This window comes from Polymorphobacter multimanifer (assembly GCF_014205635.1).
Classification (GTDB): domain Bacteria; phylum Pseudomonadota; class Alphaproteobacteria; order Sphingomonadales; family Sphingomonadaceae; genus Sandarakinorhabdus; species Sandarakinorhabdus multimanifer.
Window position 1 is genome coordinate 1 of record NZ_JACIIV010000004.1, and the last position, 57,016, is coordinate 57,016.

The 57,016-nt window shown below is 65.5% G+C and carries 51 protein-coding genes (1 of these 51 cut by a window edge); 19 read left to right on the plus strand and 32 right to left on the minus strand.

Going from position 1 to position 57,016, the window contains the following annotated elements; translation table 11 throughout:
• Positions 1 to 191, plus strand: a 191-nt coding sequence (locus tag FHS79_RS18510) for a hypothetical protein (RefSeq protein WP_207792200.1), incomplete at its 5' end; no start/stop codon positions are given.
• Positions 188 to 859 (plus strand): hypothetical protein, encoded by a 672-nt coding sequence (locus FHS79_RS03055; RefSeq protein ID WP_184195210.1) that lies wholly within the window; start codon positions 188 to 190, stop codon positions 857 to 859. The genes FHS79_RS18510 and FHS79_RS03055, both read left to right, overlap by 4 nt.
• Positions 860 to 1,005: 146 nt before the next feature.
• Here FHS79_RS03055 and FHS79_RS03060 read toward each other — a convergent pair whose 3' ends face one another.
• Both FHS79_RS03060 and FHS79_RS03065 read right to left on the minus strand, forming a co-directional pair.
• Positions 1,006 to 1,563, minus strand: a complete 558-nt coding sequence (locus FHS79_RS03060) for a hypothetical protein (RefSeq protein ID WP_184195213.1) — start codon at positions 1,561 to 1,563, stop codon at positions 1,006 to 1,008.
• Between the two features lie 241 nt (positions 1,564 to 1,804).
• Positions 1,805 to 2,770: a helix-turn-helix domain-containing protein gene (locus FHS79_RS03065; protein WP_184195216.1), complete on the minus strand. Its 966-nt coding sequence runs from the start codon at positions 2,768 to 2,770 to the stop codon at positions 1,805 to 1,807.
• A 174-nt stretch (positions 2,771 to 2,944) separates the two neighbouring features.
• Between FHS79_RS03065 and FHS79_RS03070 the strand changes: the two genes are divergently transcribed.
• The 3 genes from FHS79_RS03070 (at position 2,945) to FHS79_RS03080 (ending at position 5,898) form a co-directional block, all read left to right on the plus strand.
• Complete coding sequence (locus tag FHS79_RS03070; RefSeq protein ID WP_184195219.1) at positions 2,945 to 4,291, plus strand: serine hydrolase; 1,347 nt, start codon at positions 2,945 to 2,947, stop codon at positions 4,289 to 4,291.
• A gap of 130 nt (positions 4,292 to 4,421) precedes the next feature.
• On the plus strand, positions 4,422 to 5,297 hold the full coding sequence (locus FHS79_RS03075) for a hypothetical protein (protein ID WP_184195222.1): 876 nt from the start codon (positions 4,422 to 4,424) through the stop codon (positions 5,295 to 5,297).
• Between the two features lie 19 nt (positions 5,298 to 5,316).
• On the plus strand, positions 5,317 to 5,898 hold the full coding sequence (locus FHS79_RS03080; RefSeq protein ID WP_184195225.1) for a PEPxxWA-CTERM sorting domain-containing protein: 582 nt from the start codon (positions 5,317 to 5,319) through the stop codon (positions 5,896 to 5,898).
• Here the strand turns inward: FHS79_RS03080 and FHS79_RS19400 are convergent.
• Positions 5,849 to 6,037: a helix-turn-helix domain-containing protein gene (locus FHS79_RS19400; RefSeq protein WP_207792202.1), complete on the minus strand. Its 189-nt coding sequence runs from the start codon at positions 6,035 to 6,037 to the stop codon at positions 5,849 to 5,851. The genes FHS79_RS03080 and FHS79_RS19400 overlap by 50 nt on opposite strands.
• 298 nt (positions 6,038 to 6,335) lie before the next feature.
• On the opposite strand from FHS79_RS19400, the gene FHS79_RS03090 reads away from it, so the two are divergent.
• A complete protein-coding gene (locus tag FHS79_RS03090) occupies positions 6,336 to 7,331 on the plus strand; it encodes a bifunctional helix-turn-helix transcriptional regulator/GNAT family N-acetyltransferase (protein ID WP_341534407.1) in 996 nt (331 codons plus the stop codon).
• Between the two features lie 106 nt (positions 7,332 to 7,437).
• On the opposite strand, the gene FHS79_RS03095 is transcribed toward FHS79_RS03090, so the two are convergent.
• From FHS79_RS03095 to FHS79_RS03115, 5 genes are all read right to left on the minus strand, one after another.
• Entirely contained in the window at positions 7,438 to 7,911 is a 474-nt protein-coding gene (locus FHS79_RS03095; protein ID WP_184195231.1) for a DUF2141 domain-containing protein, read from the minus strand.
• A gap of 17 nt (positions 7,912 to 7,928) precedes the next feature.
• Positions 7,929 to 8,477, minus strand: a complete 549-nt coding sequence (locus FHS79_RS03100) for a hypothetical protein (RefSeq protein ID WP_184195234.1) — start codon at positions 8,475 to 8,477, stop codon at positions 7,929 to 7,931.
• 128 nt (positions 8,478 to 8,605) lie between these two features.
• Positions 8,606 to 9,493 (minus strand): helix-turn-helix domain-containing protein, encoded by an 888-nt coding sequence (locus FHS79_RS03105; protein ID WP_184195237.1) that lies wholly within the window; start codon positions 9,491 to 9,493, stop codon positions 8,606 to 8,608.
• 252 nt (positions 9,494 to 9,745) lie between these two features.
• The gene (locus FHS79_RS03110; protein ID WP_184195239.1) at positions 9,746 to 10,804 is read right to left on the minus strand and encodes an LLM class flavin-dependent oxidoreductase; all 1,059 of its coding nucleotides are present in this window, start codon (positions 10,802 to 10,804) and stop codon (positions 9,746 to 9,748) included.
• On the minus strand, positions 10,801 to 11,736 hold the full coding sequence (locus FHS79_RS03115; RefSeq protein WP_184195243.1) for an aldo/keto reductase: 936 nt from the start codon (positions 11,734 to 11,736) through the stop codon (positions 10,801 to 10,803). Before FHS79_RS03115 ends, FHS79_RS03110 begins: the two co-directional genes overlap by 4 nt.
• A 29-nt stretch (positions 11,737 to 11,765) precedes the next feature.
• On the opposite strand from FHS79_RS03115, the gene FHS79_RS03120 reads away from it, so the two are divergent.
• Together FHS79_RS03120 and FHS79_RS03125 are read left to right on the plus strand one after the other, a co-directional pair.
• A complete protein-coding gene (locus FHS79_RS03120) occupies positions 11,766 to 12,851 on the plus strand; it encodes a Gfo/Idh/MocA family protein (protein WP_184195246.1) in 1,086 nt (361 codons plus the stop codon).
• 166 nt (positions 12,852 to 13,017) lie between these two features.
• Positions 13,018 to 15,342 (plus strand): TonB-dependent receptor, encoded by a 2,325-nt coding sequence (locus FHS79_RS03125; RefSeq protein ID WP_184195249.1) that lies wholly within the window; start codon positions 13,018 to 13,020, stop codon positions 15,340 to 15,342.
• 202 nt (positions 15,343 to 15,544) lie between these two features.
• Here the strand turns inward: FHS79_RS03125 and FHS79_RS03130 are convergent, their stop codons facing one another.
• On the minus strand, positions 15,545 to 15,727 hold the full coding sequence (locus tag FHS79_RS03130) for a CsbD family protein (RefSeq protein ID WP_184195252.1): 183 nt from the start codon (positions 15,725 to 15,727) through the stop codon (positions 15,545 to 15,547).
• Between the two features lie 64 nt (positions 15,728 to 15,791).
• The gene (locus tag FHS79_RS03135; protein WP_184195255.1) at positions 15,792 to 16,184 is read right to left on the minus strand and encodes a metallopeptidase family protein; all 393 of its coding nucleotides are present in this window, start codon (positions 16,182 to 16,184) and stop codon (positions 15,792 to 15,794) included.
• Positions 16,185 to 16,227: 43 nt separating this feature from the next.
• Here FHS79_RS03135 and FHS79_RS03140 point away from each other — a divergent pair, with 43 nt between their 5' ends.
• Positions 16,228 to 16,512: a 4a-hydroxytetrahydrobiopterin dehydratase gene (locus tag FHS79_RS03140; protein WP_184195258.1), complete on the plus strand. Its 285-nt coding sequence runs from the start codon at positions 16,228 to 16,230 to the stop codon at positions 16,510 to 16,512.
• Positions 16,513 to 16,516: 4 nt separating this feature from the next.
• Here the strand turns inward: FHS79_RS03140 and FHS79_RS03145 are convergent, their stop codons facing one another.
• From FHS79_RS03145 to FHS79_RS03165, 5 genes are all read right to left on the minus strand, one after another.
• Positions 16,517 to 16,699: a YegP family protein gene (locus FHS79_RS03145; RefSeq protein ID WP_184195261.1), complete on the minus strand. Its 183-nt coding sequence runs from the start codon at positions 16,697 to 16,699 to the stop codon at positions 16,517 to 16,519.
• A gap of 154 nt (positions 16,700 to 16,853) precedes the next feature.
• Positions 16,854 to 17,633: an SDR family NAD(P)-dependent oxidoreductase gene (locus tag FHS79_RS03150; protein ID WP_184195265.1), complete on the minus strand. Its 780-nt coding sequence runs from the start codon at positions 17,631 to 17,633 to the stop codon at positions 16,854 to 16,856.
• A 75-nt stretch (positions 17,634 to 17,708) separates the two neighbouring features.
• Positions 17,709 to 18,614, minus strand: coding sequence for a DMT family transporter (locus FHS79_RS03155; RefSeq protein WP_184195268.1), 906 nt, complete (start codon positions 18,612 to 18,614; stop codon positions 17,709 to 17,711).
• 46 nt (positions 18,615 to 18,660) lie between these two features.
• Positions 18,661 to 20,544, minus strand: coding sequence for a TonB-dependent receptor domain-containing protein (locus tag FHS79_RS03160; protein ID WP_184195271.1), 1,884 nt, complete (start codon positions 20,542 to 20,544; stop codon positions 18,661 to 18,663).
• Positions 20,541 to 21,272, minus strand: coding sequence for a TVP38/TMEM64 family protein (locus tag FHS79_RS03165; RefSeq protein ID WP_184195274.1), 732 nt, complete (start codon positions 21,270 to 21,272; stop codon positions 20,541 to 20,543). The genes FHS79_RS03160 and FHS79_RS03165 overlap by 4 nt, the downstream gene beginning before the upstream one ends.
• Before the next feature lie 130 nt (positions 21,273 to 21,402).
• On the opposite strand from FHS79_RS03165, the gene FHS79_RS03170 reads away from it, so the two are divergent.
• From FHS79_RS03170 to FHS79_RS03180, 3 genes are read left to right on the plus strand one after another with little or no spacing between them, the layout of a single operon-like run.
• Complete coding sequence (locus FHS79_RS03170) at positions 21,403 to 24,003, plus strand: DUF7133 domain-containing protein (protein ID WP_184195276.1); 2,601 nt, start codon at positions 21,403 to 21,405, stop codon at positions 24,001 to 24,003.
• A gap of 1 nt (position 24,004) precedes the next feature.
• Entirely contained in the window at positions 24,005 to 24,937 is a 933-nt protein-coding gene (locus FHS79_RS03175; RefSeq protein ID WP_184195279.1) for an ABC transporter ATP-binding protein, read from the plus strand.
• Positions 24,930 to 26,441 (plus strand): ABC transporter permease, encoded by a 1,512-nt coding sequence (locus FHS79_RS03180; RefSeq protein ID WP_184195282.1) that lies wholly within the window; start codon positions 24,930 to 24,932, stop codon positions 26,439 to 26,441. Before FHS79_RS03175 ends, FHS79_RS03180 begins: the two co-directional genes overlap by 8 nt.
• On the opposite strand, the gene FHS79_RS03185 is transcribed toward FHS79_RS03180, so the two are convergent.
• From FHS79_RS03185 to FHS79_RS03205, 5 genes are read right to left on the minus strand one after another with little or no spacing between them, the layout of a single operon-like run.
• The gene (locus FHS79_RS03185; protein WP_184195285.1) at positions 26,408 to 27,499 is read right to left on the minus strand and encodes a ComEC/Rec2 family competence protein; all 1,092 of its coding nucleotides are present in this window, start codon (positions 27,497 to 27,499) and stop codon (positions 26,408 to 26,410) included. The genes FHS79_RS03180 and FHS79_RS03185 overlap by 34 nt on opposite strands.
• On the minus strand, positions 27,496 to 28,626 hold the full coding sequence (locus FHS79_RS03190; RefSeq protein ID WP_184195288.1) for an aldose epimerase family protein: 1,131 nt from the start codon (positions 28,624 to 28,626) through the stop codon (positions 27,496 to 27,498). Before FHS79_RS03190 ends, FHS79_RS03185 begins: the two co-directional genes overlap by 4 nt.
• Complete coding sequence (locus FHS79_RS03195) at positions 28,623 to 30,155, minus strand: PQQ-dependent sugar dehydrogenase (RefSeq protein ID WP_184195292.1); 1,533 nt, start codon at positions 30,153 to 30,155, stop codon at positions 28,623 to 28,625. The genes FHS79_RS03190 and FHS79_RS03195 overlap by 4 nt, the downstream gene beginning before the upstream one ends.
• Positions 30,152 to 30,907, minus strand: coding sequence for an SDR family NAD(P)-dependent oxidoreductase (locus tag FHS79_RS03200; RefSeq protein ID WP_184195295.1), 756 nt, complete (start codon positions 30,905 to 30,907; stop codon positions 30,152 to 30,154). Before FHS79_RS03200 ends, FHS79_RS03195 begins: the two co-directional genes overlap by 4 nt.
• A gap of 13 nt (positions 30,908 to 30,920) precedes the next feature.
• Positions 30,921 to 32,171, minus strand: a complete 1,251-nt coding sequence (locus FHS79_RS03205; protein ID WP_184195298.1) for an MFS transporter — start codon at positions 32,169 to 32,171, stop codon at positions 30,921 to 30,923.
• A 268-nt stretch (positions 32,172 to 32,439) separates the two neighbouring features.
• On the opposite strand from FHS79_RS03205, the gene FHS79_RS03210 reads away from it, so the two are divergent.
• Together FHS79_RS03210 and FHS79_RS03215 are read left to right on the plus strand one after the other, a co-directional pair.
• Positions 32,440 to 33,297 (plus strand): SDR family NAD(P)-dependent oxidoreductase, encoded by an 858-nt coding sequence (locus tag FHS79_RS03210; RefSeq protein ID WP_184195301.1) that lies wholly within the window; start codon positions 32,440 to 32,442, stop codon positions 33,295 to 33,297.
• A gap of 13 nt (positions 33,298 to 33,310) precedes the next feature.
• Positions 33,311 to 34,051 carry an SDR family oxidoreductase gene (locus FHS79_RS03215; RefSeq protein WP_184195304.1) on the plus strand — a complete coding sequence of 247 codons (741 nt, stop codon included), beginning with the start codon at positions 33,311 to 33,313 and terminating at the stop codon, positions 34,049 to 34,051.
• Positions 34,052 to 34,087: 36 nt separating this feature from the next.
• Here the strand turns inward: FHS79_RS03215 and FHS79_RS03220 are convergent, their stop codons facing one another.
• The 5 genes from FHS79_RS03220 to FHS79_RS03240 form a co-directional block, all read right to left on the minus strand.
• A complete protein-coding gene (locus FHS79_RS03220; protein ID WP_184195307.1) occupies positions 34,088 to 35,107 on the minus strand; it encodes a sugar phosphate isomerase/epimerase family protein in 1,020 nt (339 codons plus the stop codon).
• A gap of 92 nt (positions 35,108 to 35,199) precedes the next feature.
• On the minus strand, positions 35,200 to 37,845 hold the full coding sequence (locus FHS79_RS03225) for a TonB-dependent receptor domain-containing protein (protein ID WP_184195310.1): 2,646 nt from the start codon (positions 37,843 to 37,845) through the stop codon (positions 35,200 to 35,202).
• Between the two features lie 293 nt (positions 37,846 to 38,138).
• Positions 38,139 to 39,446, minus strand: coding sequence for a glycolate oxidase subunit GlcF (gene glcF / locus FHS79_RS03230; protein WP_184195313.1), 1,308 nt, complete (start codon positions 39,444 to 39,446; stop codon positions 38,139 to 38,141).
• A gap of 4 nt (positions 39,447 to 39,450) precedes the next feature.
• Complete coding sequence (gene glcE, locus FHS79_RS03235) at positions 39,451 to 40,602, minus strand: glycolate oxidase subunit GlcE (protein WP_184195316.1); 1,152 nt, start codon at positions 40,600 to 40,602, stop codon at positions 39,451 to 39,453.
• 2 nt (positions 40,603 to 40,604) lie between these two features.
• Positions 40,605 to 42,089 (minus strand): FAD-linked oxidase C-terminal domain-containing protein, encoded by a 1,485-nt coding sequence (locus FHS79_RS03240; RefSeq protein WP_184195319.1) that lies wholly within the window; start codon positions 42,087 to 42,089, stop codon positions 40,605 to 40,607.
• A 167-nt stretch (positions 42,090 to 42,256) separates the two neighbouring features.
• Between FHS79_RS03240 and FHS79_RS03245 the strand changes: the two genes are divergently transcribed.
• The 3 genes from FHS79_RS03245 (at position 42,257) to FHS79_RS03255 (ending at position 45,809) form a co-directional block, all read left to right on the plus strand.
• Positions 42,257 to 44,047, plus strand: coding sequence for an IlvD/Edd family dehydratase (locus FHS79_RS03245; RefSeq protein ID WP_184195323.1), 1,791 nt, complete (start codon positions 42,257 to 42,259; stop codon positions 44,045 to 44,047).
• Positions 44,048 to 44,185: 138 nt separating this feature from the next.
• On the plus strand, positions 44,186 to 44,878 hold the full coding sequence (locus FHS79_RS03250; protein ID WP_243452618.1) for a GntR family transcriptional regulator: 693 nt from the start codon (positions 44,186 to 44,188) through the stop codon (positions 44,876 to 44,878).
• A gap of 85 nt (positions 44,879 to 44,963) precedes the next feature.
• Positions 44,964 to 45,809, plus strand: a complete 846-nt coding sequence (locus tag FHS79_RS03255) for a fumarylacetoacetate hydrolase family protein (protein ID WP_184195329.1) — start codon at positions 44,964 to 44,966, stop codon at positions 45,807 to 45,809.
• A 6-nt stretch (positions 45,810 to 45,815) separates the two neighbouring features.
• Here FHS79_RS03255 and FHS79_RS03260 read toward each other — a convergent pair whose 3' ends face one another.
• Both FHS79_RS03260 and FHS79_RS03265 read right to left on the minus strand, forming a co-directional pair.
• Positions 45,816 to 46,292, minus strand: a complete 477-nt coding sequence (locus tag FHS79_RS03260) for an SRPBCC family protein (RefSeq protein ID WP_184195331.1) — start codon at positions 46,290 to 46,292, stop codon at positions 45,816 to 45,818.
• A complete protein-coding gene (locus FHS79_RS03265; RefSeq protein WP_184195334.1) occupies positions 46,292 to 47,167 on the minus strand; it encodes a ThuA domain-containing protein in 876 nt (291 codons plus the stop codon). Before FHS79_RS03265 ends, FHS79_RS03260 begins: the two co-directional genes overlap by 1 nt.
• Positions 47,168 to 47,498: 331 nt before the next feature.
• On the opposite strand from FHS79_RS03265, the gene FHS79_RS03270 reads away from it, so the two are divergent.
• On the plus strand, positions 47,499 to 50,612 hold the full coding sequence (locus FHS79_RS03270) for a TonB-dependent receptor domain-containing protein (RefSeq protein WP_184195337.1): 3,114 nt from the start codon (positions 47,499 to 47,501) through the stop codon (positions 50,610 to 50,612).
• A gap of 184 nt (positions 50,613 to 50,796) precedes the next feature.
• Here the strand turns inward: FHS79_RS03270 and FHS79_RS03275 are convergent, their stop codons facing one another.
• The 5 genes from FHS79_RS03275 to mutM all read right to left on the minus strand — a co-directional run bounded on the left by FHS79_RS03275 (position 50,797) and on the right by mutM (position 56,494).
• Complete coding sequence (locus FHS79_RS03275; RefSeq protein WP_184195340.1) at positions 50,797 to 51,093, minus strand: c-type cytochrome; 297 nt, start codon at positions 51,091 to 51,093, stop codon at positions 50,797 to 50,799.
• A gap of 105 nt (positions 51,094 to 51,198) precedes the next feature.
• A complete protein-coding gene (locus FHS79_RS03280) occupies positions 51,199 to 53,070 on the minus strand; it encodes an outer membrane protein assembly factor BamB family protein (RefSeq protein ID WP_184195342.1) in 1,872 nt (623 codons plus the stop codon).
• A 109-nt stretch (positions 53,071 to 53,179) separates the two neighbouring features.
• Complete coding sequence (gene dnaA, locus FHS79_RS03285; RefSeq protein ID WP_184195606.1) at positions 53,180 to 54,574, minus strand: chromosomal replication initiator protein DnaA; 1,395 nt, start codon at positions 54,572 to 54,574, stop codon at positions 53,180 to 53,182.
• Between the two features lie 705 nt (positions 54,575 to 55,279).
• Entirely contained in the window at positions 55,280 to 55,549 is a 270-nt protein-coding gene (gene rpsT, locus FHS79_RS03290) for a 30S ribosomal protein S20 (protein ID WP_184195345.1), read from the minus strand.
• Positions 55,550 to 55,678: 129 nt separating this feature from the next.
• Positions 55,679 to 56,494 (minus strand): bifunctional DNA-formamidopyrimidine glycosylase/DNA-(apurinic or apyrimidinic site) lyase, encoded by an 816-nt coding sequence (gene mutM / locus FHS79_RS03295; protein ID WP_184195349.1) that lies wholly within the window; start codon positions 56,492 to 56,494, stop codon positions 55,679 to 55,681.
• Positions 56,495 to 56,567: 73 nt separating this feature from the next.
• Between mutM and FHS79_RS03300 the strand changes: the two genes are divergently transcribed.
• A protein-coding gene (locus FHS79_RS03300) for a class I SAM-dependent methyltransferase (RefSeq protein WP_243453390.1) crosses the window boundary here: on the plus strand, positions 56,568 to 57,016 show its 5' portion. 286 nt of this gene lie beyond the right edge of the window; 449 of the gene's 735 nt are visible here — the first part of the coding sequence; the start codon lies at positions 56,568 to 56,570; its stop codon lies off the right edge, out of view.

Genomic DNA, 57,016 nt, shown 5'->3' on the forward strand with positions numbered 1-57,016 from the left:
AAAGGGACAAGCCTAACCAATGGCCGGGTTTTACACCGCCCTCATCGACACGCCGCCGACGATCCAATGGCCTGGTTTGTCACCGCCGTGCACACCATCGCGAGATCGGCCAGATTGTCGGCATCGGTGAAAGCGCCGTCGGCACCCGGATCGACCGCATCAAGCAAAAGCTTCGAAAGGAACTGGCATGACGAAAGGACAGGCAATGGATCTGGACGAGCTGAAAGCTGCGATGGCAAGGCTTGGCGATCGAGAAGCCGGGCTTGCCTTTCCCGGCCAAGCGGCAGCCCGCATGGCGCGGCGCAGCATCATTACTCTTGTACATTGGCAAATCGCCCAGACCGTCGCTGGCATCCTTGTCACCCTGGCGGGCGGAACAATATGGGGCAGCCTGTTGGCGCAACCGGGGCTGTTGTTCGCCAGCGGGGTGCTCGTCAATCTCTACGGGGCAGCAATGATCGCGCTTGCTGTCGCCGGTCTGGCCCATGCCAGGGGGATCGACACAACTGCCCCCATCGTCGAGACCGAAGGTCACATGGCCCGCCTGCAGCGGATCAGGCTGCTATCGGGCTGGGTGCTGGGGGCGAGTTGGTGGGTGCTGTGGCTCCCGTTCTTGGCGGTGGCTGTCCGACTGCTATGGGGTGCAGACATACTGGCACCGATCGGCGTCAGCGCATGGCTCGTTACGACGCTGGCAAGCGGGGTCGTCGGATTGGCGGGCATGTGGGGGCTACGCCGCTGGGCGATCCGGAACGGCCGCGCGCGCCTTGCAGCGCGGTTGGATGACGTGATGACCGGTCGCACCTTTCGCGAGGTGCGCCAGCGTCTGGATGAGGTTGCTAGCTTCAAGGCCGGTTGAGTAACAGCTGGGTGGAATGGAACTGGTCTTTGTGTCCGTAGCGGGACCTGTCTGCGGTAAGGTACTGGGCTCTGGCCCTAACATCGCGAACAATCAAACCGACAGATTGTGCAAGCGCACGGCGAGCGCAGCAGCAAGTGGACGCCCTACTGCAACCGATCGCGCAGCTTAAGGAACGTCACCAGGCCGAAGACGGCGACCATGAACGACCAAAATGCCAGAGCAAATGCCGGCGGGAACAGACCATGCCTCCCTTGGAAAGCGTCGAACAGAAATTTCGCGCTCAACAACAGAAAGAAGATGATTGCCGGCCAGCTTTGCGTGGTCCTGGCTTGGCGCCAGACATCCGATCGAGGACGAGAACCCGTAACATACGGCCGATCTTTAACAGCCTTGGATGCTGCGACCGCTGGCCGTCTGAACCATGCAAAGAGGCCAAATATCCAAACAGCGGCAGGGCCGAACTTCGCCAAATTCGAGCTCTCATGACGTAGCAAGAAGATGCTCACGATAATAAAAACAAGGCCAAGCCCTACCGACACGCTCATCGGAGCTAATCCAGTGGCGCGCTTCCAGTCATTGACGAACCCCTCATGCTCCTCGACAGTGATGAGCTTAGCGCCCTTCCAGGGTGACGGGTAGTAAAGGTAGCCGCCCTCTGTTGGTGTGAACTGTTGGTCAAAATCACCGCGCAGTCTCGCCATCAAACTCGCTCCTAGACCATCCCTACTATCACGATACCTTACCCTTGTTGACCGATCAATCGCCGGGCCGCTGGGCACTTTGACGCTTGTCATACGGACTAGGTAATGCTGCGGCGCTGCGCGTCGCGATAGCTAGTGGATTGCCCGATCCATTTCCGTTCTGACACTTCGGTATGCTGGTTCTAACCTGGTCATGTCAGGCCAAGGGAACCCGGTTGTCCGAAACGGGAGCCTCCATGATCTAACGACGAAAACAACCCGGCGGTTCGCCAAATTTTCGGCGAAAGCAGCCATTGAAATAGGACAAATCGCCAAAGCCGCACGCCAGAGCAATATCGATGACGTACATCCCCGCGTGCGCCGGATCGCGGAGCATTCGAAAGGCCCGATCCAGACGCCGGTTCAACACATATTCCGTGAATGTCACGCCTTCACGTTCAAACATGCGCTGCACAGATCGCACCGAAATGCCGTGTCGGACAGCTACATGCTCGACTCCCAGTGCCTGCTCAGAAAGTGACTCATTTATGGTGCGTTTGATCGCCAGCATACGGGCGGCGCGGAGGCCGCCCCGCTGCGCCAACGTTGCCGTATCGCCTGTCGCGCCAAACAGCAGCGAAAGGAGATCAGCGAGATGGCGACCAACGCTTGCGGCAATCTGGGTATCGACTGCTGTCAGGTCAGTCGATTCAAGGAACCGAATATAGCCGAGCAGATAGCGCAGGGTCACACTGTCACCCGGCACGCGCTGCAGCACACAACCATCAGGATCGGCGACATTCATCAGCAGCAACGAGCGGTCTATGTGCAGGCAGAGGAAGTGCGATGCCTCTGGCGATGTCATCGACGCGGCTTCGGCAGACGTCACAAGGATTGGCTCGCCGGGCCCGCAAAGCACGTCCCGGCCGCGCTGCCGAACCATCGACCGGCCCGAATTGATGTGAAGACCGTAATCGCCGCGGCCATCCGCAAGCATGGCACGCGACCGGGTGAACCGGACCGGCGTATTGGTGGCCGAGAGCAGACAGACTCCCGGCAGAGGGCGAACGACGATATCCTGACGATACGGCTGTTCGCCGACAGGCTCCACATCGGCGCCGAACATGGTCGGCCCGAAAAAATCCCTCCACGCTGACACACGCTCGCGCTCGGGAAACGCATTCGAAGAGAATCTTGCCGGTCGATAGTCGGCGTCGGGTTTCTGCATGTTGAACCCCTCCGTCAATCTGGCGGAATGATCGCGGAAATTACCGGACAATCTTGTCGTCGAGAACCATATCCTGTCGCGAGTGCCCAAGAATAACCTTGCCCGGCGCGTTAGACAATCCAGCAGATACCAAGCGCAGATACCAGACCATGTTCTGGGGCAGCGGAAGCTTGGATGCCCGATCAGCCATCATTGGCTGACGGGGAAGAAGGGACCCGCGCCATGAGGCATGCCGTTCTGTCGATCTTGATGGCTGCATCATGTTCGGTTGCGCCATACCCTGCATCCGCGCTTGCCCAGGATCAGTCGTCCGGGCGTGTGGCGCCCCGGCGGGCATTGCCGGCTCAAGGCATTTCGGTGGCACCCTCTTTCGACCGCGCCGCGTTCGAAGCCAGCCTCAACGGCCAGCTTCAAGGCAAGGGCATGGGCTATGCATTCGTCCTGATGCAAGACGGCCGGATCATATCGGAAGGCGCTGGCGGTGCTGCGCGCGACAATCAGGATGGCTTCCTGCCGATGAAGACCTCGACGCCGGTCAATATCGGCAGCCTGTTCAAGTTCGTGGCTGGCGTCAGCATGCTGCACGCCATGGAGCAGCCGCCGTCCGGCGCCGGCTTCAGCGGCACCGATACCAACGCCAAGCTCGATACGCCCGTATCGCTGCTGCTGCCGGCGTTCTGGAAGACGGGGATGTCGCCACGAGCGGCAAAACTCACCTTCCGTGATTATTTGCAGCACCGCACCGGCTTCACCACCGACAATATGCTGAACGAGTTTCGAAAACCCGCGCCGCCGGGACCGCAGCGCGCGACGGTGTTCAACTATCAGAATCTCAACTTCCGCGTGATCGGCTTTGCGCTTGGGGCGTTCGTCGATCCGACATGGCTGTCGCAGATCAATCAGGACAGTGCCCGCACGACATCGAACGAAAACGACATGATCTACACGCGCCGCGCACTTGGCTCGTTCATGGACGAATACATCCGCAACACGGTGATGAAGAAAGTCCCCGGTGGTCCGGTGCCCAGTTGCGACGCGGCCAACGAATTCAAGACCACCGGCGCCTATGCCTATAAATCGAAGTCGGACACCGGACGCGGAATCATCACCAGCCGCAAGGCTGATGGCTCTGGTTGTGTCGGTTCAGGCGGTTACTGGATGTCAGCCCGCCATCTGGCGGCCTTTGCCTCAGCGGCCCTGAACGGGAACAGACTGCTCTCCGCCCAAGCCCAGAGCCTGATGTACGGAGCCAACAACGAGCCGGCCAATCGCATCGTGTGGACGAGCGCAAGACCGCGCAACTGGACCGCCGAACATTTCGGCGAACCCTATGTCGTCTGGTCGGGCGGGCGGCAGATTTATGAAGACACCGGCAACCAGATATCCGGCGGCGCGCTGCTTCGGCTGCCCGACAAACATGTCCTGGTCATCCTCCACAACTCGGCAGAACTGAATTCCGCCTCGCTCGAAGGCCAGGGCTATGCCGCCTTCATCGCCGGCAAGGCACCATATCTGGACTAGGCAGAATCCGCGTCAATCAGGAGATTGAGCAATGGTCGACAGGCAATGTTGGAAAGCAGCGACCGCATTGTGTTTCGGAGCGACCACAGTCTGTTGCGCTGCTGCAGCCCAGGCCCAGTCGGGCGTATCAGTGCGACAGGCGGACGTCGCGCGCGACGGGCGTGACATCGGTCTTACGCGCATCGTTGTCGATGGACGAAGTGCCATCCAGTACGACACGGTCATAAATCGAAATCTGGACATCTGGGCCGCAGTATCGGTGGATCGACTGCTCGACCGTCGCCAATATCACACAATCTACATTGGCAGCGAAGACACCGATCTTCAGTTCCCGAGGGAGTTTGGCACGCGGCGCTACAAGCTGACCATTCCCTACACCGATCCCCAGTCGCCGATGGTGGTGAACCAGGGCAACTCGCCGATCGCTCTGTGCAACGCCCGTCTGTCGGCACTTTCCGGCGCTGCGCGCCAGGCATTCTTGCAGCGCGGTGCCACGATCCCGGTGCCTCGGGCATATCGAATCAGGGCCGGGATATTGGGCGGTGGAAACGAACAGGTAGAGGCCCCTGTGACCGCGCATGTCGAATGCCGAGCTTTGGGACGTCCGCGCCCGCGAACGGAAACGTCCACCGCTGGCGCACCTTCCCGTCCCGGCCAACGCCGCGAACCGCCGGCACCCACAGCCACCCCTGACAGGCCAATGCGCGCCAACTCGCGAGCGGCAGACTTCGACATCCGTATCCGCCGCGTTGACCGCGATGGGCCCGGAGGTGCGACCCGCCTCTGGCTCTACAACGCCGGGCCGGACACCGCCCCTGCCTGCACCGTCACGGCCCGGGCGGGCTCTGCAGCAAGCTGGCAGACGGTCGCCACAACGGACGTGGCTGCCCGCCAGACGTTGGAGCTCGATGCGCCGATGCCGACGGGCGCCAACCTCAATTTCATCGTCGCCTGCATCGGAGAGCCCGAGAGCAAACTGGAGAACAACACGGCCGCATTGCCATGAAACCAAAGGAGAATTCTGTATGAAGATGATGTCTTTCGTTGCAGCATCGGCTCTTGCGCTCGCGTGCCCGCTGCACGCCACTGAGCTGGTCACCAACGGCAGTTTTGAAACCGGGAACTTCGGTGGCTGGACCGAGTTCGGCGTTTCCAATCAATCCTTCATCACCGACGACCTGCTGGGCGGCGGCCCGACCGACGGTACCCGTCACGCAGCGTTCGGTCCCGTTGCGGAGGAGGGCGGCATCCGGCAGATCCTCGAAACCGTCCCGGGTCAAACATATCGGTTGAGCTTCGACATTGCGAACCTGGGTGGTGGTTCCAATTTCTTCACCGCCGAATGGGATGGCGCCTTGTTCAGTTTTGGCTTTGCCCAGCCCGGCTTCGATTATTTGACTTCATCGGGGTTTGTGGTGGCCACGGGCAATTCCTCGCTGCTGAACTTCCGCTTCCGCCATGCCGAGAGCTTGTGGTTGCTGGACAATGTGTCGGTGAAATCGACAGCTGTCATCCCCGAACCGGCAAGCTGGGCGCTGCTTATCCTGGGTTTTGGCCTCATCGGGATCGCAAAGCGCAGGCAGACACCCCATGCCAGCAGTATGTAGCCGCCGCTGCGCTCACCCTCGATCGGCACGCCCGATGTACCAGCGTTTCGATGTCGCGGTAGATCGTGCGAAGCGAGACCTCCAGTCGCCCAGCAAGATCGCGGCCGAGGAGCAGCCCTTCGTGCTGGAAGAGCGGCATGGTCTCGAAGAGCCGGTCCGTCCGCCGTATCTACCCCAGCGCGAGCTCGACTTCGGAATGCGACATCTTCAAGCTTGGCCCGTAGGTGGCGCGCGTGAACGCCTAGGTGCGAGCGTCCTTGCCAATCGCTTCGGCGACCGCCTGTGCATCGTTCATGCTTTGCCACGCGATATGCTCAGTTCAGGCTCCATCGTTCGAGAGAGACAGCAGCGCACAAAGCCGGGCTGCGGACGGTCACCGGTCTTGACTCATAAACTCGTTTCCATATCATGGTATATAACAGGGTATGGAGATAGTCGTGAGAGACGTGATTGCAGACATGGGACCAGCGTTCCTTGGCAGTCGCCTCAAGCGACTGGCAGAGCGAATGCAGGCGGGTGCAACGACCGCCATTGCCAATGCCGGCGTGCCGCTCCAGCCTGCCCATATGGCAGTCCTCGCAGCGCTGCGGGTCGGGCCGATGAATGTCGGACAGCTTGCCGGGGTGATCGGGATCAGCCAGCCTGGCGTTACGCGCAGCGTCAGTCAGATGGCCAAGCTCGGCATTCTTGCTGATCTTCCGGCGTCCGATCAGCGCACGCGCCTTGTGGAGCTGACATCCAGAGGACGCGCCTTCGCCGAACTGGCGGTAACAGAGCTGTGGCCGCGGATCGGGATGGCGGCCGAAGAACTATTGGCAGATACGTCCCCATCTTTTCTGCTGCAGTTGGCCGCCATCGAAAGGGCGCTCGACCATGCATCCATCGCCCAGCGCGCAGAACGGGCACGCCCCGGTGGATTGCGGCTGCGCGAGTTCGACGATGCTTTGGCGGCGGTCTTCCATGACATCAATGTTGAATGGATCAGCGCCATGTTCACGCTGGAGGCGACTGATCAAGACGTTCTGGAAAATCCTCGTGAGAGGATCATCGACTCCGGTGGCGTAATTCTGTTCGTGGAGGCGCCTGGCCTGGGCATCGTCGGCACCTGCGCCTTGCAGAAAACCGGTCCCAGCAGCTTCGAATTGACCAAGATGGGGGTTCGTGAGGTCGCGCGCGGGCTGAAGGCGGGCGAGTTCCTTCTCGAAGCGGCTGTCGCGAGGGCTACGGCACTCCAAGCCGATCCTCTTTACCTGCTCACCAGCCGCAAATGCGCTGCGGCCATTCATCTCTACGAAAAACTTGGCTTTGCTCATGATACCGAGATCATGAACGACTATGGTTCACGGTATCAACGGTGCGATGTCGCCATGAAGTATATCGCAGAGGGGGCTCATCCAGAGGCCGAGGCATCGGACCCAGCAGAAGGTGCGTAACCTGCTGGCCCGGGATCACCTTGTCCGCAAGCCAAACTTGGGCGGATGCATCAGCGTTTGTGTCCGCAAGGCGACCATTCTGTTGCAAAGCAAAAGTTGATGAGGCTCATGGCTGCTGGAGGATCACCGAGAGTGTAACAGGCCGGTTTCCGACCGGAAACTGTGCCGCCTCGAACTTGGGCGGGCCAAGCCTTGCCTTTGGGTTGTTGCTTGCTCCGATGCTCTCGCGGGGGAGGAAACCGAACCGCATATCCAACTTTCTGTTGGCATTGGCGTCGTGGAAGACCGAGACGGCAGCCGGCCCTGCCGGCACGTCGCTGAACACACATGTCGCTGTCCCTTCCTTGATCGGAACGGAGATGCGGTAAGCGGCTCGCTCCGGCTTGCTGGGAAAGCCGGCTGAGCTTCGGAAAAGGGCGCATGTCACTTCGCCGGCCGCCGACGTCATCCCCGTCGCGTTGATCTGGACGCTCGTTCCGGCGGCGAGGGCTGCTGCAGGCGTGGTCGCCAGGATCATGGCAAGCACTTGGGCAGCCAGTCCAGGGGCAGTCGATTTGGTCATCACGATGTTCTCCAGCAACGGATTTTCCGGTCTGACTAGCGGGCCGTCACGTCTGCTGTGAGGCGACGGTTCTGATAGAGTCGAAATCGAAAGGCTGCATTCTCCGTCCAGTATTCGAGATCTTGCGAGAGGGTCGAGCCATCACCCAGATCGACGAGCTGATGCTCATAGATGCGTCCTCGGTGGCAGAACGCCGACTGGAGCGTTCGGCGCAGTTCTTCGTCTTCCCTGTCCTGGCCGAGCCGGACGACACGGTCGGCAAAGATGTCCGATGTAAGCGGCCCACGGTTCGAGCTGCCAACGATGGTGAAGCGTCCATTTCCAGTGCTGGCCACATTGAATTCGCTGATCTCAAATGCGCCTTCGCCAACAAAGGTCTCATAGAGCGAATTTAGCGTCGACAGACCCCTGTTGCCGAAGGTGATCTGCACAAGCGAATAGCGGGCTTTGAACGACGGACATGCGCCGTCGGCAGCAAAAGGCCCCTGCGTCACAGTCACAAATGGCGATCGAAATGCGGTAAAGGCCAGCGCACCGACAGCGGCAAGCACAACCAGTGCGAATGCTGCAGGCTTTTTCTTCATTCGAGCTTCCTTCGCACTCACATCATCGAGGCAGCGATATACTGGAAGACGCCAATAACGGCTTGAACGCAGTTTCAGAGGCGAACGGCTTTGGGCGCGTACCGGTCAGTGCGCCGACGGCTTGCCGTTCAACGGCCGCCCGGCCGAGCCTTGTCGGCGGACGTTTGTGTTCGCATGAACCGCTTTGCCCATCGCGACGGCGCCAGTCCATATTGATCGCGAAACGTCCGGCTCAGATGCGCGGTATCGGCAAAGCCGGCTTCGTGCGCAGCGTGCAGGACGGAACTGCCATTGGCCAGTGCTCGCGTGGCATGGGCAAGCCTCACCTGCTTGCGATAGGCTTCGGGGGTGATGCGGTGATAGGCTTTGAACTGCCTACTGAGTTCTGTGGGCCGCAGTCCGACGGCTTCGGATATGGAGGCGATGGTGATGGCGTGCCCTTCGCTCTGCCTCAGCATCGCGGCCGCGCGCAGGACGGGCGTATAGCCCGCCAGCGTCGGGCGGTTCGGGCCGAACATGGTGCCTACATGGTCCAGAACAGCGTCCAGAACCGGCGCCTCCTCCAGCCTAGTCGAGCCTCCATCAAGGAGATGGGCTGCAAGACCGATAAGCAGCGATGCCAGATGTTCCGGGGCATTGGCCGATGCAGCGCCAATCCTTGCCAGATCGATCCGTGCAAGCGAAACGCGGTGAGCCGGAATGAAAACGGTCAGGAAATCCGAACCCAGCAAGTTTTCGCCGCGGTGGGCAAAGCCGGCGTCGATCCACATGCACTGACCACGGCGGACCTCGAACGCGCCTCCGGCAAATTCGACCTCACAGCCCCCGTCGCCCCACGCAAGGGACATGCTGGCGTGCGGCGGCACGATCGACCAGGTGGCGACGTCTGCAAGCCGCCGGCCGACCATCACCCAACAGCCGCTGTCGGCGGAAGCGCCATAATGCCTGCCTTGCGGAAGCTGCAAAAGCTTTGCGAGAGCGGCGCTCTCCTCCGGACCGGGCGCTTGAACCTGCATCCCATCGTTCTGGCTGGTGCTTCGCTACACGACAAGGTGCAGCTTGGCTTGGCTACACGGCAACGTGGCTCTTGTGTCCGCAAGGGGACCAGCTGCAGACAGGAAGGCGTTGTAGTCGCCACTCGACCACGCCGGCCCCCTTAAGCGCTCCCATTCCCTATTCACCTGAAAATGCAATCGGAGCCAGCCGCAACGTCTCAAATCAGGCGGCCGTGATCAATCGTGCAGCTCGCGCACGCGCGTGACAGCGATTTATATCACGAGTGGCCCATGCGTCATGCGCGGCAGCACATGTCGGGCGAAGAGATCGGCTTCGGCGGCATGGGGATAGCCCGAGAGGATGAACGCCTCCATGCCCATCGCCTGATAGGCCTGCAGCTTGGCGAGCACCTGATCGGGATCGCCGACGATGGCGGCGCCACAGCCGGAGCGGGCGCGGCCGATGCCGGTCCAGAGATTGTCCTCGACATAGCCGTCGCTGGTATTTTCGCGCAGCTCGGCCTGGCGCTTGACGCCGACCGACTGCGAATCGAGCGATTTGGCGCGGATGGCATCGCCGGTGGCGGCATCGAGCTTGGAAAGCAGCCGGTCGGCAGCGGTCCGTGCCTCGGCCTCGGTCTCGCGCACCACGACATGGACGCGGTAGCCGAAGCGGAGCGTCCGGCCATGCGCGGCGGCGCGGGCCTTCATGTCGTCGACGATCGCCTGCACTGCCGGCATGGTGTCGGGCCACATGAGGTAGACATCGGCGGCGCGGGCGGCGGCTTCGCGCGCATCGGGCGACAGGCCGCCGAAATAGAGCGGCGGGCATTTGCCGGACATGGTGGTGACGCCAGGGGGATCGAGCTTGAGCTTGTAGTGCTCGCCCTGGTGATCGAGTGGCTCGCCGTTGAGGATCGTTTTCAGGATCTGCATCACCTCGACGGTGCGGGCGTAGCGCGGGGCCGAGGCCATGGTTTCGCCGGGCATGTCGGACGAGATGATGTTGACGGTCAGCCGACCCTGAAGAATGCGATCGAGCGTGGCGATCTGGCGGGCGAGCTGCGGTGGCCAGGTTTCTCCAACGCGGACGGCCATGAGCAGGCGGATGCGGCTGGTGAGCGCTGCGATGGCGCCGGCGAAGATGGTGGTGTCGATGCCGAGCGCATAGCCGGAGGGCAGCAGGATATTGTCGAAGCCGCCCTTTTCGGCCGCGAGAACGATGTTGCGGCAATGCTCGAAGCTCGACTTGAGCGCCGGATCGGGTTGCCCGAGAAACTCGTAATCATCGTCGCACAGCGCTGAAAACCAGCTGACTTCGCAGGCGCTCATGGCAGGTTTTCTCCCTTGGAAGCGACGAGGACGCCATACCATTCGGCGCGCGTCCAGCGCACCTTGAAGGCGTCTGCCGCTTCCGCGATGCGCGCCGGGTTCTGGCTGCCGATGATGGGGATGGGTCGCGTGGGGTGCGCCATGATCCAGGCATAGGCCGCTGCCTGCACGCTGACGCCATAGGCATTGGCCTGCGCCTGCAAGGCGGCAATTACCCGCTCGGTGCGCGGGTCCTGCGCCTGCATGCGGCCGGGGCGGGGGTCACCACTGCCCAGGCGGCCTTGCCCGAGCGGCGACCAGGCCATGACGGCATGGCCGGCTTCTAGTGCGAGATCGAACGTGCCGTCTTCGAGTGGGGCGAGGGCCAGTGCGGAAAACTCGGGCTGGGTGGAGACGATGCCACTTTCCAGATGCGCGGCCAGCGCCCTTGTCTGTGCAGGGGTGTGATTGGAAACGCCGATGGCGCCGATCTTGCCTTCCGCCACCATCGCATCGAGCACCACGGCGGTCTCCGCTGGATGGGCGAGCATGTCGGGCCGGTGAATCTGCCACAGATCGATGCGCTCGACGCCGAGGCGGGTGAGCGACGCCTCGACCGCTTGGCGCAGATAGACGGGCGAGCTGTCATAGGGCACGCCCATGCAGATGCCGCCCTTGCTCGCGAGCACCATCGCATCGCGCAACTGCGGCGCTTCGGCGAGCACGCGGCCGAGCAGCACTTCGGAAGCGCCGAAGGGCTCGTCATTGTCAGGGCCGTAGATATCGGCGGTATCGAGGAAGGTGATGCCGGCGGCGAGTGCGGCTTCGACGAGGCGGCGCGCCGCGCTCACATCATCGCCGGCGAAGCGCCACATGCCCCAGGCCAGCGGCGAAACCATGAGGGGGGACTTGCCGAGCGGGCGAAGTTCGGGCGAAAGCGCGATATCTGTCATCCCCTGCCCTTACTCCGGAGACTCCGACAATGAAAAGCACCGATCACATCCGCTGGGGCATCGTGGGCGCGGGCATGATGGGGCGCGAGCACATCGCCAACATCGCATTGCAGCCGAACGCCAGCATCACCGCCCTGGCCGATCCGGTGGCGAGCTCGATCGAGAGCAGCCGCTCCGCCATCGGCGCAGATGTGCCAGCCTTTGCCGATGCTGCAGCCCTGGCCGCTTCGGGGCTTTGCGACGCCGTGGTGATCGCCAGCCCCAACTTCACCCACCGCGATGTGCTGGCGCCGCTGATGGACGCGCGGCTGCACATCTTGTGCGAAAAGCCGCTGGCGACCACGATCGTTGATGCGCGGGCGCTGGCGGTGGCGGCGGCGGGCTATGACCGGGTGTTCTGGACCGGCATGGAATATCGCTTCATGCCGCCGGTGACCGAGTTCGTGGCCCAGGTGCATGGCGGTGCGGTCGGCGCGCTGAAGATGCTGTCGATCCGCGAGCATCGCTTTCCGTTTCTGGTCAAGGTGGGCGACTGGAACCGGTTTTCGGCAAACACCGGCGGCACGATGGTGGAGAAATGCTGCCATTTCTTCGATCTGATGCGGCTGATCGTGGGGGCCGAGCCGGTGCGGGTGCATTGCTCGGGCGCCATGGACGTCAACCACCGCGACGAGCTCTATGATGGCCGGGTGCCCGACATCATCGACAACAGTTTTACGACCGTGGACTTTGCGAATGGCGTACGGGCGATGCTCGATCTCTGCATGTTCGCGGATGGCGCCGAGCAGCAGGAGGATATCTCTGCGACCGGTGACGAAGCGCGGCTCGATGTGCATATTCCGGCGGGCGAGATCGTACATTCCCCGCGTGTAGGTTTCCGCAACGCCAAGCAGGTGACGCGGCGGCATGTCGAGACCGACCCGGCCGCCCTCGCGGCGGGCGATCATCATGGCGCGAGCTTCCACCAGCATGCGGCCTTTGCCGCGGCGGTGCGCGGCGAGGGTCCGGTGATCGTGTCCGCCGACGATGGCCTGCGCGCGGTGGCGATCGGACTGGCTGCCGAGATGAGTGCCCGCGAGCACCGGATGGTGGAGATGCGCGAACTGGGGCTCTAGGCCATTTGCGCCAAAAGGCGTTGCGCCCGGGCAACACAGTCACGGCAACGCAACAAAGCCCCGTTGACGCGCCACAAGAAACGGTTTCTTGCGGCAACAACGGACCGTCGCGACAAGGCGGCGCAGTCCGATAGCCCGAAACCGGGCCGTTTTCAGGGGAGCCATCATGATTCGCACGACGCTTTTGGCCACGGCCGCCTTGTTCATCAGCCTGCCCGCATTCGCGCAGGAGGTGGCACAGGCGGACGAGGATTCGATGGAGATTGTCGTCACCGCGCAGAAGCGCACCGAGCGCCTGCAGGATGTGCCGGTCGCGGTGTCGGTGGTCGGCGGCGCGCAGCTTGAGCGGCTTGGCGCGCAGAGCCTCGAAAATGCCCAGTATCTCGTGCCCGCGCTCAACTTCCGGAAGTCGGGCACCGCGATCAACCAGTCGCTCTATCTGCGCGGCGTCGGCACGGCGACCTTCTCGATCGCCGGCGAGCCTTCGGTCTCGACCGTGCTCGATGGCGTGGTGCTGAGCCGCGCCGGTGAAGCCTTCACCGATCTGGTCGACATCGAGCGGATCGAAGTGCTGCGCGGACCGCAGGGCACGCTGTTCGGCAAGAATGCTTCGGCGGGTGTGGTCAACATCGTCACCCGCCGGCCCGGCACCGAGCTCGGCGGCTTTGCCGAGGGCGGTTTCTTCTTCAACAACGGCAACGAGTATCGCGTGCGCGCCGGCATCGATGTGCCGATCGGCGAGAATGTTCGCACCCGGCTGCTGGGCTTTTATTCGGATTACGAGGGCAACATCTTCAACGATGCGCCGGGCGTGAACCGCCGCGTGAACGGCTGGCAGCGCTACGGCTTCCGTGCGGTCGTCGATGCGGATGTTTCGGACACCGTGACCGCGACGATCATTGCCGACTGGCGCCGTGCGAATGACGATTGCTGCGCCGAAGTGATCGGCACCCAGCCGACGGGCGTTGCGGCGCTGGCGCTGGCAGGCATCAACTTCCAGGGCGACGAGACGCGAACCGTTCGCCACAATCTCGTCACCCGCACCGAGGAGGAGAGCTGGGGCCTTTCGGCACAGATCAATGCCGAGCTGGGCAGCCACACCGTCACCAGCATCACCGCCTATCGCAACTACAAGAACCGCGAGATCCGCGAGGGCGATTGGATTGCCCAGCCGATCGCGGGCGTGCCGCAGCTGCACGACGATGGTCCGCAGACCGGCCATACCTTCACGCAGGAATTGCGGCTGACGTCACCGGCGGATTACGCGGTGAACTATGTGCTCGGTGCCTTTTATTATCACGCCGTGACTGACCGCACCTTCACCCGCAACGTGATCCAGTGCGGTGCGGCCCCCACCCCGCTGGCGATCGTGCCCTGCGGCTCGGCCGGTGCGGAACCCAGCACCTTCCCGTCCGGCTCGGCCGATTTCGGTTCGGTGTTCGACAATGTCGCGGTGTTCGGCCAGGCGAACTGGAACATCACCGACTCGATCCGGCTGATCGGTGGCGCGCGCTACACGATCGACAATCTGTCGGTCGATCACATCCGCCGATCGCCACTCACAGGCCCCGGCATTGCCGCCAACTTCGACCAGGGCGTGTTCAATTCGGTGGCGCCGGGGCTGATCAACGGCACTCCGGCGGCGTCGAACGGCGTGCCGTTCCGGACGCAGACCTCGGATACCGATCTCTCCGGCAAGCTCGGGGTACAGGCCGATCTTTCGAACGATACGATGGCCTATGCGACGTGGTCGCGCGGCTACAAGGGCCCGGCGTACAACATCTTCTTCAATCTCAGCGCTTCGGGCACCAACGTGATCGACTCAGAAACGGTGAATGCCTATGAAGTGGGCTTGAAGAATAGCCTGTTCGACGGTCGCTTGATTGTGAACATTGCGGGCTTCTATGCCAAGTACAAGAACTTCCAGGCGAACAATCCCGATCTGATCGAGGGCGTGGTTGTGACGCGCTTCACCAATGCCGGCGATGTGAGCACCCGCGGCGCCGAGGTGGATTTCGCCATCCGCCCGGTGCGGGACTTCAACATCAATGGTGCGGTGGCCTATACCGATGCCCGCGTTGACCAGTTCAACGCACCGCCGGGGGCGACGGTGGTGCCGGCCGGCACGCCACTCGGCTATGCGCCGAAATGGCGTGCGTCGTTGGGCATGGATTACACCGTGCGCACCGGCGGCTTTGCCGATGTCCAGGTGGCGCTGCAGGGCAGCACCCAATCGAGCCAGCTTTCGCTGTTCGACGCCAATCCGGTGGTGCGCGCACAGGGCACGATCGGGGCCTACAGCCTGCTCAACGGAACGATTGCGTTGCTGGGGGAGGAGGACAAGTGGAAGCTGAGCTTTGTTGCCAACAACATCCTCGACAAGAGCTTTGCGGCGGCGATCACCAATGGCGGGCCGGGAGGGGCGCTGCGCTACCTCATCCCGCGTGAAGCGGACCGGTATTTCGGGCTGACGGCGCGGGTGAATTTCTAGGCGCAGCGCGGGACAGAATAGCAAAGCCGTTTTCGGACCCGCGAGATCTCGGCTAGCGATGCGGACAGGTTCGCTGGCCCGACGCGTCTTACGTCAACCGGGGCCTTGCTTCCTTGCCCTACAAACCAGACGCAAAACGGCCCGGCCCCCTTCAAGAAGGGCCGGGCCGTCGTCTCATCCGGTTGCCCGGATCAGATTCGTGTCAGATCTTGTCGCCGAGCGCACCCTTGACCGAGCCGCTGGCCTTCTGGGCATCGCCCTTGGCCTGCTGTGCCTTGCCTTCGGTCTGAAGGCTCGCGTTGTCGGTTGCGTCGCCAGCAATATCCTTGGCCTTGCCGGCAATGTTGTTGCCGACGCCCTTGGCCTTGTCCTTGAATTCACCCATGGGAACTCTCCTCTGGTTGTTGATGCTACCTGACACCAACAGCGGTTCGGCGATTTGGTTCCTTTTAGATGGCGGCAGCCTCGATCGCATCCATGTCGTCGTCGCTCAGCCCGAAATGATGGCCGACCTCATGCACGAGCACATGGGTGACGAGCGCTTCGAGACTGTTCTCGCCGACGCACCATTCAGCGAGCAGCGGCTGGCGATAGAGGAAGATCATGTCCGGCATGGCGCCGCTGGGCACATCGCCCTTCATGCCGACATGGCGGCCCGAATAGAGGCCGAGCAGCTCCCATTCGCTTTCGCATTCCATTTCCGCCATCACCTCGGCATCAGGAAAATCGTCGATGCGGAGAACGACGCCATCAAGATGGTTGCGGAAGGTGGTCGGCAGGCGCGCAATGGCTTGCCGGGCAAGGCTCTCGATGTCATCGAGCGAGGGAGGCATGGTTTCCATGTCACATCGATAGCCGCGGCCACGCCGCAAGGCGAGGGCCGAAGTGATCCAGAAACTCGACGAGACCGAAATCCTGGCCGGGCTGGCGCAGCTGCAAGGCTGGTCACAGGTGGGCGACGGGATCGAGAAAGACTGGAAATTCAAGAATTTCGTGGCCGCTTTCGGCTTCATGAGCCGCGTTGCCCTGCTTGCTGAAAAGGCCGACCATCACCCCGAATGGTCTAATGTCTATGGCAAGGTGCACATCAGGCTGACGACGCACGATGCAGGCGGCCTTTCTGAGCGTGACCTGGCGCTCGCCGGCGCGATCGACGCGCTGGCGAGCTGAACTGTCAGGCGGCGCTGTTGTCTTCGGTCGGCGCGGCGGGGCCGTTCTTCTTGATCGATTCGATGGCGTTGACGGCGGACGACTTGGACGCATAGCCCTGTGTCGAGAACATCACTTCGCTGTTGTAGCTGAACCGGACCCGGTATTCACCGGCCTTGTCCTTGTAGATCTCGAACTTGTGCGCCATCGCGTGTCTCCCCCGTTTGCGGCTCATCGGCCGGGGACCAATTTGGCCGGGGGGGTCGCCGGGTGTCAATGGCCCTCTGGTTGCGAGGCAGCGCTGGGCGCGGCAAAGCCGCGCCCTCGTCGGACGAGGTCAGCGCGCAGGTGCGCTTGCTGCGTTATCGCGGAGCCATCCGGATTGCCCCGTCGATCCGCACATCCTCGCCGTTGAAATAGCTGTTCCGGCACATCTCAAGCGCCAGCGACGCATACTCCGCCGGATTGCCGAGGCGCTTGGGGAACGGCACCGAGGCGGCGAGCGCATCCTTCACATTCTGCGGGGCGCCGTTCATCAGCGGCGTGTTGAAAATGCCGGGCAGGATGCAGTTGACGCGGATGCCCTCGCTCATCAGGTCGCGCGCGATCGGCAGGGTCATGCCGACGACGCCGCCCTTGGAGGCGCTATAGGCCGCCTGCCCCATCTGGCCGTCCTCGGCCGCCACGCTGGCGGTATTGACGATCGCACCGCGCTCGCCATCCTCCATCGGCGGCAGCGTGAGCATGCCCGCAGCCGACTTGGCGATGCAGCGGAAGGTGCCGATCAGGTTGATCTGGATGAGCATGGTGAAGGCATCAAGCGGGAAGTGGCGGATCTCGCCTGTCTCCTTGGCGCGGCTGGCGGTCTTGATCGCATTGCCGGTGCCGGCACAGTTGATGAGAATGCGCTCCTGGCCGTTGGCCGCGCGCGCCTTGGCAAAGCCGGCATCAACCGAATCGTCCGAGGTTACGTTCACATGGCAGAACACGCCGCCGATGTCCGCGGCGACCGCCTCGCCCTTTTCGGCGTTCATGTCGAAGATCGCGACCTTGACGCCTTCGGCCGCAAGTGCCCGCGCCGTCGCTTCACCCAGCCCCGAAGCGCCGCCCGTGACCACAGCACTCAATCCATCAAGCTTCATCGTGTCTCTCCCAAATCCGGTTCGCCAGCCTTGCCCCGCCGGGAGCGGCCTCGCAACCGGGCAAGATGGAGAGGCTCAGCTGTCCCGCACCGGCAGGCTGGCGGCGCGGGCATCGCGCGCGACCTTGGCTTCTCGCAGCGCCAGATAGATGGTGCTGGCGAGGATGATGGCGCCGCCACCCAGCGTGAGCAGATCGTAACGTTCCCCGAACAGCATCACGCCGGCGAGGGTGACAAGCGCGAAGCGGACGAAATCGAAGGGCAGCACGGCGGAGGCTTCGGCGAGCGAGAAGGCCTTGCTGACGCTGAGCTGGCCGATTGCGGCCATGACGCCGATGCCGGCGAGGAGCGGCCAGACCTCGCGCGGCGGCCATACCCAGACGAACGCCGCGACGATGAGGCTCGGGATGACGAGCAGGATGAACGACCAGGCCGCCACCGCGCGGCTGTCATCCTTGCCGACGAGCTGGCGGATCGCCACCACCGAAAAGGCGGTGCTGATCGCCGAAATGACCGCGGCCACCACGCCGGCCGAGAGCGGCACGGCACCCGGCCGCACGACGATGAGCATGCCGCAGAAGCCGGCCGCAAGCGCTGCCACCCGGCGGATCCGGATGCGCTCGCCGAGGAACAGCACCGCCCCGATGGTGGCGAACAGCGGTGCGGTGTAATTGATGCTGAGTGCTGTCGCGAGCGGCGCATTGGCCACGGCATAGAAAGTGCCCATGGTGGCGATGAAGCCCGAGGTGGCGCGGCGGACGTGCACGCGCCAGCGGGTGAGCTGGAGCAGCCCCGGGGTGCGCAACAGCATCGGCAGCAGTACGATGAGGCCGAGCGCATTGCGGAAGAACACGATCTCGAACGCATGCAGCGACGCCGACGCATAGCGGATCATCACCCACATCGATGCGAAGGCCACGCAGGAGGTGACCATCCATACCGCTGCCTGGGTGCCTGCGGGGCGGGATGCGATGCTTGCCATGCGCCGGAGGTAGCGGGCGGCGCCGGACGTGGGAAGGGCCGCTCGCTCAGAAGGTCCTGGTGATGCGGATGCGGCCGCGGCGGGCGGGGCCGGGAAAGCCGATGGCATCGGCGAAATCGGCATCGAGGGCATTATCGAGGGTGAGGATGATGCGCGTGCCGATGTGCGGCTGCCATTCGGCGGAAAGGGCGAGCAGGCCATAGGCATCGAGCGCCTGCACCCCGGTGGGAACCGAGGCATCGAAGCGCGTGTCGGTCACGTCGTAGCGCGCGCTCAGCGCCAGCGTGGCATGGGGCCGCCAGGAGAAAGCGCCGCCGAAGCGCCAGGCGGGACGGTTGAGCAGCGGTGTGCCACCGGCGGCATCGCGGGTGTCGGCATATTGCACGCTGAGCGACAGATCGGCGGTGCGGCCGAGCGGCTGGGCGAGGCTGGCGACGGCGCCGGTGGTGAGCACGCGGGCGCGGTTGACCAGCCGGGGTGCGGGGTCGGCGACGAAATCGATAAGATCGGTGTAGCGATTGTGGAAAACGCTGAGCGCAAGTCGCTGGCGGTTCGACGGTGACCAGACGAGGCCGGCTTCGGCGCTGCGGCCCGATTCAGCGCGCAGCGCCGGATTGCCGACGAAAGGATTACCGAGCGCGTAGAAGCTCGGCGCCTTGAAGCTGGTGCCGGCACCGACGCTCAGGGCAAGGTCGGATTCAGCCGGCTGCAGCTGCGCGCCGAGCCGGCCAGTGAGGCGGGGGGCAAAGCCATCGATGGCATCCAGCCTGGCGGCGGCGCCAACGGAAAACGGCCCGCGGGACCGGGCGGCCTCGGCAAAGGCCGCATAGCTGGTGCGCGCGGCGCGAAAGCTGGTGGGAACGGGAAAACCGAAATCGAGGCTACCATCGCTGCTGCCGCGCTCATGGCCGATCTCGGTGCCCAGCACGAGCCGGGCGGCGGGACCGCCGACGCCGAGGACGAGCTGGCCGAGGGCGCGCCGATAGCGCGACACATCCTCGCCCGCCGGCACGCCGAACGGATCGAGTGCCGAGCCGGCGACGCCGGGGCTGTTGCTGGTGTCCCGCCGATCGAGCCAGGAGGCGGAGGCGTCGAGGCTGAGGGCATCGGCCTCGACGAGGCGGAGCGTGCCGCCGGCCAGCCATTCGCGGGCAGTGCGGCGCTCGGTCGAGCGGCGGGTGGCGAAGGCGGGGCCGCCGCTGTTGTCGGGAAATTGCCGCGACACGACGTCGTTGAAGCGGAGCAGCAGCCTGTCGGGCCGGGCGGGATCGCGCGATGCCACCTTGGCGGTGAGGGTGACCATCTCGAAAGCAGCGCCGGGCGAGGCCTCGCCATCATCGGCGTATTCGGCGGTGATGGCGGCGCCGGCGCCGGTGGAAATGGGGCCGCGCCAGCCCAGCACGCCGCCCAGATCGCCGCGCGTGCCGGCACCGGCGGTGGCGGTGAGGCGGGGCACATCGGTGCCGCCGGCGACGACGAGATTGACCGCACCGGCGAGCGAGCCCGAGCCGAGGACGCTCGACAACGGCCCGGCAGCGATCTCGACCCGGGCAATTCCGGCGGTGCCGAGTTCGGAGAGGTTGACCGCACCGCCGCGCGAGCTGGTGGCGTTGTTGAGCGGGATGCCGTCGAGGAGAACGGTGGTGAAGTTGGGATCGGCACCGCGCAGGAACAGCGCGCCGAAGCCGCTGCGGCCGCCGGGCTGCTGGACATAGACTTCGGGAAGCCGGGCGAGCGCGTCGGCGAGGCTGTCGCTTGTGGCGAGATCGGCGGGGGTGAGTGTCGTGATGGCGATAGATGCAGCATCGAGCCGGCTGGCGGTGACGATGATCGGCAGCTGTGCGGCGGCCTGGGCGAAAGCCGGCCCCGCTGAAAGCACGAGCCCAGCCGCGGCGCCGAGCGCGAATATGAGCGGATGCGCAGGACTCACTCGGGGCGGCGTGCGAAACGCGTCCAGAAGGCCCAGGCCAGCGCTGGAATGGCGACAAGGCCGGTGAAGACCATGACGAAGGAGCCGCTGCCGGCAGCAGCCGCGCCGAGGCCGGCATAGGCAAGTGCGACGATGACATTGGCAGCGGCGGTGGCGAGCAGGAACAGCCGCAGATCGAGCCGGGCGGCGCCGGCGGCGATGACACTCGCTTCGGCCAGTACCGGCACGCCGCGCGCAAGGACCAGCGCCAGCGGGCCGAACCGGCCGAACGCCCGTTGCAAGGCAGCGACCTGCGCTCCTCCGACGACACGGCCGGCGAGGCGGCGCCCGGGGCGGGCGCCGAGCCAATAGCCGAGGAGGCAGCCCGCCATAAGCCCGGCCCAGAGCACCACAGCTCCGCGTGCGAAGCCGAGCACGCCGCCGGCGAAGACGCCGACGATGCTCGATGGCACCGGCAGCACGATATCGGCCGCGAGCAGTGCGATGATGGCGGCAGCGGCGGTGGCGGGGCGAGCGCGGACCGATTCCAGCCACGCGGCGCCCGAGGTGGTGACAAGGCCTTCCAACGCGAGGTATGGCAAGAGGATCGCCGCGACGAGGCCGGCGGCGAGCAGCAGCCAACCGCGCCGGGGGGACAGGCGGGGAGAAGGCCGGGGGGCGGGAGCGGACTGGCCGGGCATCATTGGTTCGGGGAGGTCACTCTGCTCATGGTCGTTATCACGCGTCATCGGATGCCGCCTGCTTGGCTTGCGCCACGTTACGCGGCTGCGGCACGATAGGCCATACTATATACAGAATACAGTTGCTATAAGGCGGGTGGAGCGCAAAGGATTGCGCCTTGGGGTTGGAGAGCTGGGCATGCGTTCGGGTGTGAAGATTGTCGGAGGTTTGCTGGCCGGGACGTTGCTGCTGCCATGGGTGATGGCGGAAGCCAACATCGTTCCTGGCCCGCTGACCAGCCAGTCCAACAAGCCCTGGCCGGCCTTTTATGCCGATGAGCCCGAGGCCCCCCCGGTGCTGGCACCGGCGGATGCGCTGGCGAGCTTCACCATGGCGCCGGGGTATCATCTCGAGCTGGTGGCATCCGAACCGCTGGTGAAGGACCCGATCCTGATGGAGTTCGACCCCGATGGCCGGCTGTGGGTGATCGAGCTGCCGGGCTGGGCGCACAACGACAAGATGGAGAACACCCTCGAGCCGGTGAACCGGCTCGTGGTGCTGGAGGATACCGACGCCGATGGCGTGTATGACAAGCGCACGGTGTTCATGGACAAGCTGGTGCTGCCACGCGCCTTCAAGATCCTCGACAAGGGCTGTGCGCTGGTGGGCGAGCCGCCGAACCTCTGGAAGGCGTGCGACACCGATGGTGATCTTGTCGCCGACACGAAGGAAGTGGTGGCGGATACGTTTGGCCGGCTGGGCATCCTCGAACACGGCGCCAACGGCCTTTATTGGGGCATGGACAACACGCTGGTGGTGTCGGAACACGACTGGAACCTGGCCTATGAGGCCGGCAAATTCCTGACCGTGCCGGGCATCCGCCGCGGTCAATGGGGTGTGACGCAGGACGATGGCGGGCGCATCTACCGCAACGTCAACACCGATCCGCTGTTCGTGGACTATGTGCCGCCGGGCTATTTCGTCCGCAATCCCAATCTTGTGCGCACCAGCGGGCTGTATGAATCGCTGGTGGACCAGGAGACGACCAACATCTGGCCGGCGCACCCGACCTTCGGGCTCAACCGCGGCTACCGGCGCGAAGTTTTTCGCGAGGACGGCACAGCCTCCTATTATGGCGGCGTGTCGTCGCCGATGATCTACCGCGGCGCGCAGCTGCCCAAGGATGTGCAGGGCCAGGCGTTCGTGGCGGACGGCGCCACCAACATCGTGCATTTGCTGCGGCTGACCGACGACAATGGCAAGCTGACGGCGCGGGACTTCTACCCCAAGGGCGAATTCCTGGCTTCCACCGATGTGCGTTTCCGCCCCACCGCGCTTGCGCCGGGCTGGGACGGCAGCTTCTACATCGTCGACATGTATCGCGGCGTGTCGCAGGACGGGCCGCTGCAGACCGATTATCTGCGCGACTGGATCGGCAAGCGCCAGCTGGCGCGCGACACCGGGCGCGGCCGCATCTACCGTGTGGTGGCCGATGGCATGGGCCGCGATGCCCGGCCGCAGCTTTCCAAGGCGACGACGTCGGAGCTGATCGGGCATCTGTCGCACGCCAACGGCTGGTGGCGGGACATGGCGCAGCAGCTGCTGGTGCAGCGCGCCGACAAGGCCGGCATTCCGGCGCTGAAGCGGCTGGCCGCATCGAAGGGCGAGGATGCGCGCCCGCGCCTGCACGCGCTGTGGACACTGAACGGCCTTGGCGCGATGGAGGCAGAGCTGGCGACACGGGCGCTGACCGACCCATCCGCCGATGTGCGCGCCGCCGGGCTGCGGCTGGCCGAGCCGTGGCTGAAGACCGGCAAGGGGCCGGTAGTCGCGGCCGTTCTGGGGCGGCTCGACGACGACAACTGGTTCGTGCGCCGGCAGCTTGCCGCAACGCTCGGTGAACTGCCCGAGGCGATGCGGATGGCGCCGCTGCTGACGCTGCTCAAGCGCTACGGCGACGACAAGATCACCGTCGATGCCGCAGCATCGAGCCTCGGCGGGCAGGAGGCGCAGGCGCTGGCAGCATTGCTCGACGATCCCGCACCGCCCGCCGATGCGCTGATGATGCTCGCGGCGGCCACCGGCAAGCGGCGTGACCCGGCGCTGGCGCAACAGCTGATCGGCCATGCCGGCGATACAGGGCGCGCTGCCCCGGTGCGCGAGGCGATCCTCTCTGGGTTGGCGCTGGGCCTGACCGGAAGCGTGGGACAGGCCGGGAATGCCGTGGCCGGTGGCCGGGCCGGGGGCGCGATCCCGGGTGTGGGGCCGCAGCGGGCCGGGCCGCAGCGCTTTGCCATGCCGGCCGAGCCGCAGGGCTTGACGACCCTCGCTGGCAGCAATGGGCCGCTGGCGGGCAAGGCGCGCGAAGTGCTCGGTCTGATCACCTGGCCCGGTCGGCCGGCACCGCCGGCGCTTGCGGCCCGCAGCGAGCAGGAGGAGCGGCTCTATCTTGCCGGCAAGGCGCTTTATGCCGAACAATGCGCTGGCTGCCACCAGATGCAGGGCCAGGGCGCGCCCAATGTGGCAGTGGCGCTTGCCGGATCGAAGCGCGTGGTGGATGCAGGCCATATTCCGGTGCGCATCCTCACCAACGGCTATGAGGGCAAGATCGGGCTGATGCCGCCGCTGGGTGCCGCGATGAGCGACGAGGAGCTGGCAGCGCTGCTGACCTACACAAGGCAATCCTGGGGCAACACCGGGTCGCCGATCCCGCCGGCGGCGGTGAAGGAGTGGCGGCTGGCCTTTGCGCACCGCGAAATGCCCTGGACGGCCGAAGAGCTTGCCCAGCCGATCCGGTAGCATGGCGCGCCTTGCCGACTCCGGGGCGCCGCTGCTGGCGGTGGCGGGGCTGGTGAAGCGCCATGGCACGACCGCGGCGGTGGCCGGCGTGGACCTGATGGTGGCGCCGGGCGAGATCGTGGGGCTGCTGGGGGCAAACGGCGCCGGCAAGACCAGCCTGATCGAATGCATCGCCGGGCTGGCGACGCCCGATGCGGGGACGATCCGCATCGCCGGAGTCGATGCTGGAGCCGACCCGCGGGGAGCGCGGCGGCTGTGCGGGGTGGCGTTGCAATCGACGGGGTTGCCGCCGCGGTTGACGGTGGCCGAGACGGTGGCGCTGTTTGCAGTGCTGCATGGCGGCGCCGACACCGATGGCCTGATCGATCGGTTCGGGCTGGCCGGCAAGGCGGGAGCGCGCTGCGAGACGCTTTCGGGCGGGCAGCGCCAGCGGCTGGCGCTGGCACTGGCGCTGATCGGCGATCCGCCGCTGCTGATCCTCGACGAGCCAGGGGCCGGGCTCGATCCGGCAATCCGCGACGACTTCCATGGCCTTATCGAAACGTTGCGCAGCAGCGGGCGCGGCCTGCTCATCGCCACCCACGATCTCGCCGAGGCGGCGCGGCTGTGTGACCGGGTGGTGGTGATGGCGGCGGGACGCGTGGTTGCGGCAGGATCGCCGGGGGCGCTGATCGAAGACGCTGGCGGGCTGGTGCGGCTGCGCGTGCGCACGCGCCCGGCGGTGCCCGACACCGTTGCAGCGGAGATTGCCGGCGACGCACGACTGGCGCAGGACGGCGAGTTGATGGTGTTTTCCGGCGGCGATCTGCGCGCCGTGCTTGCACGGCTGGGGGCGGCGCTGGCGACCGCTGACATCGCGATTGTCGATATCGCCACCGAAACCGCCAGCCTCGAGGCACTGATCGTGGCAATGGTACGGCGTGCCGATGGCTGAGCTTGGCGCCCTGTCGCTGGCGATGGTGCGGATGAACCTGCGCAACCGGATCGCGCTCGTCTATGGCTTCGTGTTTCCGCTGCTGTTCCTGGTGGCGTTCTGGGCGCTGTATCGCAATGATCCGGTGCCGCTGGCGCTGCATGCGGGGCAGTTTCTGACGGTGACGATCCTGGGGGCAGCGTGCTTCGGGCTGCCGACGCAGATGGTGAGCGAGCGAGAGGCCGGCATCTGGCGTCGCTTCCGGCTGACGCCGACGCCCACGCCGGTGTTCGTGGGAGCGACGCTGCTGGTGCGGCTGGCGCTGCTGCTGGCGGCCGTGGCGCTGCAACTGCTGCTGGCGCGCGCGCTCGGGATGCCGTGGCCGGTCCACCCCATCGGCCTCGCGGTGGCGCTGCTGGCGGCGAGCTTTGCTTTTCTGGGGCTGGGTGCCGTCATCGCCATGCTGGTGCCCAATGTGCCGGCGGTGCAGGCGCTCGGCCAGTGCCTGTTCCTGCCGATGCTGATCGTCGGCGGTGTGGCGGTGCCGCTCACCAGCCTTCCCGATTGGGCGCTGACGCTGTCCGTGTTCCTCCCCGGCCGCCATGCAGTGACGGCGCTGCAGGCCAATGTGACCGGGCTCGGCATAAGTGCGGTCCGGTTCGAGCTGGGGGCGCTGGTGGTGATCGGCGGGGCGGCCTTTGCTGCGGCATCGGCCCTGTTCCGCTGGCAGCCGGTGGCGCCGGCGCGCAGCGGCAGGACGACCGGCTGGCTGCTTGTGGCGCTCGCCGCCTGGGGTGCTGTGGGGTTGGCGGCGATCGGCACCGGCCGCGTGGCCCCTGCCGGCCGCGACATCGCCCGGATCGGGCCGGTGACGGATTTTCTGGCCGCGCCGCCGGTCCCCGCGCGGGAGCAGGCTGCCGACACGCCGGCCGAACCGCCCGTCGCCACCGAACCCGAGAAGGTGCCCGAGCCTGCCCCCGAGCCCGTAATCGCGCCGCTGCCCCCGCCGCGCCCGCCGGGCTGGCAAGCCGTGGGACCGGCAGACTATGCGCGGATCGCCTTTGAAGCGCTGCCGCCCGATGGCGGGCTGGTGTCGCCCATCGCGTCGGCCGGCGAAGCGATGGACCCGGTGGTGGCCGAGCAGATCGCACTGCTGAGCGTGCGGCTGCCATCGTGGCCGCCCGCCAAGGTGGCGGATCCGGTGCAGCGGGTGCGCAACCTGCTGACGGTGGCGGCGGTGCCCGACCTTCTGCAAATGGACGGCTTCGAGCGCCATGTGCCGCTGCTGGTGCTGGAGCGGCTGGAGGCGGAGGTGCCGGCGGCGGACCTTCCGAAGCTGCTCTATTGGGTGGCGATGCACCCCGACGAAGGCGACGACAGCGCGATTGCCGCACTGGAGCGGTTGCGGTTGCCGGCGACGAGCGAGCCGACCAAGCCGGTGCGCGAGCGGATCATGCTCTATGCGATGAAGCTGCTCGGCCGGCTGACCGATCAGCCACCGCCGGCAGCGGCGCGGCGCGAGTAGCGGGTCGTCACGCCGGTGCGCGGATTGGCAATGGCAATGGCGCCGGTGTCCGAAACCGTGACGACAAGATTATGGTCGGTCGCCGCATCGGTGTTGGCGATCCGTTCGGGCGCGGTGTTGGCCTCCGGACTGCGATTGGCAAAATGGAGCTGCCACAGCGCCATGTCTGGCATGGCGCCCAGCCGCGTGAGCACCGAGCCGTCCCCGCCCTTGGTGGGGCCGTTGGAGACGATCACGACACGCGGCCGAAGCGTTCGGTAAAGCGGCTCGCTGCCGGCATTCTCGCTGCCATGGTTGCTGGCAAACATGAGATCGACCCGGCCCACGCGGTCGCGGGGGCAGACCAGGCGATTTTCGAGGCGCAGCGTCGCGTCCCCCAGCGCCAGCAGCCGCGCCTTGCCCCAGCGCAGCAAGACGCCGAGCGACCGCCAGTTCTCTTCACCGCCGTCGCGCTCCTCGGTGACGGCGGCCTCGCAGGTCGTGCCCGCCCTGCCCTCGCGCGGCAGCACATCGCCGTCGCTGGCGACGGCGGTCATCTCGAGTCCGTCGATCATCAGGCGGTCGCCGGCTTTCATGATCCGGCGCGGCTTGCCGGCGATGGCGGCTTCGTAGCGCGGATAGCTGTTGACCGGTGCGAAGGGGCCGGGAGTGGTGCCGGGGGGCGGCATTTCGCGGTTGGGGCCGTGATCGATGAACTCGCCGATCTCGATCAGCGGAATGAGATCGAAGACGCCGCCGACATGATCGGCGTGATAATGGGTGACGAGGACGTGATCGATGCGCGACAGCCCCGCGGCGCGCGCCGCCGCGACGATCCGCTGGGCGCTGCTGGTGCCGGGCGGCGGGCGCGCCTGTCCCGGTGCCGGGCGCGGGCCGCCCATGCCGGTCGGAAAGCCGGTATCGATCAGCAGCGATTTGCCACCGGGCGTGATGTAGAGATTGGCGGCACCGCCTTCGACATCGATGGCGATGAGCCGCATGTCCCTGGCCGCGGCGGGCGCGCACGCGAGGCCCGCCGCCAGCGCAAGAGCGATCATGGGGGGTGCGATGCGGGTCATTGCTTCTTCCAGAACGGCGTGCGGTCGGTGGAGAAAACGAACTCGGTGGCCGACTGGAAGGTTTCGCCCGGGCGCAGGACGGTGGAAGGGAAATTCGGCCGGTTGGGGCTGTCGGGGAAGTGCTGGGTTTCGAACGCCACGCCGTCCGACTGGCGCAGCACGCGGCCGCCGGCGCCGATCTGCGCGCCGCTGAGCTGGTTGCCGGTGTAGATCTGCACCCCGGGCTCGGTGGTGCGAACCTCCATCTGGCGACCGCTGACCGGATCGTGCAGCCGCACTGCCGTCGCCAGCACGCCGGGGGCTGCGTCGAGGACGAAATTATGGTCGATGCCCTTGGCCAGCTGCAATTGCGGATGCACGGCGTAGAGCGCCGAACCGAGCGTTGCCGGGCGGGCGAAATCGAACGGCGTGCCGGCGACGGGGGCAAGCTCGCCGGTGGGGATCTGCTTTTCGTCGGTGGGGGTGTAGCGCCGCGCCAGCACCTGCATGACATGGCCATAGACCGGGCCCGACGCGGCACCGCCGAGATTGAAGTAGCTGTGGTTGGTGAGGTTGATGATGGTCGGCTTGTCGGTGGTGGCGACATAGTCGATACGCAGCGCGCCGGCGTCGGTGAGCGTGTAGGTCATCGTCAGCTTGAGCGTGCCGGGATAGCCATTGTCGCCATCGGGGCTGGTGAAGCGCATGATGGCGCCGGCGGTGGTGGCCGTCTCGAAGGTTTCCACATCCCAGAGTTTGGACGCCAACCCGCCGGGGCCGCCATGGATGGCAACGCCGGTGTTGGGGTTGGAGGGCAGCTTGTGGAAGGTGCCATCGAGCGTGAAGCCACCGCCGGCGATGCGGTTGGCATAGCGGCCGACGACGCTGTTGAACGACCCGGCCTTTTCCCAGGCGGCGAAATCGGGCTTGCCCAGCACGATGTTGGCCAGCTTGCCGGCGCGGTCGGGTGCCAGGATCTCGGTGATGGTGCCGCCGCGCGCCGAAAAGCGGACGATATGTCCGGCCTTGTTGGTCAGGGTGACGAGTCGCACGGTCTCGCCGGCTTGCGACGTGCCGAAGACGCTGGTCTGCGCCGTGCCGGCATAGACGGGGCTTGCCAGCAACAGCGAGGCGAGGATGAGCTTCATGGCAGCGGCTCCAGTCGCACGACGAGGCCCGGAGAGGCCTCGGACAGGCCATAGGGCGTGCCGGCGCCGGTCGGGTTTTGCAGCAGCACGTAGAGCAGCCCGTCGGGGCCGGTGGTCACGGTCCGCGTCCGCCCGAACTGCTGGAAGACGATCTCCTGATGGGTGATCCGGCGGCCGTCGATTTCCAGTCGGCGAAGCTGCTGGCCGGCCAGCCCGGTGACGAACAGGCTGTTCTTCCAGCCCGGATAGCGATCGCCGGTGTAGAAGTGGATGCCCGACGGCGAGATGCGCGGGGTGTAGGCAGCGATAGGTTGTTCCATGCCCGGCGCCTCGCGGAGCGTGATGCCCGGCTGCAGCCCAGCTGTGATCACGCCCCAGCCATAGTTTTTTCCCGGCTCGACGATGTTGATCTCATCGCCGCCCTGCGGGCCATGCTCGGCCTCCCACAGCAGCCCGGTGCGCTTGTCCCAGGCGAGCCCTTGCGGATTGCGATGCCCCCATGACCAGATCGTGGGCACCGCATCCGCGCGGCCCACCAGCGGATTGTCGGCGGGGACGCTGCCATCGTCGTTGACGCGGTGTATCTTGCCAAGCGGGGTTGCGAGCGACTGGGCGTTGGCGATCTCGCCGCGCTCCCCCAGGGTGAAGTACAGCTTGCCATCGGCGCCGAAGCCGAAGCGCGTGCCATAGTGCGACCCGCTGGTGGTGTAGAGGCTGGAGGGCGCGCGGAAGATTTCCTGCTGCGCCACCCAGCGATTGCGCCGATCGAGCTTGCCGCGGACAATGACTGTCATCGATGGATGATTGGGCGGCTGTGCGCCGGGCGGCACCGGCGGCGGATTGGCGGGCACGGTGTAGCCGGGCTGCAGTTCGGAATAACCGAGGTAGATCCAGCCATTGCGCCGATAATCCGGATGGACGGCGACATCGAGCAGTCCGCCATCCTGTCGCTCCCACACCTTGGGGGTGCCGGCGACCGGCGTCGGCTGCAGCCGGCCGGTGCTGTCGATGATCCGCAACCGGCCCGGCCGCTCGGTGACGAGCAGCCGTCGATCGGGCAGGAAGGCCAGCCCCCATGGCGTGTCGAGCACGCTGGCAACAATATGGATGCGAAATTTCTGCTTTTCCGAGGCAATCTCGACATTGGCGGGATCGGCGACGAAGACCGGTTTTGCCACCGACACGTCGGAGCGGATGCGCATCCATGCGATCAGCTGCCAGATCACCTGGTCCTCGAGCACCTCGTCGAACGCCGGCATTTCGGCGCCGTCCACGCCCTTCTTTATCTTCTGGAAGAGATCGGCATCGGTGCGCGCGGCCAGCAGCTGCGGATTGAAGAGGCTCGGCCCGCGCCCGCCGGCGAGATCGGTGCCGTGGCAGCCCGAGCAGCTTTCCTCATAGGTGGTGGCCATCTGCTGCTGAAGCAGGCGGCCGGGGCTGACCGGCTGCTGCGCGCCTGCGCCATCGGCAACGAAAAGCGATGCTGCCAGTGCTGATATGAGTGCTGCGACCGGCAATCGCCAACTCATCTGACGGTCCAGCCGCCATCGATGATGAAGTCCCCGCCGGTGACGAAGCCGGCGAGATCGGAACACAGATAGCAGGCGAGGCCGCCGATCTCCTCGGGGCGGCCCCAGCGGCCGACCGGCAGGCTGGCGAGAAACTGCGCATTGGCGACGGGATCGTTCATCACCGGCGCGTTGAGCGGGGTGCCGATCGGGCCGGGGCTGATGCCGTTGACGGTTATGCCATCGCCGGCCAGCTCGAGGCTGAGGGCACGGGTGAGGCCGAGGAGCGACGACTTTGCCGAGGAATAGGCAGTGCGTCCCGGCAACGAGATGTGCGCCATGATCGAGGCGAGGTTGATGATCCGGCCGTAGCCGGTGCCGACCATGCCGGGCACGAAGGCGCGGCAAGCGAGAAAGGTGCTGATCAGGCTGGAATCGACGACACTGCGGAACTCGTCGAGGGTGAAATCGACGAGGTTCTTGCGGATGTTGGTGCCCGCACTGTTGATGAGGATCTGCGGAGCGCCGACGCTTTCGGTGATGCTGTCCCTCAGCGTCGCCACGCTGGCCTCGTCGGTCACATCGGCAGCGAAGACATGCGCGGTGACGCCGTGCGCACGGACCGCTGCGGCAACGGTATCGAGCTTGCCGGTGTTGCGGCCGACGAGCACGAGCGATGCGCCGGCTTCCGCGAGCGACACGGCCATCGCCTCGCCGAGGCCGCCCGAGGCGCCGATGATGACCGCGGTGCGGCCGGAGAGATCGATTTTCATTGCTGTTACCTTGTCAGAGGGCCGGAGCGACGACGAGGTCGGGCTCAGGGTCGGGCTCGGGGACCTTGATGAAGAGCCAGCAGAAGGCGCCGAAGAAGGCAACGCCGGCCATGACATAGAGCATGAAGTTCCAGCTCTTGGTGGCGTCTGCGAGGATCATGCCGCCGACGACCGGGGCGAGGAAGCCCGAGAAATTGGCGAACATGTTCATCGAGGCACCCATGGTGGCGGTGTAGCGCTTGCCCATCTCGACACAGGTGTTCCACGAGATCGGCACGCTGAGATCGCCTGAGAAGCTGATCGCGGCGAGCAGCGCGATCGCCACGCCGACATTCGTTGCCTGCGGGATGATCAGCAGCAGCGAGCCGACCGCGATGAACGCGCCGATCGCCACCAGCCGCCGCGGCACGCGCAGCGGGATCATGCCCGAGACGAGCGACCCGGCGCCGCCCATGAACAGCGGCAGCACCGAGAGCCCGGCGGTTTCCGCCGCCGACTGCCCCCAGGCCTCGCCGAGATAGGTGGGCATCCAGGTGACGAAGAAATACCAGACATAGGACCAGCAGAAATACTGGACCATGAGCAGCAGCGCCTGCGGCTTGAGCAGCAGCTGCAGCCAGCCGCCATGCTCCTGGGTGACCAGCGCTTGCGATTCGGCGAGCAGCGCCAGCTCGGCTTCGTTGACCTTGGGATTGTCCTGCGGGCGCTCCTTGAAGCGGCTGAGGAAGAACAGGGCCCAAACGACGCCCATCAGCCCGAAGATGACGAACGCCCAGCGCCAGCCGAACAACGTGATGCCGACGAGCACCAGCGGCGGGGTGACGGCGGCACCCCAGCGTGTGGAGGCCCACATGAGTGCCTGCGCCTTGACGCGCTCACCGCGCGGCAACCATTGGGTGAGCATGCGGGTGAGATTGGGGAAGCAGCCCGCCTCGCCGGCACCGAACAGGAAGCGGATGATCCACATCGAAGTGAGGTTCCACGCAGCACCCGTGAGGGCGGTGAAGAACGACCACAAGATGACGATCTGGGCGAGCACCCGGCGCACGCCGAGCTTGTCCCCCAGCAGCCCCATTGGGATCTCGAACAGCGCATAGGACAGGCCGAAGGCGCCGAAGATCAGCCCCATCTCGACCTTGTCGAGCCCGAGGTCGGCCGAAATCGGGCCGGCGGCCTGGGAAATGGCAACCCGCTGCACATAGGCGAGAATGGCGAGCGAAAGTGCGAAGCCGACAACGCCGTAGCGGACGCGGGTAGGCTTCATCACCACTGGCCGGGTGACCGGATGCCGGTTGACCCCGAGATGCGCTTCCCCATGATAATCCCTTGTTTTTCTGACGACATGCAGCAGCACTTTACTCTGTGCGCCGCCCCCATCGGTCGACAGCTTTCGATGTATACTAAATACCATTTTCTGCTTGTCAACGCTGGGTCAACGGCTCATCAAAGGTCGTGCGATGACACCGGGGGCCGTGTCGCACATGATCCCCGGCGCTGGCGATACAGACCGATGACGGCAGGAAGGTGGGGAGATGCACAATTTGGTCGGGACCACGAAGGGCGACGCCACGCAGCTCGAAGCGCTGGCGGCAGGGCTCGATGGCAGCGTCGCCCTGGTGACCGGATCGGGGCGCGGATTGGGGCGGTGCATCGCGCAGCATCTGGCCGACCTCGGCGCCGCGGTGGCGGTGCACGACATTTCCGAAGAGGCTTCGGCGCAATATGGCGAGGAAGCCAATCTGACAGCGGTTGCGGCGGCGATCGCCAGCCGCGGAGTCGCCACTGTGGGCGTGACTGGCGACATCTGCGACGAGGCGGCGGTGGCGGCAATGGTGGCGCGCGTGTCGGAAACGCTCGGGCCGATCTCTATTCTCGTCAACTGCGCCGGCGGCGATATCGGGGCGGCCAACACCAAGCCAAGTCCCAATGGCGCTCTCGACATCAGCCTCGCCGATGCAATGGCGGTGCTGCAGCGCAACTTCATCGGCACGATGCTGATGTGCCGCGCCGTGGTCCCGGGCATGGCGCTGCGCAACAAGGGCAGCGTGATCAATTTCGGGTCGCTCAATGCCCATCAGGCGGTGTCTCCAGAAGTGGTCTATGGATGTGCGAAGGCGGCTGTGGTGCATTACACCCGTTGCCTGGCGCTCGAGATGCGCGACCTCGGCGTACGGGTGAATGTGGTGTCCCCCGGCCCCGCCACCAGCGCCCGCTTCCTCGCCACCCGCCAGACCGATCCGCGAATGATGGGCGAGGGCCCCTCGCTCGATCGCTATGCGCGGCCCGAAGAAGTGGCGCGGGTCGTTGCCTTCCTCGCCTCGGATCAATCGAGCTTCGTTTCCGGGCAGGTGCTGCGGATCGACGGCGCCGCCAGCCTTTACGCTGCATGAGGATCGTTGCTGCATGACCGACCGGCTTTCAGGAAAGACTGCCCTTGTGACCGGGGCCGCACAGGGCATCGGCCTTGCCATCGTCGAGGCGTTCGTTCGGGAAGGCGCCAGCGTGATCGCCACCGACCTGCAGGAGGACCGGCTGGCGAGCCTGTTCGAGGGATCGGCGGTGCGCTTCCGGCGGATGGACGTGACCGATCCGCAATCGGTCGGGGAGGCGGCTGCGGCATTTCCGGAAGCGGGGGTGCTGGTCAATTGTGCCGGCTGGGTGGCGAATGGCAGCATCCTCGATGGCACACCCGAAGACCTTGCGCGCAGCTTCACCATCAACGTCGTGTCGATGGCGACGACGATCCGGGCGTTCCTGCCGGCGATGCTCGATCGCAACGATGGATCGATCATCAACATCGCCTCGGTCGTCTCGTCGGTGATGGCAGCGCCCAATCGCTTTGCTTATGGCACGTCGAAGGCGGCTGTCATCGGGCTGACGATGTCGGTGGCGCGCGATTTCATCGGGCGCGGCGTGCGTTGCAACGCCATCAGCCCCGGCACGGTCGACAGCCCGTCGCTGGAAGACCGGCTGGCGGCGAGTGGCGACGCCGCAGCCGCGCGTGCGGCCTTTGTGGCACGCCAGCCGATGGGGCGCATCGGCACGCCCAAGGAAATTGCCGAGATTGCCGTGCTGCTGGCATCCGACGAAGCGCGCTTCATGAGCGGCAGCAACATCATCGTCGATGGCGGGATGAGCCTCTGACGCAGGCGGCGCTGCTGCCCACGTCACGCGAGCATCTCAAGCCAGATTGGCGCTGGCCCATGCGAAAACCTGGCGGTTGTTAGCCTCTTCGCGTTCGAGCTGCTGAGCCGGGCTGAGGCCGTCCATCGCATCGAGCCTGGTGGCCTTGGCTTCGACCATTGCGAGCCAGGGCGCCACCCTGCCCTTCTGTGCTTCGGGAAAGCTGGCGAGATAGCCGGGGGTGCGCACCGGCACCTTGAGCGGGTTGCGGGTGATGAGCTCGGTGGTGGGCAGAATCTTCGGGTTGGCCTTGCGCATGATCGCGAACAGCGCCTTCTGGTCGGTCATTCCGGTGCCGAAGGGCACCTCGGCGAGGAGGAAGCCGTCTTCGTAAAGTGCCACACCCATATCCTTGAGCGAGGTCGCCTTGACCCAGGGGGCCAGCGCGGTGACGGTTTCAATGGGGTCTTCCATGAAGCTCATGTTGTTGCCGGGATCGATGAGGCTGCCGAGCCAGGGGCTGCTGAAGCGGCGGAGAAAGCCGACATGCTCTTCGACGGTGCGATCCTTGTGATTTTCCAGCGCGATGGCAACCTTGTACTTCTCGGCGAGCGGCAGGCAGCGCTCGACAATGGCATCGGCTTCGGCCTGCCATGTGCGGTATTCGGCCAATGACTTGAAGCTTTCGTAGCGGCGGCCGGTGCCGCCCTGCGGCGGGCGGCTGACGGCACGAGCGACGGTGGCGCCGAGGGCAGCCGACGCGCGCAACGAATTCTCGAAGGTCGACAGGTCATCGGCAAGGCGCGTGGGCAGCTGGACCTGGCCTTCATAATACATGCCGAGCTCGTCGAGGCGCTTGCGCACGGCTGGGAGATCGGTGGTGATGAGGTGCTGGATGCCGCCCGCACCCAGCGAGCGGCAATATTCGACATAGGCGACCGGATTGTCGCGCAGCGGTGGCACCCCGGCGGCGCGCAGGCGGGTCGAGAGCGCGGTGGTGGCGATGCCCGCCGGGGACTTGGGTGGCAGTGTGCCTTCGGCAAGCGCCTTGGCGAAGCCGGGACCGATTGCGATCATGCTCGCGGCCAGAGCCGAGCCCAGGGCTGCACGACGGGAAATGGCGACCATGGCAAATGCTCCAGATGACTGTGGACTGGCGGGATCAAGCGTCAGAACCGGGTGCGCAGCGTAACTTCGAGTGTGCGCCCGAACGGCGAGGCGAGATTGGAAAAATAGCCGAGCGTGCCATCGTAGAATGGGGGGGAACGATCGAACAGGTTGGACGCGCGGAACTGGATCTGGCTGCCCTTGAGGACCTGCGGCATGTTGTATTGCAGGGTCAGGTCGAAGGTCTCCCAGCTGTCGACCTCCGGGAAGGCGACGGAGCCCGGATTGGTGTAGCTGTCGATGTAGTTCATGAACAGCGAGGCCGTGAAATCCTCGAGCGTCCACGAAAGCTGGCCGCGGGCCCGCCACTTGATGGCTTCCTGCCGGCCGACGAGGTCCTGGAAGCCCGATCCGGGAACGATCTCCTGCCGATAGCCGAGCTGGCGGTTGGCGTTGATATTGAAAAGGAAATTGCCGATGCCGGTGTCGAGCGTGTAGTTGAGATCGAAATCCAGCCCGTCGATGCTGCGGCTGCCGAGATTGACGGCGTAGGAGCGGAAGATGAAATCGATGACGTCGGGCACCGGGCTTTGCGGCGGCGCCTCGGCAATGGCCTGGGCCACCTGCGCGGGTGTGGGATTGCGGGTCAGCGCATAGGCGAAGGCAGGATTGAAGAAGGCATCGGCCTGTGTCGGCTTGTAGACGAGGTTCGAATATTTGACGTTGTAATAGGTGACGCCGAACCTGAGGTTGGGAATGAATGTCGGGCGCAGCTCGGCGCCGAACGAATAGGTGGTGGCGTCCTCCGGGGTGAGAGCCGGGTTGCCGCCGCCCTGGTTGTAGATGTTGACGGTGCCGATGCCGGCAACATTCTGTCCCGGCTGGGGAACGCCGAAGATGGAGGTGATGAGGCCGAGATTGGGAGCGACGAACGAGGTGCCCCAGCTGCCGCGCAGCGTCAGATCCTCGATCGGCTGCCAGACAATGCCGAACTTGGGATTGAAGGTGCCGCCGAGCCCCTGATAGTGATCGTAGCGACCCGAGACGGCGAGATCGAGCCGCTGGAAGAGCGGAATGGCGTTGGCACCGCTGAACAGCGGGATGTTGACTTCGGTGAAGACGGCGGCGACGAAACGCGAGATGTTGTCATCGCGCACCAGCAGCTGATTGGGGCCGGGGACGCCCCCCAGCTGCAGCTGGTTGGCCTGCTCGTCGCGGAAATCGGTGCCGACCGCGACGCGCACATCACCGCCCGGAACAGCAAACAGCGGGCCATCGGCCTTGACCTGGAGCTGGCGCAGATATTGCGATGTATCGTTGATCTGGGTGAACCCGTTGTTGATCTGCGCCAGCACATCGGCGTTGTTGTCGGCTGCCTGACCGAAGGGGTTGAATGCCGTGGCGCGCGTGGTCCCCCGGGCGAGGGCCTGTGCCACCTGGAGATCGACCTCGGGCTGGTCGTTGTAATCATTGGTTTTCGAATAGTGGGTCAGCAGGTTGATCTGCCAGTCTCCGCCGACATCGATGTCGGCGCCCAGCGTGATGCCCATGACTTCGGAACGCTGCAGGTTGCGCGGGTTGTCGAAAAGCCCCTGGGTGTTGCGCACCACGGCGACCTGGCTGGCGGTGACGCCGGGCGGCAGCACGAAATAGGGATTGGTGTTGGGAACGATCAGGTTGAAATTGCGAGGGTTGGCGATGCTGCTGGTTCGCAGGTTGGAATAATTGCCCTCGGCCCAGAGCGTGACGGTGTCGGAGATCTGCTCGCGGATGGTGGCGAGCACCGAGTAGCGCCGGCTTTCGGGAATGATGGTGTTTTCGAGCTGATTCTCGCAACGGTTGCGGTTGGCATTGCCGGTGAGAAACGACGGATAGGCGTAGACGACACCATTGGCGGTGACGTTGGGGAGCGAGCATGAGGTACCGCGTCGGTCGGCGCCGCCGCGGAAGCGCTGGTCGGCGCGGATGAAGTCGTATTCGCCGTTCGTCGGCGGGGTGTTGCCCGAGTATTCGCCGACGATCATGAAATTGCCGGAGCTCCAGCGCTTGCCCCAGCCCAGCGCCAGATTGCGCTTCTCGTAGGACGAGTTTTCGCTGAAGCCATAAGTGCCCTGGGCTTCAAAGCCCTCCATGTCGCGGCGGTAGATGAAGTTGGCGACCCCGGCGACGGCGTCGGAGCCATAGACTGCCGACGAGCCGTCGGCGACGATCTCGACCCGCTGCACGGCAAGGATGGGGACGATGCCGGGATCGGGGAGGACCGCTTCGCCGCCGACGGCGGCCATGCGGTGGCCGTTGAACAGGGTCAACGTGGCGAAGATGCCGATGTTGTGGATGTTGGGCAGGAAGCCGCCGGTGCGGAAGCGACCGACCGTTGCCTGCTCATGGTTCGCGCCGAAGTTGCCGAGCTGGGGCACCTGGCTGAGCAGCTCGGAAGCATTGGCGGGGGCATTGGCCTGGATCGTGTCGCGGGTGACGCCGATCAGCGCCGAGCCAGTGGGTGCGACGCCGCGGATGCTGGTGCCGGTGACGATGATCTCGCTGCCATCCTGCGCCGCCTCGGCGACTGCGGCAGTCTCGGTGGAGGGCGTGGGAGTTTGCGCCTGCGCGGCCTGCGGCAGCGCGAGAAGCGCTGCAAGTGCGGTGGAAGCGAGCAGCACGCGGCCGCTGCGGGCATGTCCAGCCATTTGCGTGTCGATCTTTGCCATTGGTGCATCCCCCCTGGATGATGAGCAGCAATGCGCTACGGCAGCACAGCCGGCGCGGCGTGTTGATGATGAACGATGTGGATCAAGCAACGCGGTACGGCGGGGCGAGGGGCGGGGCGCGCAGCTGCATGTTGGCGCACGCAATGATGCCGACATGCCGAGCTGACATAGCGCCTACCCCCCCTGGAAGCGCGGCGATCTATCGTCGCCTGCGCAGCAACTGACTCATCCCAGCGATGGTCCGTCGATCAAGGTATGTACACTGTATACAGTGCTGTCAATGGTGTAATTTTTCAGGAATCGTCCCGGTTTCCCGATACCGGCAGCGCTGACGGACGCGGTCCTCCAGTGGCCCAATCGAGCAGCTCCACAAGGTGGATTGTGGGGGCTGCCTCGCTCGACAGATGTTCGAGGCAGCCGATGTTGCCGCTGGCGACGAGCGTGGCGCCGGTGCGGGCGATGGCGGCTTGCTTGCGGGCCTTCAGGGCTTGCGACATCTCGGGCTGGAGGATGCTGTAGGTTCCGGCCGAGCCACAGCAGATATGGCCCTCGCCGATCTCCCGGACATCGAAGCCGCTGGCGGCGAGCAACTGGCGTGGCTGCAGACGGACCTGCTGGCCATGCTGGAGCGAACAGGCCGAATGATAGGCAACGGCAAGGCCAGGGGCGATGACGGGGGGCAGCAGATCGAGCGTGGCGACATATTCCGATATGTCGCGGGTGAGGCCGGCGATGCGGGCGGCGCGCGCCGCCCAGGCAGGATCTCTGGCAAACAGCTCGTCGTAATGGCGGACAACGGTGCCACAACCCGAGGCGGTGACGAGGATGGCATCGAGGCCGCCCCCGGCAAGCTCGGCTTCCCAGGCTTCGATATTGGCCATGGCGAGGCGGCGGGCGCGATCCTCCTTGCCCATGTGATGATCGAGCGCCCCGCAGCACAGGCCGGTTGCGGCCACGACCACCTCGACGCCGTGCCGGTTGAGAAGCCGGATGGCCGCGGCGTCGATCTCGGGGCGCAACACCGGCTGGACACAGCCGGCATGGAGCGCAACGCGGGCACCGGCACCGGCACCAATCGGCGAAAACACTCCTGCGCGCGGCGCCGCAGCAGTCGCTGCCTTCGCCGGCACCATCGCCAGCATCGCCTGCAAGGGTGCGGGGAGCAGCCCGGCGAGAGGCCGGACAAGGCGGCCGGCGGAGACGGCGGCGGCGAACAGCGCAGGGCGGGTGAGCACCGTGGACAGCAGCCCGCGCAGCAGGCGCTGGTGCCAGGGCCTTCGGTGATGCTCGGCAATGTGCACGCGGGCGACATCGACGAGCTGGCGATAGTCGACGCTCGACGGGCAGGTGGTGAGGCAGCTGAGGCAGCCGAGGCAGCGGTCGATATGGTGGACGGCGGCCGGGGCGGGCGGCCCGCCGGCTTCGAGCATGTCCTTGATCAGCCATATGCGGCCACGCGGCGAATCGAGCTCGTCGCCGGTGAGCAGATAGGTTGGGCAGGTGGCGGTGCAGAAGCCGCAATGCACGCAATTGCGGATGATGCCTGCTGCCGTCACGATGCCGGGGTCTTCTCGCTGGCGGGCAGTGAAATCGGTCTGCATGGCGTCAGCCTTTCAGCCGGCCGGGGTTGAAAAGACCGGCGGGATCGAAACTCGTGCGCACCCGCGCCTGCAGCGCTTCGAGTGGCGGCGGCAGCGGCGGGAAGACCGGGACCATTGCCTTGATCGCGGCGGGTGCGCGCATCAGCATGGCATGGCCGCTGGTCGCCGCCAGCGCGGCGCGGACGTCGATGACCGCATCGGCGGCGTGCCAGAGCCAGATCAACGCTCCGCCCCAATCGAGCAGATGGCCATCGGCCGCGCCCAGCCGGGCGAGCGCGGCGGGGGCCTGGGTGGCGGGCAGGATGATCCGCCAGAGCATGGCATCGGCATCGGTGACGAAGGGCCCGACAGCGGCGATATCCTGCCAGAGGCGCTGCGATTCCGCATCGTCCAGCCAATCGGCTTCCCATTCGAGGCTGGCGGCAAGCGCGGCGCGCTGCACCGACAACACGCGGGGTGTGCCTTCGAGGCGGAGCAGCGTGCGCGCCAGGTGGCCGGGCAGATGCGCGGCGCCGGTGATCGGCACGGCACCTTGCAGCGCGCGGGTCATCATCATCACCGCCGCAGCCGGATCGAGCCCGGTGATGACCAGCGAGCCGGTCGCCGCCGGCATCGGCAGTGCCTTGAGGCTGATCTCGGTGAGGATGGCGAGCGTGCCCCATGACCCGGCCATGACCTTGGGCAGATCATAGCCGGTGACATTCTTGAGCACCTTGCCGCCGGCGACGAACACCTCGCCGAGGCCGTTGACCGCCTGGACGCCGAGGACATGATCGCGGACTCCGCCGGCCGCGAGCCGGCGCGGCCCGGCGATGCCGGCAGCGACAAGGCCGCCGATGGTGCCGGTGCCGGAAGCACCGCCCCAGAGCGGCGCCAGGTCGGGCGGCTCGAAAGCGAGGCGCTGGCCGCTGGTGGCGAGGTGCGCGATCACATCGGCGGTCCGAGCGCCGGGCTGGACGGTGACCACCAGCTCGGGCGCATCATGATCGACGATCGCCGCCAGTCCTTCGAGCGAGAGCGCATCCTCGGCATGGACGCGATGGCCGATGCCGCGGCGGGTGCCGCTTCCGAGGATCTCCAGCGGGCGTGACGCAGCGCCGGCCGCGCGAACGGCATCGACAACCTCGTTGACGGTCTGGGGACGGAGCAGCGCCATGATCAGAAGCGCGGCAGGTCCGGAAAGCTCAGTCGGCCGCCATGGACATGCTCGGCGCCACCCTCTGCGCAGCGGCTGAGCGCCGGGAAGACCTTTCCGGGGTTGAGCAGTGCGCGCGGATCGAAGGCCGCCTTGACCCGCTGCTGTTGGGCCAGATCGACGGGGGTGAACTGCTTGTGCATCAGATCGCGCTTCTCGATGCCGACGCCATGCTCGCCGGTGAGCACGCCGCCAACCTCGACACAGGTTTCCAGGATGCGGCTGCCAACACGCTCGGCCTTTTCCAGATCGCCGGGGATGCTGGCATCATAGAGGATGAGCGGATGCAGGTTGCCGTCGCCGGCATGGAAGACATTGGCCACGCCGAGCCCCTCGGCAGCGGCAATGGCGGTGATCCGACCGAGCACCGGCCCCAGCATGCGCCGCGGGATGGTGCCATCGACGCAATAATAGTCGGGGGATACCCGGCCGACGGCGGGGAAGGCCGCCTTGCGACCGGCCCAGAACAGCAGCCGCTCGGCCTCGCCTTCCGAAGGGCGGCAAAGCGTGGCACCATGCCGTGCGGCGATGGTGGCGATGACCGCGAGCGCATCGTCGATCTCCTCGATGCCGCCATCGAGCTCGGCGATCATCAGCGCCTCGACATCGAGCGGGTAGCCGGCGTTGACGAAGGCCTCGGCGGCGTGGATGGCCGGGCGGTCCATGATTTCCAGCGCGGCGGGGATGATGCCGCAGCCGATGATGCTGGCGACGCACTCGCCCGCCGCCTCGACCGCGGGAAAGCCGATAAGCATGGCACGCTGGTGCGGCGGCCGCGGCAAGATACGCACCGTGACTTCGGTGACGACGCCGAGCATGCCTTCCGACCCGCAGACGAGGCCGAGCAGATCATAGCCAGGCGCCTCGGGTGCCGTGCCGCCCAGCCGCAGGACCGTGCCGTCGATGAGCACGATTTCGACCCCGAGCAGGTTGTTGGTGGTGGTGCCATATTTGAGGCAGTGCACGCCGCCGGCATTCTCCGCGACATTGCCGCCGATCGAGCAGGCGATCTGGCTGGAGGGATCGGGTGCGTAATAGAAGCCGCGACCGGAAACTGCCTCGCTGATGGCGGCATTGGTGACACCGGGCTGCACCACGGCACAGCGATTGTCGTAATCGATGGCGAGCACCTGGTTGAAGCGGGCCATGCCGAGCACGATGCCGTCGGCGAGCGGCAGCGACCCGCCGGAAAGCGAGGTGCCGGCGCCGCGGGCGACGACCTTGACCCCGGCCTGATGGCACCAGGCGAGCACGGCCGCGACCTCGTCGGTGGTGCGTGGCAGCACCACGGCAAGCGGCAGCTGCCGATAGGCGGTGAGCGCATCGCACGACCAGGGCGCCAGCGCCGCGGGATCGCTGATCACGCCGCTCGGCACGATCTTCGCCAGGGCGCTGGCGATGGCGTCGCGTCCGGCGATCAGGGCCTGGTCGGGGTCGGGCATTTGCATGGGTCGGCAGTTCCGGGTCGTGCGGCTGGCAGGCTTGCAGCGCCAAGCTTGCCGGGGGATGGTGCCTGAACGCAAGCGCGCTGCGGGGTTGCAGACTGTTTGACACAGTCCGAGTGTCTTCTATATGCACTTTTGTGCGCGCGGCAATGATTGCTTGGGGACAGCCGATGAACGACGAGAGCGGCAAACCGGCGACGAGGCGACCGTTGCGCTCGAGCGACTGGTTTTCGAACGAAGCGCGCAGCGACATGACCGCCGTTTATCTCGAGCGTTTCATGAATTACGGGCTGACACCCGAGGAACTCCGCTCCGGCCGGCCGATCATCGGCATCGCCCAGTCGGGCAGCGACCTGTCGCCGTGCAACCGCGTCCATCTCCAGCTTGCCAGCCGCATTCGCGACGGCATCCGCGATGCCGGCGGCATTGCCATGGAGTTTCCCGTCCACCCCATCTTCGAGAATTGCCGGCGACCGACGGCGGCGCTCGATCGCAACCTCGCCTATCTCGGCCTGGTCGAGATCCTGAACGCCTATCCGCTCGACGGGGTGGTGCTGACCACGGGTTGCGACAAGACCACGCCGAGCCAGCTGATGGCGGCCGCGACCGTCGACCTGCCGGCGATCGTGTTGTCGGGCGGTCCCATGCTCGATGGCTGGTTCGAGGGCGAGCGCGTCGGTTCGGGGGCGGTGATCTGGAAGAGCCGCAAGCGGCTGGCTGCGGGCGAGATCAGCGAGGAGGAGTTTCTCGACGCCGCCTGCGCATCGGCGACGTCGGTGGGGCATTGCAACACCATGGGCACGGCGTCGACGATGAACGCGATTGCCGAGGCGCTCGGCATGTCCCTGCCCGGCTGTGCCGCGATCCCGGCGGCGTACAAGGAGCGGGGGCAATTTGCCTATGAAACGGGACGGCGAATCGTCGGCATGGTCGAGACGAACCTGAAACCCTCGGCGATCCTGACGCGCGAGGCGTTTCTCGATGCCATTGCCGTGACGGCGGCGATCGGCGGATCAACCAATGCGCAGCCGCACATCACTGCCATGGCGCGCCATGCCGGGATCAACCTTGTTGTGGACGATTGGCGGAAGGCGCAGGATATCCCGCTGCTCGTCAACATGCAGCCAGCGGGCAAGTATCTCTCCGAACACTTCTATCGCGCCGGCGGGGTTCCGGCGGTGATGGCCGAACTGGCGGCAGCGGGGCGGCTCCACGGCGAGCGGATGAGCGTGACCGGCCGCAGCATTGCCGCAAACATCGCCGGCCGCCACAGCACCATGCCCGATGTCATCCTGCCCTATGCGGAGCCCCTGGCGCACAATGCCGGGCTGGTGCCGATGAGCGGCAATCTGTTCGATTTCGCGCTGATGAAGGTGAGCGTGATAAGCGAGCAGTTTCGCGCCCGATATCTGGCGCGCGAAGGTGCCGAAGGCATTTTCGAAGGGCGCGCGATCGTGTTCGAGGGCGGCGATGATTATCACCACCGCATCAACGATCCGGCACTGGCGATCGACGAGGATTGCATCCTGGTGATGCGCGGTGCCGGGCCGATCGGCTGGCCGGGCTCGGCCGAAGTGGTGAACATGCAGCCGCCCGATGCGTTGCTGAAGCGCGGGATCAACAGCCTGCCCACGCTGGGCGACGGCCGCCAATCGGGCACATCGGATAGCCCGTCGATCGTGCATGCCTCCCCGGAAAGTGCGGCCGGAGGCGGGCTGGCTTGGCTGCGCACCGGCGACCGCCTTCGCATCGATCTCAACACAGGACGCTGCGATGCGCTGTTGAGTGATGACGAGATCGCCGCGCGCAAGGCCGATCTGCCGCCGCCGGTGCCCGGCAGCAACACGCCCTGGGAGGCGCTCTATCGCGCGCATGTGGGGCCGCTTTCGACGGGTGCGGTCTTCGAGTTTGCGGTGAAGTTTCAGCGGATCAGCGACACGCTGCCACGGCACAATCATTGACCGCGCTGGCACCGGCGATGATGGTCAGGCATGGATTGACGCATTGCAGCACTGCTAGCCGAGGAGGGGTTCCATGTGCTATCGGCAGGCTCTTGCGCCGCCCTCGCGGCTTTTTGGACGACCTTGATACCGGTGCCCATGGAATACGAAACCGTCTTGTCATCACGGCCGCAGCCTCAGGCAGCAATCCCTTCGACGTTGCGCAATCATATCCAGCGGAAGGTGCGCGAACGGATTCTAGACGGCACCTTCAAGCCGGGCGATCGGCTCAACGAGAGCCATCTGGCACGCGAGTTCAACACCAGCCGCATTCCGGTGCGCGAGGCGCTTTCGCAGCTGCAGGAGCAGGGGCTTGTGATGAGCCTCGAACGCCGTGGCATGTTCGTGATCAAGCTTTCCGAAACCGAGGTGCAGCAGATCAATTCGATGCGCATCATTCTGGAAGCCGAGGCGATGAAGCTGGCGCGCGCCAACATGACGCCGGAAATCATGCGCGAGCTGCAGGATCTGGTTGCGCAGATGGACGCCTGGGAGGGGCCGCTGGCCGATGCCGCGGCACTCGACCGGCGGTTTCACGCGGTGATCTGGCGGGCGGCGGGCAACCCCTATCTGGAGCGCACGCTCGACTCGCTGACGACATCGCTGTTCGCGCACAAGACGCTGGAGCATGTGACGCGCGAGATCAGGCGCTGGCGGCTCAACCATCATCGCGAGTTGCTCGAAGTGATGGCCGGTGGCTCGACCGATCCGCAGATGGCGCTTCTGACGCATTTGCGGATGGCCTATTCCGAGCCCGAGAAATTTTCGAGCCTCGTCATCCACAAGGACTGACCTCCGCTTCTGCATTTTTGTGCCCTGCCCGGCCTGCCGGTGCGGGGTCGCCCGTGTTTCTCTCCCTGCAATCGAAGGATCTGCGATGAAATTCCTGCGTTATGGCCCACGCGGCCAGGAGAAGCCTGCGGTGCTCGACGCCGAGGGGCAGGTGCGGTGCCTGTCGGCGCATGTCACCGACATCGATGGCAGCTTCCTTGCACAACGCGACGTCATCATGGCGGGGATCGACCTTGCCAGCCTGCCGCATGTGGCCGAGCCGGGGCGGATTGCCGAGCCGGTGGCGCGGGTGGGCAAATTTGTCTGCATCGGTCTCAACTACCGCGACCATGCGATCGAGGCCGGCATGCCGATCCCTTCGGAGCCGATCGTGTTCATGAAAGCGACGTCGGCGATCATCGGACCCGATGATGACGTGCTGCTGCCGCCCACTTCGATGAAGAGCGACTGGGAAGTGGAGCTTGGTGTCGTGATCGGCAAGGATTGCCGCTACGTATCCGAAGCCGATGCCATGGATCATGTGGCGGGGCTGTGCGTGGTCAACGACCTGTCGGAGCGCGAATATCAGCTCGAGCGGGGCGGCCAGTGGGACAAGGGCAAGGGCTGCGATACCTTCGGGCCATTCGGGCCATGGCTGGTGACGCTCGATGAGGTGGCAGATATCGACAATCTCGACATGTGGCTCGATGTGAACGGCGTGCGCATGCAGACCGGCAACACGTCGACGCTGATCTTCAACGTGCCGCATATCGTCCATTATCTGAGCCAGTTCATGTCGCTGCAGGCCGGCGACATCATCAGCACCGGCACGCCGTTCGGCGTCGGCATGGGGCGCAAGCCCCCGGTCTATCTGGCCGAAGGGGATGTGATGACGCTCGGGATCGCGGGGCTGGGCGCGCAGCGGCAGCAGGTGCGGCGCTGGCCGGGCTGACCGGCGTCAGCGGGCTTCGGCGAGGGCCTTCATCGACTGCAGTGCCTGGGCGAACCGGGCCTGCAGCCTGGCCCGCTCGGAAATCCGCAGCGCGTCGGATGCCAGCGCCGCCTGATCGTAGACCAGCGTGTAGCTGAGCCTTGTTTCGCTATCTTTCTTGCCACCGGGCTCGGCGGCCAGCGTGCCGTGCAACCCGGCGGCAGCAAGGTTTCCGACAGTCTGCCAGTAGGTGTAGGAGCGCGCTGTCCTCGCGACCATCGGTTCGACAACGGTGCCGTTGACGAGCTTTCGCACGAGACCGGGCTCACCCGAACCTTCCAGCGTGCATGTTGTCGGCAGCCATTCGGCAATGGCGCAATAGCCGCCGACGCGCGCCCAGACGGCATCGGCGGGCGCGGCGACGATCAGCTCATTGCGGACGACAACATAGTCGGCGGCAGCGGCCGGCGCGGAGAGCAACATGGCGGCGAGCAGAACACGCATCACTTGCCCGCCGCACCGCCGCGCTGCGGGCGCGCGGGGGGCACATAATCAACCAGTGAATCGACCGGCTGCTTGCCGGCCCAGGCGATGCCGCGCAGCAGCATGTCGCGGATCTGCGGCTTGGCGAAATTCTCGTAGGTGTGGCCCTGCATCCAGACAAAGGCGCGGGCCGGCACCCCGTCCTCGAGGCTGTGCTCATAGGTCCACACCTGGGGCACCACCTGGCCGACCCCGCCGCCGCGGCGGGCTGCCGGCGTATCGGGAATCTTCGTGGTGGCGAGGACATGGATCGCTGGCGCCTTGGCCCAGGTCATCTTGTAAAAGGCTTCGTCGAAGAGCGTGATGTCGGTCATGCCCTTCATGATCGGCGAGCTCTTGTCGACGATCGACAGCGGGATGTCGGCGCCGAGGGTATAATTGACCTCGCCATGCTTCTTGGCGCCGCCGACATAGGACGCGAACTCCTCGGGATCGGGGCCGCACAGCGGATCGTGCAGCGTCACCAACCCGCCGCCGCGCTTGATGAAGGCCCGGAGTGCTGCCCGCTCATCGTCGGTCATGTAGCCGGCATCGCCCTTGTACATGACAACGACATCGGTGTTCGCCAGCTCGCTGGCGCTGGGGGCGTGGAACGACCCGTCGACCACCGCGCCGCGCTCGGTGAGAAGCTTGGACCAGTCGGCGAGAAACTGCGGATAGTCATGCTCGCCGGCTGCATGAGTCTTGAGGCCGGCGCGCAGATAGACACGCAAGCCATCAGAGTTCTGGCCGGGAATGCGCGGCGAATCGGCAGCCGGCTGCGCGTACGCGACCTCCGCCGTGGCACCAGCAGCAATCAAGGTGGCACCCCATGTGGCGACCAAAATCATGCGCATCGACGTCACTCCCCGGACGTGTCGGCGGCCCGGCTGACCCGACCTGCTCAAACATCTCTGATGTATGCTAAATACATATGGGACGCTGTCAACGCGCGGCTCAGACCCTCGACGGATGGGCCTCCCGCGGCGGTGCGTGAGCATGGAGGGTGTCTGTACCGATTCCGTCTGACCCTGCAAGCCATGTGGACGATTCCTTACCGAATTGCCGAATTTGCCCAATGCAAATAAGGCGGTTGACGAACCACCGGAATTACACACAATATACAGATGAACGTGGCGGAGAGCAGTTTGCTCTGTCAGATCACGTCAGCAAGGGGAGGGGAATCTCGTGAAAATCAATGCATGGCTCCGTGCCGGATTTCTGCTGGGCACCTGCGGGGCCGCCGTCGGCGCAGCACAGGCGCAGACGGTCGGCATCCCGGCCGGTCCGTCACCCTCGGTCGGGCGATCGACAACCGATCAACCTCTGCAGAACCCGGTGATCACCAGGTCCGACGATCGGGACGCCGAAAGGGTCGGTACCGCAAGTGCGGCGTCGCAGAGTGGCGCCGAACAGGAGATGGTTGTCACAGGATCGCGTATTGTTGCAAATGGCTATAGCGCGCCGACGCCGGTGACGGTGGTGACCACCACCGAACTGTTGAAAAAAGCGCCCGAATCGATCGCCGCCGGCCTCAACCGGCTGCCGCAGTTTGTCGGCACGGCCGGCGCCAATGTCAGGTCCGGGCAAGGCGGCACGCCGTCTGCGGGCAACTACCTCAACCTGCGCAGGCTGGGGGCCATCGAGACGCTGCTGCTGCTCGATGGCCAGCGGCTGCCGCCAACAAGCTTCGATGGCACAACCGATGCCAACATCATCCCGCAGGCGCTCATCCAGCGCGTCGATGTCGTGACCGGCGGCGCGTCGGCTGCCTATGGTTCCGATGCCGTCGCCGGCGTGGTGAACTTCATCCTCGATACCAAGTTCGAGGGCGTCAAGGCATCGGCGCAGACAGGCATTTCGAGCCGCGGCGACGGCGAGCAGCAGCGCTTCGCCATTGCTGGCGGCAAGTTCTTCATGGACAATCGCCTGCACCTCGAAGCCAGCTTCGATTATTTCAACCAGCCCGGTGTCCCCACCAGCGAAGGCCGTCCATTCGGCGGTGACTATCAAGGCGGCTGGGTCAATGTCGGCGCCAATCCGGCCCGGCCCTGTGCGGCCGGCGCCTGTCCCGAAAACCCCTTTACGCCGATGTTCAACGTCCGTTTGGCCCGCGGCACCTATGGCACGTTGATCGGCAATGGCCGCACCAACGCCCAGTCGGAGCTTCGCTCCGGAGGCCGCGCCTTCAGCCTCACCGGTTTCACCTTCGAGCCGACACTGGTCGGCGGGCCGGTCTCCGCCCAGGGTGTCAAGCGCGCCGATCTCGGGACACCGACCGGAACGCCGTTCTACAACGTCGGCGGCGCCGACACCTCGGTGACCTTCGGCGCAAGCCTGACGTCCGACGTCGAGACCAAGCAGGGCTTCGGCCGCGCCGACTATGAATTCAGCGACAATGTTTCGGCCTTCCTTCAGGGCAGCTACAGCGACGCCGACACGCGTTATGTGACCGTCGGCGCGGGAACGCAGTTCGATTCCTTCCAGATATTCTCCGACAACGCATTTCTGCCCACTTTTGTCGCGGATACGATGCGCGCCGAGGGCGTATCCTCCTTTGTCGCCAGCCGCGTCGAGGCCGACCAGGCTCCCAAGTTGGTGCTGACCAACAACAAGGCATGGACCGTGCTCGGCGGCTTCAAGGGCAACTATGACAGCATCAACTGGAGCATCAATTTCAGCCATGGCCAGTCGAAGCTCCAGACCGAGCATTTCGGCAATTTCGACCAGCCGAAATGGTTTGCATCGCTCGACGCCGTCGATGCCGGCCAACTGGCAGGCGGACCGCGCAACGGCAACATTATCTGTCGATCGGACGTGACGCTGCCGGGGCTGTTCCCGGGCTGCAAGCCCTGGAACCCGTTCGGCAACGGCTCGCCATCGGCCGAATCGTACAGCTATTTCCAGGATGAGCCATCGCGCTACGAGGTCGATCAACGGCAGACGGCGTTCGCTGCCAACGTCTCCGGCGGCCTTTTCGAGCTGCCGGCGGGCACTGTAAACTTCGCGGTCGGCGGTGAATATCGCCGGCAACGGCTCGAACAAATCTCCAACGTCGATCCGAGCCGGCCGATCCCACTGTACGAGCCAGGGTTCAGCGAGAGTTCCGCCACCAACCCCGCCAATCTCAATGGCATACCGGAGGGGCTGCGCACTGCGGCGCTGCCGTTCAACCTGCGCTGGAACTCGACCAACGTCGGCAACAGCTTCGGCAAGCAGAACATCGGCGAAGTCTATGGCGAAATCGCGGTGCCGCTGCTCGCCGACCAGCCGTTCTTCGATCGTCTCGATGTCAACGGTGCCGTCCGCTACACCGATTACAGCGTCACCGGTGGCATCTGGGCCTGGAAGATTGGCGGCAGCTGGTCGCCGGTGCAGGAGTTGCGCTTCCGTGGTACCTGGTCGCAGGATATTCGCGCACCCACGTTGTACGAGCTGTTCCAGGGCGTCGGATCGACCCGCGGCAACTTCAACGATGTTCACACCGGCGTGAACACCAACATCATCACCCTCAACGCCGGCAATCCCGATTTGCAGCCGGAAATCGCGCGCACCATTACCGTCGGCGCGATCTGGCAGCCGAGCTTCTTCCGCAACTTCTCGGTGTCGGTGGACTATTTCAAGATCCGGATCCGCGATCAGATTTCGCGGCCCGGCACCGGGCTCATCAACCAGCTGTGCGAGGATTCGAACGGCACCGGCCCCACCTGCGCCTTCATCAACCGGCCGCTGCCCTTCGCAGACCGGTCACCGGCCAACTTCCCGCTCACCATCACCACCGCGCCGTTCAACCAGGCCAGCGTGGTGACCGAAGGCATCGACTATGAGCTGAACTATCGCCTTGGCCTCGGCGAAGGCCGGGTCGATCTTCGCCTCCTCGGTAACTACACGCCGAAATTCACGGCCTCTTCGACCCCGGGAGCGGATCCGCAGATCCTTGCCGGTGCCGCCGCCGGCCTTCCCAAACATCGGTTCACGGCGTCGGTCGATTACTCGCGGGACGGCTTCAACTTCGGGCTCGACGTGCGTTACCTGGGCACACTGTTCTACACGCTGCAGCAGAACGTGTTCGTCACCAACAACCGGATCCCGCCGGTCGCCTATCTCAACGCCAACATTTCGCAGGACGTTTTGATGGGCAACAACAAGGTTACGTTCTTCCTCAACGCGCAGAACCTCTTCGACAAGTTCGTGTTCGTGCCCCAGAACAATGGGCAGCCCACACAATTTCCGGCCTATCTGCAGGCGCAGCATGACGTGATGGGCCGCTATTTCGTCGTCGGTGCGCGCGCCCAGTTCTGACCTAGGTCCCCCGGCCGGGATGGCATGCATCCCGGCCGCCCACTGCGCCAGCGCGTGCCGACACCCGGCATTGCGGCTGGCGTCTTTTTGTGTGCGATGGGGGGATGACCCGGTCCGTTCGAAACTGGCGATACGCCCTTTACGGGGTCTGGGGCCTAAGGCCCCAGCCGCCGGAGGCCAAAGGCTACTCCGCCGGAAACGCCTTCGACAGATACGCCGTGATTGCATCGAAATCGGCATCGGTGCCCTGCGCACCGTTGCCGGCCATCGTATCGACCACCCGCGCCCAGTCCGCCGGCGCCAGCCGCTGCTGCGTCATGATCTCAGGCTCATGACAGCCCGAGCACACCCGCACCGTCGCCTCGCGCCCCTCCCCGGGCGGAAACTGTGCCAGTTGCTCAACGGTCAGCGCAACCGGCGCCTGCGCAGCGGCTGCCACGCCGAATGCGAGGACTGCGCTGAACACTATCAGGTTACGCATGGGGAACACTCCAGCAAAAGACCTCCGGCAACCTGGTATAGCGACGGCACATGAACGGGGTCTGGGGCTCGAAGCCCCAGCCGCCGGAGGCAAAAATCCTCCACGTCAGCGCGGCAGGCTGAACGCCACCAGCTCATCGGTGGTGAGTTCTGCGCCGATCTGGCCGCCGCCGGTGGCCATGACGGCGACATATTGGCGGCCATCGCCGCCCTTGTAGGTGGCCGGCGTGGCGCTGGCCGAGCCGCGCAGCCTGTAGGTCCAGATTTCCTTGCCGGTGGCGGTGTCGAAGGCGCGGAAGCGGGCATCGTCGGTGGCGCCGACGAATGTCAGCCCGCTCGCGGTGGTGATGGCGCCGCCGAGCCCGGGGCGGCCGGTCGCCTGCTTGCCCTGGGGGAGGCTGTCGGTGACCCCGAGCGTCGACCGCCACGCGATCTCGCCGGTGTTGACGTTGACGGCCACAAGCTGGCCCCAGGGTGTGGGCCCGCAGGGAAGGTGATTCTCCGGGTTCCAGAAGCGCCGTGTCCCGGCGAGCGGCCCGGAGTTGGCATAGTTGCCATCGGGCATCTTCACCATGCGCATCGGCTGCGCCAGGTTGCTGACATTGACGACGAAAAGCCCGAGCCGGGGGTCGAACGCGCCGCCATAATAATTCACGCCGCCCTGGGTGCCCGGCAGGTTGACCGTGTATCTCTCGAGCAGGATCGGCTGATAGGGTGTGGCCCCGAGCATCATGTTGTTGTCGTCCACCAGCGCTTCGCACCATGCCTTGTGCTCGGGCGTATCCTTGTAGAGATTGTCGCGTGACAGGCTCGTCTGCGCCAGCGGCTCGGGCTTCACCGGCCAGGGCTGGGTCGGGCTGGTGCGTTCGCCGGGCACGTTCGTGGGCGGTGCCGGGCGCTCCTCGACGCCGAATATCGGCTTGCCGGTGCGCCGATCGAGAATGAACATGAGCGCGTTCTTGTTGACCGTCGCCACCGCCGGAATGGTGCGGCCGGCCTTCTTCACATCGAACAGCACCGGCTGCGAGGCGGCGTCCCAATCCCAGATGTCGTGATGCGTCACCTGGAAATGCCAGACATATTTGCCGGTGGCGGCATTCACCGCCACGACCGAACTGCCGAACAGATTGTCGCCCGGCCGGTCGATTCCCATGCGGTCGTTGTTGGGTGCGCCCACCGGCATGTAGAGCAGCCCACGCGCCTCGTCCGCGGTGAAATAGCCCCAGACATTGGCGCCGGCGCGGTCCTTCCAGCTCTCCCCGCCCCAGGTCTCGTGGCCGATTTCGCCCGGCCGCGGCACGGTGTGGAACTGCCAGACCAGCTTGCCGGTTCGGACATCCCAGGCGCGCACATCGCCGAGCGGACCAAGTGCCGCGGCCTGGTCCGGGCTGCCGCCGCCGGTGATGATCAGGTTCTTGAAGACGAATGGCGTTGCCGCCAGCACATAGGGCTTTTCAATTCCCGTGGGCATGACATCGGGCGTTCGCAGGTTGATGTAGCCGCCGGTTCCGAAGTCCGTTGCCACGGCACCCGTTGTGGCATCGAGCGAGTAGATCCGGCCCGAGCGGGTGCCCACGATCACCGCCGGCTTGCCGCGTCCGCCAGCCTTGTCTCCGGGCCAATAGGCAACGCCGCGCACGGCCGGACGCTCGTTGTCGGGCAGGGTGAAGGTCCATTTTTCGGTGCCCGTCGCCCCGTCGAGTGCCACCACGCGACCATAGGGCGTGGAGACGAACATGGTGCCGCCGATGATGAGGGGCACGGTTTCCGCCGTCACCAGCCGCGTACCCGCCGACCCGTCGGCCGGCTTCATGTGATACACCCAGGCCTCGCGAAGCTTCGTCACATTGCCGGCATCGATTTCGGCAAGTCCCGAATGGCGCTGCCCGGCGAGGCCCTGGTTGGATGTGGGCCAGTCGGTCGGCCCGGCCGATGCGGGTGCCGCACTCGCCAATACCGCCATCGCAATGATCTTCACTGGCTGCATGATCTGTCCCCCAAGGTCTTTTGCAAGACAATAGGAGACGGATCGCCCGGCGCAAAGCATAAACTGTATACTATCGACAACCGCCATGGCGGTCGTGCGGTCAGCCGTCGAGAAGCCGCGTCAGCATCATCACATCGCCGTCGAGCTCGCGGTCCACCGCGCGCAGTTCCTCGATGCGCTTCACGGCGTGCATCACCGTGGTGTGATCGCGCCCGCCGAAGCGGCGGCCGATTTCGGGAAGCGAGCGCGGGGTAAGCTTCTTGGCGAGGTACATCGCAACCTGCCGCGGCCGGGCGACTTCGCGGGCGCGGCGTGCCGAGAGCAGGTCGGCCATCTTGAGCTTGTAGTGCTCGGCGACCTTGCGCTGGATATCGTCGATGGTGAGCTTGCGTTCGTGCGCACGCAGCAGGTCGGCGAGGCGTTCGCGGGCGAACTCCTGGGTGACGGGTGCGTTGACGAGTGCCGCATAGGCGACGACGCGGTTGAGGGCGCCTTCGAGCTCGCGGACGTTGGCGGTGATCTTGCGCGCCAGGAACTCGATCACGTCATCGGGCACCGCAACCTGTTGCGGCATCGCCTCGACCTTGGCGTGGAGGATGTTGAGGCGGAGCTCGTAATCGGCGGGGTTGATGTCGGCAACAAGGCCCCAGGCCATGCGGCTGAGGATGCGTTGCTCGATGCCTTCGAGATTCTGGGGCGAGCGGTCGGCGGTGATGACGAGGCGCTTACCGGCGCTGATGATCTCGTTCATCGTGTGGAAGAACTCTTCCTGCGTCGATTCCTTGCCGGCGATGAACTGCACGTCGTCGATCATCAGCAGGTCGACCGAGCGCAGCTTCTGCTTGAAGCTGATCGCTTCCTTGGCACGAAGGGCTGCGAGGAACTCGACCATGAACTTCTCGGCCGACATGTAGACGACGCGCGCATCGGGCTGGCGCGCCAGATAGGCGTTGCCGATGGCGTGCATGAGGTGGGTCTTGCCCAGACCGGTGGTGCCGTGGAGGAAGAGCGGGTTGAAGCCCGGGGCGCCCGGCTCGGCAACGGCCTGGGCGGCATTGTAGGCGAGTTCGTTGGACTTGCCGACGACGAAGCTCTGGAAGGTGTAGCGGCTTTCGATAGGCAGGCTGAGGCCGGGGACGGCCATGGCCGGTGCAGGGACGGCCGCGAGCGGGCGGGGGGCTGCCACGGGCGTGCCGGAGGGCGCTGCATGGGCAGGATCGGACCGCACCGACACCGTCACTTGCCGCACACCGGCGCGGCGCTGCGCCCAATGGTGACGCAGCCGCTCGGCGAAATGATTGGCGACCCAGTCGGCCAGGAACGCGGACGGGGCCGCGACATGCACCTCGCCCTCGTCGCAGCCGAGAAAGGCGAGCGGCGCCAGCCAGGTCTCGAAGTTGCGCTCGCCCGATTCGGCGCGAAGGGCGGCGCGCACCTGCTCCCAGATCGCGAGATCGCCGCCGGTGGCATGGGCAGAGGGCAGAGCACGCGCCAGGGGATTGGCGACTTTAACCGAAGATGTTGCTGCCGAACTCGCCACGCCTGTTTTCCCTCCCCTCACGGGTCCCCTCACGGGTCGTTGAATGCCCGCCTTCACCCGCCGCAGCCTCCCGAAGCAGGCTGGATTGCCACCCGCGCACAAGGCGCCGTTCGCAGGCCGCAGCCTTCCGGCGAGGCCAGAGGCCCCGTCAGGGATCGAACGTTCGGGCGATCAGTCCAGGCCGGCCATGTAGGGCAGCAAGGGGTCCGTCTCGGGCTGTGAATTAAGCCGCTGCGGGGCCGCCCGGCAAGCGGCAGAATTGCATCGGGACCGAATAAACCGCCTTGACACGAACTTTGGTGAATTCGCTTCGAGGCTTCGCCAAGCCGCTGTTTTTTCGTGACGCTGCCGTTACGCTTCAATGACATCGACTAACGACTGATACGGCAAGCGGCTGTTTTTGTTCGACATTGCAACTGTCACATCGTTAAGCGATTCGGACGGTCCCGTGTCACCCGCCGCGCATCCCCGGCGCGCGCATAGAAGCAACATTAAGCATTTTGGTTCCATCTCAGCGATTGAAGCTCCCGGAACGGGAGCCGAATCGCAGGCTCCATCGGTCGACTCGAAGGCATGGCTGCGCCCCGCCCGGGCGCACGAAAAAGCGGCGGCAAACCTGTGGTTCACCGCCGCTCGAAATGCGTTTGCGCTGATCGGGGCTCAGGCCTGGGCGAGCGCCTTGACCTTCTTGGCCATGCGCGAAATCTTCCGCGCCACGGTGTTCTTGTGCATCACACCCTTGGCCACGCCGCGCATCATCTCGGGCTGGGCAGCAGCAAAGGCAGCAGCGGCGGCATCGGCATCGCCGGCGACGATCGTGGCTTCGGCCTTCTTGACGAAGGTGCGGATGCGGCTGACGCGCGCCTTGTTGATCTCGGCACGGCGGCCGTTGCGGCGGATGCGCTTTTCAGCCTGGGGCGTATTGGCCATCTGATATCCTGTGTGGAGCAAAATCGGTTGCAGCGCGGCCAAGAAGCCCGCACCGGAAGGCGCGCTCCTTACGCCGGGTGCGGCGAAGGGTCAAGCCATTTGCCCGAAGCGCCCTGGTCGGAGACGGGGCTATTTCTGGCAGGCTTCGCAGAAAAACGTCGAGCGGCCCGACTGGACGATTCGGGCCACGGGGCGCGCGCACGCCGGGCAGGGTTGGCCCACCCGGCCATAGACCTTGAAGCCGGTCTGGAAATAGCCGAGCGTGCCATCGGGGGCGGCATGATCCCGGAGCGAAGACCCGCCCGCCGCGATTGCCTCGACAAGCACCGCGGGGATGGCATCGGCGAGCGCCGCAAGCCGCGCCTTGCCGATGCAGCCGCCGGCGCGGCGCGGATCGATGCCGGCGCGAAACAGCGCTTCGCAGACATAGATGTTGCCCAGGCCCGCGACGATCCGCTGGTCGAGCAGCAAAGCTTTTGCCGGCGCGGCACGCCCGGCAAAAGCTCTGGCGAGCACGGCTGCGTTGAAATCGGGTGTGAGAGGCTCGGGGCCGATTCCGGCGATGAGCGGATGCTCGGCGAGCCGGTCGGTGGCAACCAGGTCGAGCGCGCCGAAGCGGCGGGGATCGTTGAACGCCACCATGCGGCCGGCCTCGGTTTCGAACACCACATGATCGTGCTTGAGCGGCTCCGACGGATCGAGCCGCATCCGCCCCGACATGCCGAGGTGGATGATGAGCGTCTCGCCGCGATCGGTATCGACGAGGCCGTATTTGGCGCGGCGGCGCAGCCCGAGCACGCGGGCGCCTGTGAGCCGCTGGCCGAGGCCATCGGGGAAGGGCCAGCGCAGATCGGCGCGGTTGAGGACGACGCGGGCGAAGCGCTGGCCCTCCCAGGCGGGCGCCAGGCCGCGCATCACGGTCTCTACTTCGGGGAGCTCGGGCATGGGGCAGGCTTTATGCCGCGTTTGCGCATCCGCCAAGGCCGGGCTAAGTCGCAGGCACTTCCGGGAGACGTGTGTGACAGGCGATACGGTCAGCTTCGGCTATGAGGATGTGGCGCCCGCCGAGAAGACCCGGCGGGTGGGCGAGGTCTTTGCCTCGGTGGCCAGGCGCTACGACATCATGAACGACCTGATGTCGGCGGGCGCCCACCGGCTGTGGAAGGATGATTTCGTCCGCCAGATCAATCCGCGCGAAGGCGAGGATGTGCTCGACATGGCGGGCGGCACCGGCGACATCGCGTTTCGCATGGCGGCGCGCGGCGCCAATGTGACCGTGGCGGACATCAACCCCGACATGCTGCAGGTGGGCATCGACCGCGCCGCGGCGCGTGGGCTGACCTCGCTCGTGTGGCGCGAGCAGAATGCGGAAACGCTGAGCTTCCCCGATCGCAGCTATGACGCCTATTCGATCGCCTTCGGCATCCGCAACGTGACCGACATTCCGGCGGCCCTGCGCGAGGCGCA

Bases quoted from the DNA above. Each gene is read 5' to 3' on its own strand.
- FHS79_RS03055 (WP_184195210.1), top strand. From the start codon at position 188: ATGACGAAAGGACAGGCAATGGATCTGGACGAGCTGAAAGCTGCGATG.
- FHS79_RS03060 (WP_184195213.1), bottom strand. From the start codon at position 1,563: ATGGCGAGACTGCGCGGTGATTTTGACCAACAGTTCACACCAACAGAG.
- FHS79_RS03065 (WP_184195216.1), bottom strand. From the start codon at position 2,770: ATGCAGAAACCCGACGCCGACTATCGACCGGCAAGATTCTCTTCGAAT.
- FHS79_RS03070 (WP_184195219.1), top strand. From the start codon at position 2,945: ATGCCCGATCAGCCATCATTGGCTGACGGGGAAGAAGGGACCCGCGCC.
- FHS79_RS03080 (WP_184195225.1), top strand. From the start codon at position 5,317: ATGAAGATGATGTCTTTCGTTGCAGCATCGGCTCTTGCGCTCGCGTGC.
- FHS79_RS19400 (WP_207792202.1), bottom strand. From the start codon at position 6,037: ATGCCGCTCTTCCAGCACGAAGGGCTGCTCCTCGGCCGCGATCTTGCT.
- FHS79_RS03100 (WP_184195234.1), bottom strand. From the start codon at position 8,477: ATGAAGAAAAAGCCTGCAGCATTCGCACTGGTTGTGCTTGCCGCTGTC.
- FHS79_RS03105 (WP_184195237.1), bottom strand. From the start codon at position 9,493: ATGCAGGTTCAAGCGCCCGGTCCGGAGGAGAGCGCCGCTCTCGCAAAG.
- FHS79_RS03110 (WP_184195239.1), bottom strand. From the start codon at position 10,804: ATGAGCGCCTGCGAAGTCAGCTGGTTTTCAGCGCTGTGCGACGATGAT.
- FHS79_RS03115 (WP_184195243.1), bottom strand. From the start codon at position 11,736: ATGACAGATATCGCGCTTTCGCCCGAACTTCGCCCGCTCGGCAAGTCC.
- FHS79_RS03120 (WP_184195246.1), top strand. From the start codon at position 11,766: ATGAAAAGCACCGATCACATCCGCTGGGGCATCGTGGGCGCGGGCATG.
- FHS79_RS03125 (WP_184195249.1), top strand. From the start codon at position 13,018: ATGATTCGCACGACGCTTTTGGCCACGGCCGCCTTGTTCATCAGCCTG.
- FHS79_RS03130 (WP_184195252.1), bottom strand. From the start codon at position 15,727: ATGGGTGAATTCAAGGACAAGGCCAAGGGCGTCGGCAACAACATTGCC.
- FHS79_RS03135 (WP_184195255.1), bottom strand. From the start codon at position 16,184: ATGGAAACCATGCCTCCCTCGCTCGATGACATCGAGAGCCTTGCCCGG.
- FHS79_RS03145 (WP_184195261.1), bottom strand. From the start codon at position 16,699: ATGGCGCACAAGTTCGAGATCTACAAGGACAAGGCCGGTGAATACCGG.
- FHS79_RS03150 (WP_184195265.1), bottom strand. From the start codon at position 17,633: ATGAAGCTTGATGGATTGAGTGCTGTGGTCACGGGCGGCGCTTCGGGG.
- FHS79_RS03155 (WP_184195268.1), bottom strand. From the start codon at position 18,614: ATGGCAAGCATCGCATCCCGCCCCGCAGGCACCCAGGCAGCGGTATGG.
- FHS79_RS03165 (WP_184195274.1), bottom strand. From the start codon at position 21,272: ATGACGCGTGATAACGACCATGAGCAGAGTGACCTCCCCGAACCAATG.
- FHS79_RS03170 (WP_184195276.1), top strand. From the start codon at position 21,403: ATGCGTTCGGGTGTGAAGATTGTCGGAGGTTTGCTGGCCGGGACGTTG.
- FHS79_RS03175 (WP_184195279.1), top strand. From the start codon at position 24,005: ATGGCGCGCCTTGCCGACTCCGGGGCGCCGCTGCTGGCGGTGGCGGGG.
- FHS79_RS03180 (WP_184195282.1), top strand. From the start codon at position 24,930: ATGGCTGAGCTTGGCGCCCTGTCGCTGGCGATGGTGCGGATGAACCTG.
- FHS79_RS03185 (WP_184195285.1), bottom strand. From the start codon at position 27,499: ATGACCCGCATCGCACCCCCCATGATCGCTCTTGCGCTGGCGGCGGGC.
- FHS79_RS03190 (WP_184195288.1), bottom strand. From the start codon at position 28,626: ATGAAGCTCATCCTCGCCTCGCTGTTGCTGGCAAGCCCCGTCTATGCC.
- FHS79_RS03195 (WP_184195292.1), bottom strand. From the start codon at position 30,155: ATGAGTTGGCGATTGCCGGTCGCAGCACTCATATCAGCACTGGCAGCA.
- FHS79_RS03200 (WP_184195295.1), bottom strand. From the start codon at position 30,907: ATGAAAATCGATCTCTCCGGCCGCACCGCGGTCATCATCGGCGCCTCG.
- FHS79_RS03205 (WP_184195298.1), bottom strand. From the start codon at position 32,171: ATGAAGCCTACCCGCGTCCGCTACGGCGTTGTCGGCTTCGCACTTTCG.
- FHS79_RS03210 (WP_184195301.1), top strand. From the start codon at position 32,440: ATGCACAATTTGGTCGGGACCACGAAGGGCGACGCCACGCAGCTCGAA.
- FHS79_RS03215 (WP_184195304.1), top strand. From the start codon at position 33,311: ATGACCGACCGGCTTTCAGGAAAGACTGCCCTTGTGACCGGGGCCGCA.
- FHS79_RS03220 (WP_184195307.1), bottom strand. From the start codon at position 35,107: ATGATCGCAATCGGTCCCGGCTTCGCCAAGGCGCTTGCCGAAGGCACA.
- FHS79_RS03225 (WP_184195310.1), bottom strand. From the start codon at position 37,845: ATGGCAAAGATCGACACGCAAATGGCTGGACATGCCCGCAGCGGCCGC.
- glcF (WP_184195313.1), bottom strand. From the start codon at position 39,446: ATGCAGACCGATTTCACTGCCCGCCAGCGAGAAGACCCCGGCATCGTG.
- glcE (WP_184195316.1), bottom strand. From the start codon at position 40,602: ATGGCGCTGCTCCGTCCCCAGACCGTCAACGAGGTTGTCGATGCCGTT.
- FHS79_RS03240 (WP_184195319.1), bottom strand. From the start codon at position 42,089: ATGCAAATGCCCGACCCCGACCAGGCCCTGATCGCCGGACGCGACGCC.
- FHS79_RS03245 (WP_184195323.1), top strand. From the start codon at position 42,257: ATGAACGACGAGAGCGGCAAACCGGCGACGAGGCGACCGTTGCGCTCG.
- FHS79_RS03250 (WP_243452618.1), top strand. From the start codon at position 44,186: ATGGAATACGAAACCGTCTTGTCATCACGGCCGCAGCCTCAGGCAGCA.
- FHS79_RS03255 (WP_184195329.1), top strand. From the start codon at position 44,964: ATGAAATTCCTGCGTTATGGCCCACGCGGCCAGGAGAAGCCTGCGGTG.
- FHS79_RS03260 (WP_184195331.1), bottom strand. From the start codon at position 46,292: ATGCGTGTTCTGCTCGCCGCCATGTTGCTCTCCGCGCCGGCCGCTGCC.
- FHS79_RS03265 (WP_184195334.1), bottom strand. From the start codon at position 47,167: ATGCGCATGATTTTGGTCGCCACATGGGGTGCCACCTTGATTGCTGCT.
- FHS79_RS03275 (WP_184195340.1), bottom strand. From the start codon at position 51,093: ATGCGTAACCTGATAGTGTTCAGCGCAGTCCTCGCATTCGGCGTGGCA.
- rpsT (WP_184195345.1), bottom strand. From the start codon at position 55,549: ATGGCCAATACGCCCCAGGCTGAAAAGCGCATCCGCCGCAACGGCCGC.
- mutM (WP_184195349.1), bottom strand. From the start codon at position 56,494: ATGCCCGAGCTCCCCGAAGTAGAGACCGTGATGCGCGGCCTGGCGCCC.